This window comes from Nonomuraea sp. NPDC050663 (assembly GCF_044456985.1).
Taxonomy (GTDB): Bacteria; Actinomycetota; Actinomycetes; order Streptosporangiales; family Streptosporangiaceae; genus Nonomuraea.
Genome location: NZ_JBITGL010000018.1, coordinates 110,074 through 163,451, shown reverse-complemented (window position 1 = coordinate 163,451; position 53,378 = coordinate 110,074). Strand labels below are relative to the sequence as shown.

Here is a 53,378-nt window from a genome sequence, read left to right as displayed (position 1 = left end):
CGAATGCGAGCGACCGTGCGTGCCGACAGTCGCCGCGATGAAGGCATCCAGGGCGGCGCGGAGCGCAGCCATTACAGAGCCGACATGCAAGGTTACCATCGTGGTACACCTGGTCGCACATCGTTGTTCACGCGTCGCGTGTCAGGTCCCTCGCCCGGTCGACGTCGGCGTTGATCTGGTCGACGAGCGCCTCGATGGAGTCGAACCTCGTGTTGCCGCGCAGCCGGGCGGCGAACTCCACGGCCACGTGCGTGCCGTACAGCTCCAGGTCGTCGCGGTCGAGCGCGTAGGCCTCCACCGTGCGCGGCACGCCCTCGAAGGTCGGGTTGGTGCCCACCGAGATCGCGGCCGGCCAGCGCACGCCGTCGTAGGCGGCGGGCAGGTTGCCGACCGGGATGCAGCGCAGCCAGCCCGCGTAGACGCCGTCGGCCGGGATGGCCGTGTGCGGCGGCGACTCCACGTTGGCCGTCGGGAAGCCGAGCTGGCGCCCGCGCTGGTAGCCGCGCACGACCACGCCCTCGACCCGGTGCGGGCGGCCGAGCGCCTCGGCCGCCGCGCTGACGTCGCCATCGGCCAGCAGCTCGCGCACGCGCGTGGCCGACACCCCTGCCACCAGCGGCACCACCTCGGTGGTGAAGTCGTGCTTGTCGCCCAGCGTGCGCAGGGTCTCGACGTCGCCGGCGGCCCGGTGGCCGAACCGGAAGTTCTCCCCCGCGACGATCACCGCCGCGCGCAGGTCGTCGACGAGCACCGACTGCGCGAACTCCTCGGGCGTGGTGCGCGACAGGTCGAGGGTGAAGTCGATCACCCGCACCTCGTCGACGCCCAGCTCGCGCAGCAGCAGCGCGCGGTGCGACGGCGTGGTCAGCCGGGGCGGATGGGTGCCGGGACGGACGACCTCGCCGGGATGAGGCTCGAAGCTGATCGCGACGCACCGCAGGCCCAGCTCGCGCGCCAGCGACACCGCGCGCTCCACCACCGCCCGGTGCCCGCGGTGCACGCCGTCGAACACGCCGATCGTGACGACCGATCTTCCAGAATCCGGCACGCCGGGCCTCCTCAACCGTCTTTGCTCATTCAAAGCGTGCCATGCGCGCCGGGATTCCCCCCAATCGAGGGGGCGATAGCATCCGCTGCATGCCTCGATACGCACTGCTGATCCTGCCCGCCTTCAACCGGGTCTACGGCGAGAGCGCCGTGCGCCTGACCAGGAGCGAGCTGGCGGTCTTCGGCACGGCGACCCGGTCGCCGATCTCGGCGATCGAGGAGACCGTCATCGGCGGTGTGCCCTATGTCACCTTCGAGGCGGAGCTCGGCGAGGGCGACGTGGCGCTGCTGTCGAACCTGTCGTCGGTCTACGCCGTCTTCGGCGTCGAGGGCCCGCTGCTGCGGCCCCTGGAGATGCGCCCGCTCGACCGGCTCAGCAGCGACCTGCTGACCATCCAGAAGTACGCGGGCAAGACCAACGAGCACTTCACCAAGCTGCTGCTCAACGTCACCCTGCTCGCCTCGGGGCTGCCCTTCGACGGGCGGCTGTCGGTCTTCGACCCGATGTGCGGGCGCGGCACCACCCTCAACCAGGCGCTCATGTACGGCTACGACGCCTACGGCATGGACGTCGACGCCAAGGACTTCGAGGCCTACACGGTCTTCCTCAGGCGGTGGCTGAAGGACAAGCGGCTCAAGCACACCGCCGAGGTCGTGCCCGTGCGCCGGGAGCGGGCCCTGGTCGGCAAGCGCTTCAACGCCTCGTTCGCGCTGTCGAAGGAGGCGCAGAAGGCCGGAGACGTGCAGCACGTCGCCGTCGTGAACGCCGACACGCTGCGGGCGCGCGAGTTCTTCAAGCCGCGGACCTTCGACCTCATCGTCACCGACGCGCCGTACGGCGTGCAGCACGGCAGCAGGAGCGGTGGCGGCGGGTTGTCGCGCAGCCCGCTGGAGCTCATCGCCAGGGCCGTGCCCGGCTGGGCCGAGGTGCTCAAGCCGGGCGGGGCGCTGGGGATCTCGTGGAACACCTACGGCGGCGGGCGCGACGAGCTGGGCGAGATCCTGGTGAAGCACGGGCTGGTAGTGCGGGAGTACCCCGACTTCGAGCACCGAGTCGACCAGGCGATCGTGCGCGACATCATGGTGGCCGCCAAGCCGGCCCCGTGACCTCAGTGGCCGCCGCAGCAGGTGCCCTGGTCGGCCAGCTCGAAGGGCACCAGGCCGTGCCCGCCGCCCGTGAGCAGCCCAGGCGTCGTCGCCAGCGTGAGCGCGCCGCCCACCCTGGCGGGCCGCAGGTAGCCCAGCGTGTCCACCCTCGCCCCCGGTCCCGGGTCGGCACCGGCGAGCACGGTGACTCTCTCGATCGCCGATCGCCCGACCAGCGCCTCGACGGTCAGCACCCCCGTCAGCTCCTCGGCCCCGTCGAACAGCACCGCCCGGCCACCGCCGAGCCGGTGCGCCTCGACGGCCGCGCCGCTGGGCGAGAAGCCCCGCGGCAGCGGCACGGGACCGGCCGTCTCCAGGCTGAGGTCGACGAACCCGCCGACGAAGTGCGTGCAGGCCAGCCTGACGGCCGGGCGGCCGAGCAGCGCCACGAGTTCGTGGAGCACGTGCTCGGCCCCCGGCAGGTCACGGCGGCCCGTGGACAGGCCGATCAGGTTCATCCGACCGGTCGCACCCAGACGGGGTTGGAGTAGAACCACAGGTCGACCCAGGGGTCGGCGTCGCCCACGACGTCCATCTTGGGACCGGCCGGGTCCACCGAGGCGCCGAGCAGGCCGGCGGCCGAGTGGTTGCCGTCCGTGCCGCGCACCCGCAGGTACATCGGCCGGTCCACGGCGCCCACCGGGTGCACGAAGGTGACCTTGTTCTCGGCGTTCGCCGTCACCTCGAAGGACTTCACGACCCTGGTGGTGGGCGTGGTGAACGCGTCGCGATCGGCCGCCGGGCCGGTCACGTCGCCCTGGATGACGTCCACCCTGGCCAGCTTGGGCACGAACTGCGCCCAGTTCGGGCGGGTGGCCAGGTCGACCTCGACGACCAGCTCGACCTGGCGGCCCTTGCGGACCTCCAGCGTGCCGCCCAGGGTGACGCTCCGGCGCGAGCCCGCCTCGCGCAGCCGTACGTTGAGCCCGGCGATCAGGTGGCCGTGGTCGACCCAGACGCGGCCCGCGCGCAGCGCGTTCATGACCGCCGCGTAGGAGAAGTCCTCCGCGCCGACCGTGGTGCGGCTGTAGTAGCCGGGCCAGAAGTCGCCGGCGGTCAGCGTGGTCGGCTGGCCGTACACCGGGTCGTTGTGGAAGCCGTTGACGTCGAAGTTCGTGCCGGGTCCGCGGGTGGCGGTCTCGCCGTAGACGACGTGCGAGTCGGAGTTGGCGGAGATCGTCCAGGGCAGGCCCTCGGCCAGGAGGCTGTCCCACAGGCCGCCGACGGTGGCGGTCATCCAGTCGAAGCCGCCGAAGGTGCGGTAGCTCTCCAGCGGGTAGCCGGGGAAGGAGGCGGCGCTCGGGCTGCCGGCGTAGAAGCCGCGGCCGCTGCCGGGGCCGAGCGGCTTGGGCATACCCGCCGCCTGGTGGCCGGGCGCGCCCTCGAAGCCGATCGCCACCTTCGGGTCGGCGTCGCGCCAGGCCCTGATCTCGTGCGGCGAGTCGATGCCGCGCCTGGCCGGGTGGTTGGCCAGGAACAGCGCGTCGGGGATGCGCCGGTTGCGTACGGCCTGGCCGAGGAAGGCGATGCCCGCCACCGCCAGTGCCTCGTCCGCCGGGCCGCTGCCCGAGCCCTTGACGGAGCCGTCGTAGGAGTTCTCGAACTCCTTGAGCACCTCGACCTCGCGGCGGCCGGGGTGGACGAAGACGGTGGCGTGCTCGGCGCCCGGGATGTTCCACTCCAGGCCCTGGAAGACGAGCACGTCCCTGTGCTCGGCGCGGGCGGCGACGATGTCGGGGTTGACCTTCTCCACGCCGATCCTGGCGTGCTGCGGCCCGCCGTGGTCGGTGATCACCATCCAGTCCAGGCCGTAGGCGGCGGCGTGGCGGACGTTGTCGATCACCCGGTACATCGCGTCGCCGCTGTACTGGGTGTGGATGTGATGGTCGCCGGAAAGCCACAGGTAGCCGTTGCGCGGCTCGCGGCCGTGGTCGAAGCCGGTGGCCGCGGCGGGCCCGGTGGCGGCCACGGCCGCGCCGGCCGTGGCGGCCACGGTCGCCGCGCCGAGGAGCCCGGCCCTGCGCATCAGCGAGCGCCGGGACAGCTCTCCCGGCTCCAGCTCCTCGTCCTTCACCGACAGGTCGGCGGCGTGATCGTGAGGTAGCTCGTCGTGGTGATGGTGGTGGTGATGCCCGTGACCCATGGGGAGTCCTTCGTGCTCAGAGGGTGCCTGACCGCACCCTCCCGCAAAAGAGAGAACTCCTCATGTCTCGGCGACTACCGCCAGGCGACTAGACGAAGACCGCCAGCGGCCTGGCCATCCGGCCCTGCTCCTCCACCAGCGACAGCAGCTCGCCGTCGGGACCGAACACACCGATAGGCCCCTTGCCCAGCCCCGCCGCGGGCAGCCGGCCGCCGTGCCTGACGACCCGCGCTTCGTCCTCGGTGACGTCGCGCCTGGGGAAGGCGGCGGTCACCGCGTCGCCGATCGGCAGGATGTCGCACTGCTCGGCCAGCTGGTCGATCGTGCGGGCCAGGCCCAGCTCGTAGGGGCCGACCCTGGTACGGCGCAGCGCCGTCAGGTGACCGCCGACCCCGAGGTAGGCGCCCAGGTCTCGGGCGAGCGAACGGATGTAGGTGCCGCTGGAGCAGCGGATCGTGGCGGTGATCGACGGGCCCTCGATCGCGGTGACGTCGAAGGCGTGCACGGTGATCGGCCGGGCCTGCAGCTCGACCTCCTCGCCCGCGCGCGCCCGCTTGTAGGCCCGCTCGCCGTTGACCTTGATGGCGCTCACCTGCGGCGGCACCTGCATGATCTGGCCGGTCAGCGTCTTCACACCCGCCATGATCTGGTCGGCCGTGGCGTCGACCGGCGAGGACGACAACACCTCGCCCTCGGCGTCGTCGGTGTTGGTCGTGACACCGAGCAGGATCGTCGCCTCGTAGACCTTCTCCGTCAGCGCCAGGTGCCCCAGCAGCCGGGTGGCCTTCTCGACGCCCACCACCAGCACGCCGGTGGCCATCGGGTCGAGGGTGCCGGCATGGCCCACGCGGCGCGTGCCGGCGATGCGGCGCATCTTGCCGACCACGTCGTGGGAGGTCCAGCCGGCCGGCTTGTCGACGATGATCAAGCCGCTTGCAGTCATGTGGCCTTCCTCAAAAGGTCGCGGAAGCGTGCCATGGTCTCATCGACCGGCAGGTGCGAGGTGTATCCGGCGGCCTTGGTGTGACCGCCGCCGCCGAGCGCGGTGCAGATGGCGCCCACGTCGACCGAGTTCTTCGCGCGCGTGGAGACCTGCCAGGCGCCGTCGTCGTCCTCCTTGAGCACGACGGCCACCTCCGCCTCGTCGGCGCGGCGCACCACGTCGATGATGCCCTCCACCTCGTCGTACGGCAGGCCGTACTGCTGGCGGTCATGGCGGGTGACGTAGGTCCACACCAGGTCGCCCTCCAGCACCACCCGCTCCAGCACGGCGGCCAGCACCTTCAGGTAGCCGAACGGGGCGCGGTCCCACAACTGGCGCGCGATCTCGTCGGTGCGCAGGCCCGTCGCCACCAGCCGGGCGGCCATCTCGTGAGCGGCCGGAGTGGTGGAGGCATGACGGAAGGAACCGGTGTCGGTGACCAGGCCGACGTACAGGTTGGTGGCCATCTCGCGGTCGAGTGGCACACCCAGGCGGCGGATCAGCTCCTCGGCCAGCACCGCGGTCGCGGCCGCGGCCGGGTCGATGAGACTGAGCGTGCCGAAGCCCGGGTTCGACGGGTGATGGTCGATGACGATCAGCTCGGTGGCCCTCCTGGCGTTGGCGGACAGCAGGCCCAGCCGGTCGAGGGTCGAGGAGTCGAAGGTGATCATCACCTCGGGGCTGTCGGGATAGTCGTCGGGCCTCGAGAGCAGATCCTGGTCGGGCAGGAAGTGCAGCAGCCTGGGCACGGCGAAACGTTTGTCGCCGAAGGACGCCACGACCTTCTTGCCCGTGACGCGCAACGCGCGGGCGCAGGCCAGCATCGAGCCCAGGGCGTCGCCGTCGGGCGAGATGTGGCAGGCCAGGGCGACGACGTCGGCCTCGCCGATCAGCTCCAGGGTGCGTTCCCAGGCGTACTCGGCGATCGCCGTCCCCGGCCGCCCCAGCGACGCGGCCGACGGCATGCCGGGTGACGCGGGGTCGCCCAGCTCCGCCGTACCGGGTGACGGGACGGCGGAGCCTGCCGCGGGCGGCGGGACGGCCGTGCGGTCCTCGGGCTCACTCGCCTGCGAGGTCACGTCGTCCGGCTCTCCGCACCGTCGGAGTCGAACTCGTCCTCGTCCTCGTCGGGCTTCTTGTACGGGTCGGCCTCACCGGCGTAGGAGGCGCTCTCGGCCTGCCGCGCGACCTCCTCGTCCCTGGCCTTCGCCGCGGCGAACAGCTCGTCGAGGGCCCGGGCGTTCTCCGGGATCGGGTCGTGCTTGAAGGCCAGGGTGGGCGTGAAGCGCACCCCGGTCTGCTTGCCGACCTCGGAACGGATGATGCCCTTGGCGCTCTCGAGCGCCGCGGCGCTGTCGGCGCGCTCCGCATCGGAGCCGAACACGGTGTAGAAGACCGTGGCTTCCCGCAGGTCGGCGGTGATGCGAGTGTCGGTGATCGTGACGAACCCCAGCCGCGGGTCCTTGATCCTGCGCTCGAGCATCTCGGCGACGATCTGCTGGATGCGGTCGGCGAGCTTGCGCGCGCGTGCTGCGTCCACCATGGTCAGTCCCCCTAGGTTTTCAGTCTTCGTCGGTGAAGAGACGCTGTCTGGCGGACAGCAACTCTATGTCGGGCCTGTAGGCCACAAGGCGCTCGCACGCCTCCAGAACCTCCTTGCAGTTGCCCGCTGAGGATGAGACCACGGCTACCCCGATTTCCGCCCGTCGATGCAGGTCGAGATGACCTGTCTCGGCGACGGCGACGCCCGGATGGCGGCGCTGCAGCTCGGCGAGGATGGGACGCACCACGGAGCGTTTCTGCTTGAGCGATCTCACGTCGCCCAGCAGCAGGTCCAGGGTCAAGGCACCTACGTACATCGTTGGCAACCACCGCTTGGCTGAGGAGTGTCACGTGAGCCGCGGGCTCGCGGTGGGAGAGCCCTCTGCGGCACACTGCCGCGCCCGTCGGGCGCTAGGCAATCGTTTTTCCGGTACGGCGAGCCGTACCGGAAAACGGTAAGCACGGGTGGGACGCCCGGCGGGACGTATCCCACCGGGCGGCCTCAGCGAGCGCTAGTCGCGCGGCTTCTCCCGCATCTCGAAGGTCTCGATGACGTCGCCTTCCTTCAGGTCGCCGTAACCGATGCCGATACCGCACTCGAAGCCCTCGCGGACCTCGGTGACGTCGTCCTTCTCCCGCCGCAGCGAGGTGACGGTGAGGTTGTCGGAGATGACAACGCCGTCGCGGATGAGCCGGGCCTTGCTGTTGCGCACGATCTTGCCGGAGCGGACCATCGAACCGGCGATGTTGCCGATCTTCGGGACCTTGAAGATGGCGCGGATCTCGGCGGTGCCGAGCTGCGCCTCTTCGTACTCGGGCTTGAGCATGCCCTTGAGCGCCGCCTCGATCTCCTCGATCGCCTGGTAGATGACCGAGTAGTAGCGGATGTCGACGCCCTCGCGCTCCGCCAGGTCGCGGGCGCGCGGCTCGGGACGGACGTTGAAGCCGATGATGACGGCGTTCTCGTCGGCCATGGCCAGGTTGACGTCGTACTCGGTGATCGCACCGACGGCGCGGTGCAGGACACGGAGCCTGACCTCGTCGCCGACGTCGATCTTGAGCAGGGCGTCTTCCAGGGCCTCGACCGAACCGGACACGTCACCCTTGATGATGAGCTTGAGCTCGTCGACGCGGCCCTTCTCGAGGTCGCTGAAGAGCTCCTCGAGGGTGCGGCGGCGCGAGGACTTGGCCATGTCGGCGCTGCGCTTGCGAGCAGCACGCTGCTGGGCGATCTGGCGAGCCATGCGGTCGTCGGTCACAACGATGAAGTTGTCACCGGCGCTCGGCACGGCCGTCAGACCCATGACCAGGACCGGACGCGACGGGTCGGCCTCTTCGACGTTCTCGCCGTTGTCGTCGAGCAGCGCGCGGACGCGGCCGTAGGCCTCGCCACACACGATCGAGTCGCCGACGCGGAGCGTGCCGCGCTGGACCAGGACGGTCGCGACGGGGCCGCGGCCCTTGTCGAGGTGCGCCTCGATGGCGATGCCCTGGGCGTCCATCGACGGGTTGGCCCGCAGGTCGAGCTCGGCGTCGGCGGTCAGCAGGATCGCCTCGAGGAGGTTCTCGATGCCGATGCCCTCACGCGCGGAGATGTCGACGAACATCGTGGTGCCGCCGTACTCCTCGGCCACCAGACCGTACTCGGTGAGCTGGGCACGGACCTTGTTCGGGTCTGCGCCCTCCTTGTCGATCTTGTTGACCGCGACCACGATCGGCACGTCGGCCGCCTGGGCGTGGTTGAGAGCCTCGATCGTCTGCGGCTTCACACCGTCGTCGGCCGCGACCACCAGGACGGCGATGTCGGTCGCCTTCGCACCACGAGCACGCATGGCGGTGAACGCCTCGTGACCCGGGGTGTCGATGAAGGTGATCTTCCGGTCTTCGTCCTCGTGCACGGTCGACACCTGGTAGGCGCCGATGTGCTGGGTGATGCCGCCGGCCTCGCGCGCCACCACGTTGGTCTTGCGGATGGCGTCGAGCAGGCGGGTCTTACCGTGGTCGACGTGACCCATGACGGTCACGACCGGCGGACGCGCGGCCAGGTCGCCCTCGTCGCCCTCGTCCTCGCCGAACTCGATGTCGAAGGCCCCGAGCAGCTCGCGGTCCTCCTCCTCCGGGCTGACGACCTGGATGACGTAGTCGAGCTCGGCGCCCAGCAGCTGGAGCGTCTCCTCGTTGACCGCCTGGGTGGCCGTCACCATCTCGCCGAGGTGCAGCATGATCTGCACCAGCGAGGCGGGGTTGGCGCCGATGCGGTCGGCGAAGTCGGACAGCGAGGCGCCACGCGGCAGGCGCAGCGTCGAGCCGTTGCCACGGGGAACCTGCACGCCGCCGATCGACGGCGCCGACATGTTGTCGAACTCTTGACGCCGCTGGCGCTTGGACTTGCGGCCACGGGTCGGACGCCCACCAGGACGGCCGAACGCACCCGCGGTGCCTCCACCACGGCCGCGGCCGCCGGGACCGGGACGGCCACCGCCGCCACCGAAACCGCCGCCACCACCGGGAGCGCCACCGCCGCCGGGACGGCCACCGCCGCCACCGGGACGAGCGGCGAAGCCGCCGCCGCCACCCGGACGACCGGCGCCACCGCCGGGACCACCCGGACGGCCACCGCCGCCACCGGGACGGCCGCCGGGACCACCACCGGGACGGCCTCCGCCGCCACCGCCGGGACCGGCAGGGCGACCCTGCGGCATCATCATCGGGTTGGGACGCGGACCACCGGGACGGGGACCGCCGGGACCACCGGAGCCACCGCCGGGACGCGGGCCACCGGCACCGGGGCCGGGACGCGGACCACCCGCACCGGCCGGACCCGGACGCGGGCCGCCCTGCGGACGCGGCATGCCGCCGTCGCGCGGAGCGCCGCCCTCACGGGGGCCGCCGGGACGCGGGCCACGGTCGCCACGATCGCCGCCGGGGCGGGGACCACGGTCGTCACCGGGACGTCCGCCGGGACGCGGGCCACGGGACTGCTGACCCATGCCGCTCGCGTTCGAGGAGAACGGGTTGTTGCCAGGACGCGGGCCACGCGGACCCGGCTTGGGACCGCCAGGGCCAGGACGCGGACCGCGGTCGCCGCCAGGGCGCTGACCGGAGGGCGCGTTGCCGGACGGAGCACCCGCCGACGGACCACCGGCCGACGACTCCGGCCGCGGGCCGGGACGCGGGCCCGGCTTGGGACCGCCGGCACCGGGGCGCGGGCCGCGGTCGCCGCCGCTGGGCGCCTCGAAGCGGGTCTGCGGAGCCTCGGGACGAGGCGCCTGCGGAGCAGCGGGCGGAGCCTCGAACCGCGGCGCCTCGGGGCGCGGCGCGGCAGGCTGCGGCTGCTGCTGCTGAGGACTGGGGGCCGACGGGCGAGGCGCCGCCGGACCAGGACGCGGACCCGGCTTGGGCGCCGGCCGCGGAGTGGACGTCTCGGAGACGCCGTTGCCCGCGCGGCTTTCCGCCTGCGCGGGTGCGGACGGCCTCGGACCCGACGGCGCTGCGCCGCCGCGGCCGGAGCCACCCCTAGCTGAGCCGCCCTTCTGGACGCCCAGAGCTTCCGTGAGCCTGCGGACGACCGGCGCCTCGATGGTCGAGCTCGCCGAACGGACGAACTCCCCCATCTCCTGGAGCTTGGCCATGACGACCTTGCTCTCTACGCCGAACTCCTTAGCGAGCTCGTATACCCGGACCTTCGCCACTGCACTCCCTTACTCGGCCCGGGAGGCTGGCTGTGCCGTCCAGGCCGTCGTTACGTTGACGTCTTCATCGCCGCGTGCTCATCAGGCGCTCATAGCAATCTGACTCCGCCCCTTAATCCGGCGTCCTACATGACATTTCTGACTCCTTCTCGAGGTGTGCCCGCACCTGCGTGACATCGACCGGACCCTGCACACGGAAAGCGCGCGGGAACGCTCGGCGTCGTTCGGCGAGCTCCAGACAACTCAGGCGGGGGTGCAGCGAAGCGCCCCTGCCCGGAAGTCGTCCCCGCTGGTCGGGGATGACGTGATCCCCTACCAGCACCAGGCGAAGAAGCTCTGACTTGGCTTCGCGGACCCGACAACCCACGCACGTGCGTTGTGGACCCGCGAGTTGGCCAACATGGCCACCATATTCCAGCTTACCGTGTCGACGCATCTACGGAACCGGCGGCATCCTCTGCCTGCGCGTCAGACCTGATGTCGATCTTCCATCCGGTCAGGCGCGCGGCCAGCCGCGCGTTCTGCCCCTCCTTGCCGATGGCGAGGGACAGCTGGTAGTCGGGCACGGTCACCCTGGCCACCCGAGCAGCGGCGTCGACCACCTCGACATGGGAAACACGAGCGGGCGAGAGGGCATTCCCCACGAACTCCGCCGGGTCCTCCGACCAGTCGATGATGTCGATCTTCTCGCCGTGCAACTCCGTCATCACGTTGCGCACCCGCGAACCCATCGGCCCGATGCACGCGCCCTTGGCGTTGACGCCCTGCTTTCGTGACCGAACTGCGATCTTCGTCCGGTGGCCGGCCTCGCGCGCGATGGCGGCGATCTCGACCGTGCCGTCGAGGATCTCGGGGACCTCGAGCGCGAAAAGCTTCTTCACCAGACCGGGATGGGTGCGCGAGACCGTCACCGACGGACCCTTGTGACCCTTCTTCACCTGGATCACGAAGGCCTTGATGCGCTCGCCGTGGCCGTACTCCTCGCCGGGCACCTGCTCGTTGGCAGGCATGATCGCCTCGATGCGGCCCAGGTCGATCAGGACCACCTTCGGGTCGCGACCCTGCTGGATGACGCCCGAGACCAGCTCGCCCTCGCGGCTGGCGAACTCGCCGAAGTTGACCTCGTCCTCCGCGTCGCGCAGCTGCTGGAGGATCACCTGCTTGGCCGTCGTGGCCGCGATGCGGCTGAAGTTGTTGGGTGTGTCTTCGTACTCGCGCACGATCTCGCCGTCGTCGTCGAGCTCGGCGGCGAAGATGGTCACGTGACCGCTCTGCCGGTCGAGCTCGGCGCGCGCCTTCTGCGCCGCACCCTCGGTGCGGAAGTAGGCGATCAGCAAAGCGTCCTCGATCGCCTTCACGACCAGGTCGAAGGAGATGTCCTTCTCGCGTTCGAGGCTGCGCAGGACACTCATGTCAATGTCCACGAGGCTCCCCCTTAGCCCTCATCGTCGTCTTCGAAGTCGTCTTCGTCATCGAAACGACGGAATTCCACCTGCACCCGTCCTTGGGCCAGGTCCTGAAAGTCGATGCGGCGCTCGTCGTTCTCCAGGGAGAGGACGACGCCGGTCTCGTCGGCCGCCATGATGCGGCCCTCCACCACGCTGCCGTCGCGCAACTCCGCCTTGACCAGCCGCTTGGCCGCGCGGCGCCAGTGGCGCGGCTCGGTGAGCGGACGGTCGACGCCGGGCGAGGAGACCTCGAGAGTGTACGGCTGGCTGCCCATCCGGTCATCGTCGTCGAGCGCCGCGGAGACGGCGTTGCTGACTTCGGCCACGTCGTCGAGCGACACGCCTCCGTCGCGGTCGACGATCACCCTGAGCACTCTGCGCTTGCCCGCGCTGGTGACGCTCACGTCCTCCAGGTCGAGGCCCTCCGCCGCGACAACAGGCTCCAGCAGCTTCATCAGGTGGTCGCGGGATGCGGCACTACCCATGTCGACCTCCCCTATTTCACGGGCGGACCTCGCCCTATGTCACAACACCAGTTCACACCCTATCTGGCTCGGGGCCGTATCATCGTCAGTCGTATGAACACACTGTCCAGGCGAGCCGTGCTGACCGGTGGGGCGCTGCTGGTGTCGGGTTGCGCGGCTAGCGTGCCCGAGCCCGTGGCCTCTCCGGCGCCCGACCCTGAGACGGTGCTGCTGCAGCGTCTGGTGGCCGACAAGGAGCGCACGATCGCGCTCTACCGCGCGCACGTCGACTCCGGCGGGGAGGTGCTGCGGCCCTTTCTCGACCGCCATCTCGCGCATCTGACGCAGCTGCGCTCGCGGCTGCCGCAGACCCTGGCCACCGTGCCCGCCTCGCCCTCGCCGTCGTCCTCCGCCCCGGCGCAGAAGGTGTCGCTGACCCGGCTGCGCGACATCGAGCGCAAGGCCGCCGCCCAGCGCACGCGCGACCTGGCCGACGCCTCGGCGTCGCTGTCACAGCTGATCGCCAGCATCGGCGCCTGCGAGGCCGCCCACGCCGTCGCCCTGCCGAGGTCCCTGTGACCGGCCACACGGACAGGGGCCGCCGCACGGACAGTGCCTGCCTTACGGGCAGTGCCGGCCGTACGGCTGCGCGATTCGTGGAACGTGCCGAGCCGGTGTCCACCCGTCCCCGAGGAGCGAGCGTGAGCCAGTCGTGAACGATGTGGAGCGGCTGCGCAAGGCGCTGGCGGCCGAGCACGCGGCGGTCTACGCCTACGGCATGCTCGGCGCCCGCACCACCGGAACCCTGCGCTCCCGGGTGACGGCGGCCTTCAACGCCCACCGCGCCACGCGCGACAGGCTCCGCGTCATGATCTCCAGCCGGGGCGGCAGCCCGGTCGAGACCGAGTCGTCCTACGACGTCGGCCAGACCCCCACGAGCGCCACCCAGGTCGTCAACCTGGCGGTGCTGGTCGAGGAGGGCATCACGGCCACCTATCTGGAGCTGGCGGCCAGCGACGACGTGGCTCTTCGCCGTCACGCGGCGCTGGCGATGCAGGAGTCCGTGACCCGCTCCTACGGCTTCCGCAGGCGGATCCTGGCGCTGCCGGGCATGCCCGACTCGGTGCAGGGAACCAGCTGACCTGGTCGTTCGTTGACCTGGACATGGGCTGGCATTACAGGAAGACCATCAAGATCGGGCCGTTTCGCATCCGCCTGACCCCGCACGGTGTGGGTCACAGCGTCGGCGGGCGCAAGTTCAACGTCACCTCGACCCCTGGCGGCGGGCGTCATGTCTCGGTTCGCCTGCCCGGAGGCTTCCACCTGAGCAGGTCGATCGGACGAAAGCGGAACCGGCACTACTATTAGCCGTTTTTTTGGGCAGCTGAGATGCCCATGGGACTGAGCTATCGAAAATCATTCAAGTTAGGACCGTTCCGGATCAACCTGTCCAACAAGGGCGTGGGGCACAGCTACGGCAACAAGCTCTTCCGCGTCACCCACGGCCCTGACGGCCGCCGCACCGTGTCACTGAACCTGCCCGGCAACCTCACCTGGCGCAAGACCACACGTCGCCGGTAGGGCACATCAGTGGCGGGCGGGCCGGGTCTCCGCTGTCCGAATCCAGGGGCCCCAACCCTCAAGCGGTGACCGCGGGTCCACGCTCGCCAAGCGGCAATTCGGCGCCCCGCCGGCCTTCTCCGGCGGGGCGCCGCGCCATGTCAGGCGGCCGGTCCCGACACGAGCGCGGCGATGCGCTCCACGGCCTCGTCGATCGGGATCTCCTGCTTGTCGCCGCTGGCGCGATCGCGGAGCTCGGCGACGCCCTGCGACAGGCCGCGGCCGATGACCAGCACCGTGGGCAGGCCCAGCAGCTCGGAGTCCTTGAACTTCACGCCGGGCGAGACGCTCGGCCGGTCGTCGACCAGGACGCGCACCCCGCGGGCCTCCAGCGCGGCGGCGATCTCCAGGGCCTTGTCGACCTGGTTCTCCTTACCGGTGCCGACGATGTGCACGTCGGCGGGTGAGACCTCGCGCGGCCAGACGAGGCCGAGTTCGTCGTGCCACTGCTCGGCGATGACGGCCACGGCGCGCGAGACGCCGATGCCGTAGGAACCCATGGTGATGCGGATCGGCTTGCCGTCGGGGCCGAGCGCGTCGAGCTTGGCGGCGTCGGCGTACTTGCGGCCGAGCTGGAAGATGTGGCCGATCTCGATGCCGCGGTCGAGGGAGACCTCCGAGCCGCAGCGGGGGCACGGGTCGCCGGGGCGCACCTCGGCGGCCTCGATGGTGCCGTCGGGGGTGAAGTCGCGCCCCGCCACGACGTTGCGGGCGTGCTTGCCGGGCTCGTTGGCGCCGGTGACCCACGAGGTGCCGGAGACGACGCGGGGGTCGACGAGGTAGCGGATGCCCAGGTCCTTGAGCACCTGCGGGCCGATGTAGCCGCGCACCAGGCCGGGGTTCTTGGCGAAGTCGGCCTCCTCGAAGATGGCCGGCTCGCCGGGGGCCAGGGAGGCCTCCAGGCGCTTGAAGTCGACCTCGCGGTCGCCGGGGACGCCGATGACCAGGATCTCGGCCTTGGTGGAGCCGGGGGTGGTGACCTTGACGACGACGTTCTTCAACGTGTCGGCGCCGGTGATCGCCATGCCGTGGTCGGAGTTCATGCACGCGACGAGCGACTCGATGGTCGGGGTGTCGGGGGTGTCGAGCACCTCCAGCGCCGGGTGCTCGCCGGGGACGGCGGCGGGCGGGGTCGTGGTGTAGGCCTCGGCGTTGGCGGCGTAGCCGCAGCTGTGGCAGGCCACGAAGGTGTCTTCGCCGGTGGGGGTGGGGGCCAGGAACTCCTCCGAGGCCGAGCCGCCCATCGCGCCCGAGGTGGCGAAGCAGATCTTGTAGCGGATGCCCAGCCGGTCGAAGGTCTTGATGTAGGCCTCGCGGTGCTGCTCGTAGGAGCGCTTGAGGCCGTCGTCGTCGAGGTCGAAGGAGTAGGAGTCCTTCATCACGAACTCGCGTCCGCGCAGGATGCCGGCGCGGGGACGCGCCTCGTCGCGGTACTTGGTCTGGATCTGGTAGAGCGTGACGGGGAAGTCCTTGTAGCTGGAGTACTCCCCCTTCACCATGTCGGTGAAGAGCTCCTCGTGGGTGGGGCCGAGGAGGTAGTCGCCGCCCTTGCGGTCCTTGAGCCGGAAGAGCGTGTCGCCGTATTCGGTCCAGCGGCCGGTGGCCTCGTAGTATTCGCGGGGCAGCAGCGCCGGGAAGAGCACCTCCTGGGCGCCCATCCTGTTCATCTCGTCGCGCACGACGGCGGCGACGTTCTCCATGACGATCTTGCCCAGGGGCAGCCAGGAGTAGATGCCGGGAGCGACGCGGCGGACGTAGCCGGCGCGGACCAGGAGCTTGTGGCTCGGGACTTCCGCGTCTGCCGGGTCGTCCCGCAGGGTGCGAAGAAACAACGACGACATGCGCAGCAGCACGAGAACTCCTCGGTCGGGCCTGAAGGTGTGAAGCTACAGGCTATCGAGTCCCGGGCATCAAAGGAGTGCCAAGACCGCCACGAAGCCGCCGGTGATGATCGCGGCGACCGCAAGGGCGCGCAGGGCGGCGGGCAGGCTCTTGCGGGTGAGGAAGACGGAGCCGACGGCCAGCAGGGCCAGTAGCACGCCGGGCCAGGGCCAGAAGCCGGGCTCGAAGTCGACGAAGCCCGCGGTGCTGCGGTCGATGACGTCGGTGAGGACGAGGGCGCTGATGCCTCCCGCCGCCAGGTCGCCCCAGCGGTCGTTCCTGCGGGTCACCCAGGCCAGCAGCCCGACCGCGACGAGGAGCACGAGGAGCACGTTGAGGCCGATCGCGCCGCCCGCGGTGGTGTTGAAGTCGGCGGTCCCGAGCAGGGTGCCGAGTCCCATGGTGGACACCACGCCGGCGGCGGCGGTCAGGAAGGAGGTGAGCAGCGCCCAGCCGAACCCGCTCGCGGTCATCCCCACCGCCACGGCGAGCGCGATGGCGGCGTACGGGTCGTAGGCGTCGGTGAGTGACGCCGGCAGGACCATGCCGACGAGGCCGAGCACCACTCCCCCGAGGAAGGTGATCAGCAGGTGCCGCTCGATGCCTCTTTGCCGTCTGTCGTACTCGGCATAGTCGGCGTAATCGACCTGTGTGTCATCCATGGTTCTGTCCGGCCTCTTCGTCCCCCTGACAAAAGTGGCCATACGTCACGATATGCGGCATTACACGGGAAGTAAAACTCCGTCAAGAGGAGGTCAGTTGAGCAAACGCTTGGTTAAGATGGGCGGGTGCGCGACATCGTCCGATCCTTCCTCGCGACCGGCCCGACGTGGCCGGCCTTCGCCGGCGAGCTCGGCGCCGCCGGCCTGACCGTCCCCGAGCAGTACGGCGGAGCGGGCTGCGGCATGGAGGAGCTCGCCGTCGTCGCGGCCGAGCTCGGCCGGGCCCTGTCCCCCCTGCCGTTCCTGCAGACCTTCCTGGCGGTCGAGGCCGTCAAGCAGGCGGGCGACGCGGAGACGCTCACGAGTCTGGCCACCGGCACGTCGAGCGCCACCGTGCTCTTCGACGGGGGCGACCACGCGCTCGACGGGGAGCGGGTCTTCGCCTACCGGGGAGATCGGCTGGTGGAGGCGACGGCCTTCCGGCGCGTGCCGTACGACACCATGGACCTCAGCCGCCCGCTGGCCCGGTTCGACATCGACGAGGCCAGGCCGGTGGGGCCGGCGGGAGACCCGGAGCGGGTGCGCGACCTGGGCGTGATCGCGCTGGCCGCCGAGCAGGCGGGCGGGGCGCGGCGGTGCCTGGAGAGCGCCGTGGCCTACGCGAAGACCCGCGAGCAGTTCGGCCGGCCGATCGGCTCCTTCCAGGCGATCAAGCACAAGCTGGCCGACCTGCTGATGCTCGTGGAGTCGACGGAGGCGGCCGTGGCCGCGGCGGTGGCGGGCGCCGTGCCGGCGGCCGTGGCGGGCTCCTACTGCGGCGAGGCCTACCTGTCGGCGGCGGGCGAGAACATCCAGATCCACGGCGGCATCGGCATCACCTGGGAGCACGACGCGCACCGCTTCCTCAAGCGGGCCACCTCCGACGCCCAGCTGTTCGGGCCGCCGCAGGCGCACCGCGCCCGCCTTCACAGGCTCGTGACGTCGAGCTCCCCTCCGGCGTACTGAGCGCGGATCAGCTTCTTGTCGAACTTGCCGACCGACGTCTTGGGCACCGACTCCACCACCGTCCAGCGTTCGGGCAGCTGCCAGCGGGCCACCCGCTCGCCGAGGAAGTCGCGCAGCGCGTGGAAGTCGGCCTCACCTTCCGGCACGACGACGGCCAGCGGGCGCTCGCCCCACTTGTCGTCGGGCACCGCCACGACCGCGGCCTCCAGGATGCCCGGGTGCGCCATGAGGTGGTTCTCCAGCTCCACCGAGGAGATCCACTCGCCGCCCGACTTGATGACGTCCTTCACCCGGTCGGTCAGGGTGAGGTAGCCGTCGGGCGTGATCGTGCCGACGTCGCCGGTGCGCAGCCAGCCGTCGGGGCTGAACTTGTCGGGGGCGTCGGCGGCGTAGTAGGAGGCGGTGACGCACGGCCCGCGCACCTCCAGCTCGCCCACGGCGGCCCCGTCCCAGGGCAGCACCGTGCCGTCGGGCCCGCACAGGCGCGCCTCCACGCCCGGCTGGAATCGTCCCTGGGTGACGCGGTAGGACCATTCGTCCTCGGCGGCGGGCGGGGCGACGGCCACCGAGCCGAGGGGCGACATCTCCGTCATGCCCCACGCGTGGACGATCCTGACGCCCAGCTCCTCGTCGTAGGAGCGCATCAGGGCGGGCGGGCAGGCCGAGCCGCCGACGACGACCGCCTGGAGGCTGGAGACGTCGCGCGGCCTGGAGCGCAGCTCCTGCAGTAATCCCTGCCAGACCGTCGGCACCCCGGCCGCGTGCGTGGGCCGTACGGTCTCGATCATCTCGGCCAGCGCGGGGGGCTGGACGTGCGGGCCCGGCATCAGCAGGTTGACCCCGCCCATGAACGCCGCGTGCGGGATGCCCCAGGCGTTGACGTGGAACATGGGCACGACCGGCAGCGTGGTGTCGGCGGGCGTGGAGCCCAGCACGTCGATCATGTTGACCTGCATGGAGTGCAGGTAGATCGAGCGGTGGCTGTAAGCGACGCCCTTGGGGTCGCCGGTGGTGCCGGAGGTGTAGCACATCGCCGCGGCCTCGCGCTCGTCGAGCTCGGGCCACGGGAAGTCGGGGTCGCGCCCGGCGATCAGCTCCTCGTAGTCGTCGGGGACCACGATCAGGCGCTTGACCTCGGGCAGCAGCGGCACGAGCGAGGCGTCGGCGATCACGACGCTGTCGTCGGCGTGCCGGATGATGTAGGCCAGCTGCCGCTGGGGCAGGCGCAGGTTGAGCGTGTGCAGCACCGCTCCCATGGAGGGCACCGCCAGGTAGGCCTCGAGGTGCTCGGCGGTGTTCCACATGAGCGTGGCCACCCGCTGGTCGCCGTCGACGCCCAGCTCGTCGCGCAGGGCGGTGGCCAGTTGCCCGGCCCGCGCGGCGATCTCGGCGAAGCTGCGTTCGCGCGGGCCGTCGCCGGTCCAGGAGACGACCCTGGAGCCGCCGTGGGCGGCGGCTCCGTGGCGCAGGATGCGGGAAACGGTGAGGGGGACATCCTGCATGGTGCTGCGCATGATCAACCTCCGAGAAGTTCCTCCCATGGACGGCGGGCGTTGGTGGGCCGGGAGGTGTCGAGCGCCTCGGTGAGGCGCCAGAAGGCGCCGCGTGCCTGCATGCGCTCGCGGCCGAGCGGATCGACGGCGCGCAGCTCCAGGCGCACTCCCATGATGTCGAGCACGGCGGTCGCCTGGTTGCCGGGACCCGCCGGGGCGACCAGGCTCCCGTTCGCGTCGCACACCTGCTCGGCCAGGAGCTCGGCCACCTCGGCGGCGTAGGGACCGTCGCGCCACTCCAGGTGCCAGCTGTGGTCGGAGCCCCGCCACCAGGTCAGATCGCGGCAGGACTCGATGAACTCCGCCTCCGTCGCCAACGCGGCCATCACCCGGCCGAAAGCCTCATACCTACGCGCACTCGCCAAGGCCTGCTCATCCACGGCAGGCCGCTCGCGGCGGAATCCCCTCATGGAAGGGAGGGTCCCATCTTTCTGCCGTCTCAGCGCGTGCTTTCGCTTCACGATCATTCACTCTGGTCTCCCGTTTACTTCCCCGCAAGGGCAGGGGCTGATACGCTTCCCAAGCGAGCGCTTGGTTAACTGTTCTTGGAGGGCGAATGCGGATCAGCCTGGGCTACGAGCTGGAGGTGCGGGGGCGCACTCGCGAGGTCGAACAGCAGGCTTTCCGGAACGTGATGGACCAGGTCGTCCTGGGCGACCGGCTGGGCTACGACACCGCGTGGTTCGTCGAGCACCACTTCACCCGGGGCTTCTCTCACTCGTCGGCGCCCGACCTGGTGCTCGCCGCGATCTCCCAGCGCACCGAGCGCATCCACCTGGGCCTCGGCGTCGTCCTGCTCCCCTTTCAGTCGCCCATCCGCTCGGCCGAGCGCATAGCCACCCTCGACGTGCTCAGCGGCGGCCGGGTGGAGTTCGGCACCGGACGGGGCGCCTCGCCCCTGGAGTACCAGGCCTTCCAGCGGCCCTTCGAGAAGTCGCGCCAGATCTGGGAGGACTCCCTGGAGGCCGTGCTGGCCATCTGGGAGGCCGACGGCGAGCCGATCTCCCGCTCCAACGAGTTCTTCGAGATCCCCGACGTGGCCGTCTACCCGCGTCCCGCCCAGCGGCCGCACCCCCCGGTCTGGGTGGCCTCCACCTCCCTGGAGGGCTACCTGGCCGCCGCCAAGCACGGCTACCACCTGCTCGGCATGACCATGCTCAAGGGCATCGACGACGTGGCGGAGGACATCGCCAAGTACCGCGCGGAGCTGGCGCGCAACGGCTTCGACCCCGACAGCCGGCGCGTCGCGCTGATGATCCCCTGGTTCGTGGGCGCCACCCGCGACGAGGCCGCCGAGATCGCCGCCGACCCGGTGCTGTGGTACATCCGCCGCCAGGTCAACCTCGTCACCCCGCCCGACTACTACGACGCCAGGCACGCCACCCACCGGGTGCTGGGCCAGCTCGCCGCGGGCATGCCGCCGGGCGAGGCCATGGCCACGCTGCGCGAGCACCTGATGGTCGTGGTCGACGACGCCGAGGGCTCGCGCAAGGCCGTCGCCCGCATCGCCGAGGCGGGCGCCACCGACCTCATCCTCCAGGCCCAGGTGGGCGGGCTCGCGCACGAGCGCGTGTGCGAGTCCATGACCCGCTTCATGACCGAGGTGATGCAGTGAACCACCCCGCCCGCTGGCTCACCCGCGACGACCTGGCCTCGGCCGCCGCCACCGCCACCGGCCTGCTGCAGCTGTCGCCCGACGCCTCCAGCGCCGTGCCGCTCACCCCGCACGACGTCGCGACCACCGCCGACGCCCTGCGCGCCGCCGGGGTCGGCGAGCGCGACCGCGTGGTCGTCGCCCTGGCCGAACCGGCCGGCTCGTTGTGGGCCTCGGCCGCCGCCGAGGTCGCCGGGGCCGCCGCCGCCACGGGACCGCGCGGCCGGATGCGCCTGCACCACGTGCTGTCCTCGGTACGCGCCACGACGCTCGTGGCCACCCCGACCGGGGCGATGGACTTCCTGGCCAGGCTCCACCTGGAGTTCCTCCTCGACCCGCTCGACCTGGGCCTGCGCCAGGTGATCGTGACAGGCGAGATCGCCTCCCCCCACACGCTGACCCACCTGGCCGGCGAGTTCGACGCGACCGTGACCGAGGTGCTGGCCAACCCCTTCACCGGCGCGGCCATGGCGTGGCGCTCCTCCCAGGACTCCGACTTCGCCCCGGCGCTCCGCAAGGCCCGCCTGGGCAAGGACGAGTTCGCCGACAGCGGCGAGATCGTGGTGGCCGACGACGACACGGTCCTGCGCACCGGCTACGTCATGCGCGGCTCCCTGCACACGGTCGGCGATCACCTGCTGATCAGGGGTGTGTGGGTCTCGCTGGCGCGCCTCGACAAGGCCATGTCGAAGATCGACGGCGTGGCCGGCTGGGAGCTGACCGTCAGCCGCCAGGGCACCCTCGACGCCGCCGCGTTGACGATCCGCTTCACCCGGCAGAGCCTGGTGGGCAATCCCATGTGGAAGTCGCGCATCGAGCAGGCGCTCCAGGGACTCACCCCGGTCAAGATCGCCGTCGAGATCTCCCCGGAGGTGGGCGAGAGCCGTACCCCCGGGATCGTCACCGACCTGCGCGGCCAGCACCTGGGCCGCGACCGCGCGTTGCTGACCTGAAGGCTCCCACGGGAGGCGCGATGGAACCCTTACCCGACTGGGGGACCATCCCCCGCATGCTGCACCACCAGGCCGGCCACCACCCGGACGTGCCCGTCCTCGGCACGACCACCGTGCGCGAACTCGCCGACCGGGCCACCCGGGTGGCCCGCGGGCTGATGTCCCTGGGCGTACGGCACGGCGACCGCGTCGCCGTGTGGGGGGTCAACGACGCCACCTGGGTGGAGTACGCGTTCGGCGTCTGGTGCGCGGGCGCCGTGATCGTCCCCCTGTCCGCCCGCTACAAGGGGATCGAGGCCGAGGCGCTGCTCGCCAAGACGGGGACCGAGGTGGTGCTCGTCGGCTCCGAGGGACTGGCCGGGCTGCTGCCTCCCATGAGCGGCCTGCGCCACACGATCGGTCCTGGCGGCACGCTCGCCCGTGACGAGCTGCTGGCCGCCGCCCATGACACGCCGCTCCACGACGCCCTCGCCCGCGCGCTGGCCGTACAGCCCCACGACCTGTGCGAGATCATGTCCACGTCGGGCACCACGGGAGTGCCGAAGGGCGTGATGCTCGACCACGCGCAGGTGCTGCGCGGGTACTGGGACTGGGCGGAGATCGTCACCCTGCGCCGGGGCGACCGCTATCCGGTGATCGCGCCGTTCGCCCACGGGTTCGGGCTCAACGCCGGGCTGCTCGCCTGCGTGCTGCGGCTGGCGACGATGATCCCGGTGCCGGTGTTCACGCCGGAGACGGTGATCGACCTCATCGAGTCGGGCAAGGTCACCGTCCTGGCGGGTGCGCCGGCCTTCTTCTCCCGGCTCCTGACCGAGCTCGAACGGGCTCCGCGCGACCTCTCCTCCCTGCGCGTGGCCATCTGCGGCGCCGCCGCCGTGCCGCCCGCGCTGGTGCGGCGTGTGCTGGACGAGATCGGCGTCGAGCGCATGATCAACGCCTACGGCCTGATGGAGGGCACCGTCGTCTCCATGACCAGGGCCGGGGATCCCGTCGAGGTCATCGCCGCCACCACCGGCAGGCCGGTGCCGGGGATCGAGGTCATGATCGTCGACGACGACGGCAAGCAGGTCACCGACGGCGAGCGCGGCGAGATCCTCCAGCGCGGCTACGGCGTCATGCGCGGCTACTGGGACGACCCCGCGCGCACGGCCGAGGCGATCGACGGCGACGGGTGGCTGCACACCGGCGACGTCGGCTACCTGGACGCGGCGGGCAACGTCGCCATCGTCGACCGCAAGAAGGAGCTGTTCATCGTCAACGGCTTCAACGTCTCCCCCGCCGAGGTGGAGTCGCTGCTGCTGCGCGAGGGCTCGCTGGCCCAGGCGGCCGTGGTCGGCATGCCCGACGAGCGCGCCGGGGAGTGCGGGTGGGCGTTCGTGGTGCCGAGGCCGGGCGTCGAGGTCGAGGCGGACGCGCTCGTGGCGTGGGCCAGGGAGAACATGTCGTCGTACAAGGTGCCCAGGCGGGTCTTCGTGGTGGAGTCGCTGCCCGTCAACGCCAACGGGAAGATCGACAAGCTCGCCCTGCGCGCGTCGTCAGCCGGCGAACGCGGGTAGCTCGACGTGGACGGCGGTCCCGCCGCCCGTGGTGATCCAGCACCGGCCGCCGTGGGCCTCGGTGATCGCCTTGACGATGGCCAGGCCCAGGCCGGTGCCGTCGGGCGAGCCCTTGTGGAAGCGGTCGAAGGCCCGGTCCGGGTCCTTGACGCCGGGTCCCGTGTCCTCGACCACGAGCAGCACGCCGCCGTGCTCGGGACGCGACAGCCGTACGACGGCCGAGGTCCCGGCAGGCGTGTGCGCGCGGACGTTGGCCAGCAGGTTGACCACGACCTGGCGGAAACGCGGCTCGTCGACCACGGCGGGCAGGCTGTCGGGGACGTCGGCGATGATCGGGAAGGCGGGCGCGACGGCGGCGCAGTCGGCGGCGATCTCGCGCACGACGGCGGCCAGGTCGGTCTCGTCGAGCTGCAGCTCCGCCCCTCGGTCCAGGCGGGCCAGCTCCAGCAGCTGGCCGACCAGGTCGCCCATCCTGGTGGCCTCGTCCTCGATCCTGCCCATGATCTTGGGCAGCTCGGCGGGAGGGATCGCCCCCGTCCGGTACAGCTCGGCGTAGCCGCGGATGGTCGACAGCGGCGTGCGCAGCTCGTGCGAGGCGTCTGCGGCGAAGCGGCGCACCCGGTCCTCCGAGGCCCAGCGGTCGCGGAACATCTCCGCGATGCGGTCGAGCAGCACGTTGACCGCCCCGGCCAGCCGGCCCACCTCCGAGTGCCCGGCCTGCATGCGCAGCGACAGGTCACCGCCCGCGGCCATGTGATGCGCGGTGGCCGCCATGCGTGACAACGGCGCGAGCCCGCTGACGATGAGCCGCCGCCCCACGGCGAGCAGCAGCAGGATCAGGCCGACCCCGGTGAGCAGCTCGGCCAGGATCAGCCGGCGCACCGGCGCCTCGACGGCGTCCATCGGCACGGCGAGCACGATCACCCGGTTGGGCTGGCGGTTCTGGGCGACCGCCCTGGCCCGCATGCCGTTGTCGAGGGTGAAGATCCGCCCCGCCTCCGCGTGCTGGCGCACGAGGTTGCGGCCGAGCCGTTCGACGAGGCCGGGCACGCTCGCGCTGGCAGGGGCGTCACCATTGATGAGCCTGGCCTTGCCGGTGCCGGCGTTGAAGCTCACCGCGGCGTACGTGGAGCCGGTCAGCATGCGGTCGAGCTGCCCGCCGGGAGCGGCGAAGACGCGCACGGCGGTGGTCCGCGCCGCCGTGTCGAGCTGGCTCTCCAGCCGCTGGACGAGATGGTCGCGCAGCACCACCACGCTGACCGTGCCGAGGGTGAGCAGCAGGATCGTGCTGACCGCGAGCAGGCCGGCGAGCAGGCGGGCGCGCAGCGACATCACGGATGCCTGATGGCGTAACCCACCCCGCGCTGGGTGTGGATCAGCGGTTCGCCGAGCGGGTCGAGCTTGCGGCGCAGGTAGGAGATGTAGGTCTCGACCACCTGCGACTGCCCGCCGTACCCCCACACGTGCTCCAGCAGCTGGCGCTTGGTGAGCACGCGGTCGGGGTGGGCCATGAGGAAGGCCAGCAGCCGGAACTCGGTGGGCGACAGCTCCACCGGCTTGCCGCCCCGCCGTACCTCCCAGCGGGACTCGTCGAGCTCCAGGTCGGCCACGCGCAGCACCCCGCCGCCCGAGGCCCGCTCGGTCCGGCGCAGCACCGCCCTGACCCGGGCCACCAGCGCCTCCACGGAGAAGGGTTTGGTCACGTAGTCGTCGCCGCCGAGCGTCAGCCCGTGCACGGTGTCCGCGGTGGTGTCGCGCGCGGTCAGGAAGATGACGGGGATGTGGCGGTCGGCCAGGCGGCGGCAGACCTCGAAGCCGTCGATGCCCGGCAGCATGACGTCGAGCACGATCAGGTCGGGCTGCGAGCGCTCCACCTCCGCCAGGGCCTGCTCGCCCGTGGCGACGCCGCTCACGCGGAAACCGTGGAAGCGCAGCGCGAGCTCGACGATGTCGCGCAGGTGCGGCTCGTCCTCGACGACCAGAATGGCCTTTTCCGTCATAGCGCCCCATTCTGGGGTAAAAGTGCCCGTGGCGGAGACCGGAGCCTCCGCCACGGGCCGCTGTCAGCTTCCAGGAACCGCCGGAGCCTCCAGCACGGCGCGGTTCTTCGGCACGAACACGGCCGCGGCCGTCGGCCCGGCGGCCCCGGGCACGCCGATCGCGAAGACACCGTCGCCGACGACCAGCTTGGTCAGATCAGCGGGCTTGGCCGCCCGCCGGAAGCGGGTCGAGGTGTGCAGCGCCCAGGTCTGGACGTAGCCGTCCTTGCTGGTGACCGTCACCGTGGTGGCGGTCTTGGCGGTCAGGGTGCCGCGCTGCCAGGTGTAGTTGATGAACTTCGAGTCCTTGTCGCGCACCGTGGCCGTGCCGTGGATGCCGACGACCCACAGGTTGTAGCGGCTGCGCAGGCCGGGGCCGCGCAGGGTGCGGTCGGCGTCCAGGATCTGGTCGGTGATCGTGGTGACGCCCTCGGGAAGGGGCGCCGGGTCGAGCCGCACGGCGGCAGCCGGCGAGACGGTGGCGGCGCTCGACGAGGTGGCCAGGCCCGTCGTGACCAACGCGGCGGCCACCAGGCCGAGAGTGAGGGTCTTCTTCATGGCGATCAGCCAAGCGGCCGGGGTTGGGATCGGCCGAGGAGAAGCCTGAGAAATCGCTGAGAACGGTTATTGCTGTTCAGGGCGGGTATAGGTAAAGCGCCCCCGACCTCCCGGAGCGCACATGCTGCGTCTGCTGGCCGGGGAGGCCGCACGCCGGTTCGGGGCGCGCGCGGCGGTCGTCTCCGGTTCCTCGTGTCTCTCGTTCGCCGATCTCGACACGCTGTCCGACCGGCTCGCCGCGGGCCTGGCGCACCGCGGGGTGCGCATCGGCGACGTGGTCGCCCTGGCGCTGCCTGAAGGGCCCGAGTGGGTGCTGGCCTACGTGGCCGCCGCCAAGATCGGCGCCGTCACGGCGGGCGCCGGGCATCCCGATCCCGCCATCGTGCTGCCGACGCTGGAGCGGCTGGGCCGTCCCGAGGCGCCGCCCCCGCCCTTCCCGCCCGGCCCCGAGCGGCCGGTCGTGGTCGTCTACACCGCGCGGCATCGACGTGGTGTCGTCTTCGGCGACAAGCAGCTGGAGGCGATCAGGACGCACGGGGCCGGCACCCGCTGGGGCACCGGCGACGCCCGCCTGGTCTCCACCCGCCTCGACCATCTGGCCTTCGCCACCCGGCTGCCGGTGTTCCTGCAGACCGGGCGCACCAGCCACCTGCTGCCGCGCTGGGACCCCGACGCGGCGGCCAGGCTGGTGCGCGACCACCGCCTGCCCGTGCTGCAGGGCAGCCCGCGACAGCTCGCCCAGGTCATGGAGACCGGCGCCCGGCTGCCCGAGGTGCGGCTGGTGTTGTCGAGCGGGGCGCCGGCCGCGCCCGGCCTGATCAGGAAGCTGCGCGAGTGGTACGGCGTGCCGGTGTGCAACCGCTACCTGTGCACGGAGGCGGGCCTCGGCCTGGGCACCCGGCCCGACGACCCGCCCGACGACGCCGAGCGCACCGTGGGGCGGCCGCGCGCGGGGGTGGACGTCTCGATCCGGGATCCGAACGGCCGAATCCTGGCCCGGGGAGAGGTGGGGGAGGTACTTTTGCGATCACGAGCCGTCATGAGCGGATATGTGGAGACCGCCCGGAATGTAAGGGTCTTCGCCCGTGACGGGTTCGTGCGCACCGGAGACCGGGGATATATCGACGGCACTGGCCGGTTGACCCTGGCAGACCCCCATGTCGGAGCGTAAGGAGGCCGCAGGTGGCGCTGACCGTCGCAGTCGTCGGATCGGGACCTGCCGGGATCTACACCGCCGAAGCCCTCGTCAAGCTGGCTCCCCCCGATGTCCAGGTCGACGTCCTGGAACGCCTGCCCACGCCGTACGGGCTGGTCAGGTACGGCGTCGCCCCCGACCACACCTCGATCAAGTCCATCGCCAACTACCTGCGCAATGTGCTCGAACTGCCCCAGGTGCGCTTCGTCGGCGGCGTCACGCTCGGCGTCGACGTCTCCGTCGAGGAGCTGCTCACCTGCTACGACGCGGTCGTCTACTGCACCGGGGCGATGGTCGACCGGCGCATGGGCATCCCCGGCGAGGACCTGCCGGGCAGCGTGGCCGCCACCGACTTCGTCAACTGGTACTGCGGCCACCCCGACGTCTCCCCCGACCGCTTCACCCTCGACAGCCCGGAAGTGGCCGTGATCGGCGTGGGCAACGTCGCGGTCGACGTGGTCCGCATCCTGGCCAAGACCCACGACGACCTGCGCGGCACCGACATCCCGCACGACGTGCTGGAGCGCCTGGAATCCTCGCAGGTCAAGGCGATCCACATGATCGGCCGCCGCGGGCCCGAGCACGCCAAGTTCACCCTCAAGGAGCTGCGCGAGCTGGGCGAGGTGGCCAACGCCGACGTGTGCGTGCGGCCCGAGGAGGCCGTGGTGCTCGGCGGCGACTTCCCCCGCCAGGTGCGCGGCAACATCGACGTGCTGCAGTCGTGGGCGGCCCGCGCCCCCGTGGGCCGGCCCCGCCGCCTCGACGTGCGCTTCTGGCTGCGGCCCGTCGAGATCCTCGGCACCGACCGCGTCGAGGCGCTCCGGCTGGAGCGCACGCACCTGGTCGACGGGCGTGTGGTCGGCACCGGCGAGTACGAAACGCTTCCCGTCGGCATGGTGCTGCGCTCGGTCGGCTACCAGAGCGTGCCTCTGCCCGGCGTGCCGTTCTCCACCGAGACGATGACCGTGCCCCACGTCGCCGGGCGGGTGCGCGAGCGCGAATACGTCGCCGGATGGCTCAAGCGCGGGCCGACCGGCGTGATCGGCACCAACAAGTCCGACGCCGCCGAGACCGTGCGCACCCTGCTGGCCGACGCCCCGTCGGGGCGCTCGACCGACCTCGACACGCTGCTGGCGTCCAAGGGCGTCCGGCCCGTCGTCTACGACGACTGGCTCGACATCGAGGCCGCCGAGGCCGAACTCGCCAGGTCGCTGGAGCGGGGCGAGCGCGTCAAGCTGGTCGGCCTCGACGCCATGAACGCGGCGATCAGAAACCGATAGCCTCGCGCACCAGCACCACCGTCACCCGCTCCGGGTCGTGCTCCCGCTCCACGATGAGCAGCTTGGCGATGAACGACGGCTGGCCGTACAACCGCTCGATGCGCTCCGACTCCAGCTTCAGCGTGTGCTCCCAGGTGCGCCTGAGCCCGGTGTCGAGGTCCTTCACGATCTTCTGGGAGCCGACCACCCAGATGACCCTGCCCGCCCCCGCGGCGTACGGCCCGAGCTGGCTGCCGCTGGCCGAGGCGACCACCACCTGGCCCGCCTCGGTCACGGCGTGCACGCTGCCCACGATGTAGTCGGGCGTGGCGGAGGCCGCCTTCTCACCCTGATCGGCGCGGATGGACCGGTAGTCGCCCGACTCGTCGAGGTCGGCGTTGATGCCCGCCAGCCTGAGCGTCTCGCTCACCGCGGTGAACACGCTCCTGTCCCTCGGCACCAGGTCGGCGACCAGCTTCCTGGCCTCCTCCGCGGTGTCCACGACCTGTACGGCGAAGCCACGGTCGGTCAGTCCCTGTGTCGCCCGCTGAAGCTGCTCAGCGCCTGCGGGCTCTGCGAAAGTCGTCATGCCCTAGATTGTGAGTAGGTTTACCCTGGAGTGGCAGACGGCACTTTTTTCTGCCCCGGTCACACGGAGGGAACCAGCTCATGTGCATCGCCAAGGAGACGCTCGACCGGCTGGGCGACAAGTGGAGCGTGGCCGTCATGCACGAGCTGTCGTCGGGCACCCGCCGTTTCATGGAGCTGCGGCGCGCGCTGCCCGCGATCAGCAAGCGCATGCTCACCGCCACCCTGCGCGCCCTGGAGGAGGACGGCCTGCTGGAGCGGACCGTCCACCCGACCGTCCCGCCCCGCGTCGACTACGAGCTGACGCGACTGGGCCACTCGCTGCTCGAATCCGCATGGACGGTGATGAACTGGGGCGAGTCCCATACCTCGGAGATCGAGCTGGCCAGGCAGCGTTTCGCCGAACGAGCACAGCACGCCGTGTGAGACACTCAGCCAGATTCGGGGACGTTTCTGGAGGAATCTCATGTCAGGGTGGCAGCCCATCCACACGGTCTACGTTCCGGCCGACCGCTTCACCGCCGCGACCGTGACCACCTGGGGCCAGGAGGCCCTGGACCTGCTGCACAAGCACCTGCCCTCCCCCGACGAGCTCGCCTCCGTCTTCGACGTCCCGCTCGACCTGGCGCGCGCCGTCCACCCCAGGGTCGTCGCCAAGCTCACCGACGAGCCCATCGAGGACGTGCGCATCGACTTCGAGGACGGCTACGGCAACCGCCCCGACCAGGAGGACGACCACGTCGCCGCCGCCGTGACCGCCGTCCAGGCGCTGCACGACGCCGGAGCGCTCCCGCGGCGCTGGGGCCTGCGCGTCAAGTCCTACGCCGACGACGAGGACCGCTCCGAGCGCACGCTGCGGCTGTTCCTGGAGTCCTTCGAGTCCCTTCCGCCCGGATTCACGGTGACCTTCCCGAAGGTCCTCGAAGAGTCGTACGTCCCGCGTTTCTCGTCGCTGCTGGGCTCCCTGGGCTCGGAGCTGACCTTCGAACTCCAGGTGGAGGACCCCCGCACCCTGCCCTTCCTCCGCCCCGGCCTCGACCCGCGCCTGGCCGCCGCGCACTTCGGCGTGTTCGACTACACCGCCTCGCTCGGCCTGCCACCGCACGAGCAACGCCTCGACCACCCCGCCTGCGACCACGCGCGCAACCTCATGCAGACCGCCTTCTCCACCACCGCCGTGGAACTGTCGGACGGCTCCCTGGCGGCCTCCCCGGCCTCCGACGCCTCCGACGACGTGCACGCCCTGTGGGTACGGCACGCGGCGCTTGTGCGGCACTCGCTCTCGAACGGGTTCTACCAGGGCTGGGACATGCACCCCTCACATCTGGTCAGCCGTTTCGCCACCGTGTACGCGTTCCACCTGGCGACCTACCCCTCCTACCGGGAGCGGGTCGACGCCTGGGAGGCGCAGAGCCAGGTGGCGGGCATCATGGACGAGCCGGCGACCGTCAAGACCCTGGCCGCGGCCCTTCGCCGGGCGGACGGCGCGCTCGGGTCCCGGTAGCCCAGGGGGCTATGGTGAGATCTTGTGCATTCGCTCACGCCGCAAGATTTACGTCAGATCGGGCCCTACCGGGTGACCTCGGTCCTGGGGCGGGGCGGCCAGGGGACGGTCTACCTGGGCCAGGGATCCACCCCTGAGCAGGTCGCGATCAAGGTTCTCCACGCGGGAGCCGCGGCGGACGAGAACGCGCGCCGGCGCTTCCTGCGCGAGGCCGAGGCGGCGCGCCAGGTCGCCGCGTTCTGCACCGCGCGTGTCCTGGACACGGGCCTGGTGGACGGCCGGCCGTACATCGTCAGCGAGCACATCCCGGGACCATCGCTCGACCTGCTGGTGAGGACCGAGGGGCCGCGCTCGGGCAGCGGGCTGGAGCGGCTCGCGGTGGCCACGCTCACCGCGCTCGCGGCCATCCACCGGGCCGGGATCATCCACCGCGACTTCAAGCCGCACAACGTGATCATGGGGCCGGAAGGGCCCGTGGTGATCGACTTCGGGATCGCCAGGGTGACCGACCAGACGGCCACGCACAGCGTGATGGGCACCCCCGTCTACATGGCGCCCGAGCAGTTCGGCGGAGCGCCGATCACCCCGGCGGCCGACCTGTTCAGCTGGGCGTCCTCCATGATCTACGCGGCAACCGGGCAGCCTGCCTTCCGGGGCGACACCTTTCCGGTGATCATGCACGCCATCCTCACCCGCGAACCCGACCTGTCGTCCGTGCCGCAGGAACTGCGCCCGGCGCTGGCGGCCTGCCTGGCCAAGGACCCCGCGGCCCGGCCGAGCGCCGCGACCCTGCTGCGCCGCCTGACCGGCGACGAGCCGCCCCCCTCGCACCCGACGACGAGCATGCCGGACTCCGAGCGGCTCACCGTCCGGCCTTACCCGCCGACCCTGGTGGACCCGCCTCCGGGGTGGAGTGCCTCTCCCCCTCCCCCACCGCCGCCCGGCGGTGCGGGCCGGACGAAGAAGATCGGCCTGGCCGTCGGCGCCGGGGCGGTGGCGCTGGTCCTGGTCGTCGTGGGCGTCCGGGCCGTGATCAAGAACGCGGTCCGGGGAGCGCTGTCGAGCGACCCGGCCGCCACCTCCCAGTCCTCCTCCGCCGCTACCTCCGCGGCGACCTCCTCCGCTTCCTCCTCCGCGCCGACGCCGAGCGCTTCGGAGGAGCCGACCGAGGAGCCGACGGAAGAACCGGCCGAGGACCCCTTCAACCCCGCCGACCTCGACAAGCAGAGCACCGATCCGACCCCGCTCACCGCCGACGCCCTGCTCCCGGTGTCATTCGAGAGCCCTCAGGGAGTGCGCTTCAGCCGCGAAGCGGCCGGAGTCGAGGGCTGCCCGAGCCCGTGGCCCGACGAACGGGTCAAATCCGCGCTGCGCAAGGCACGCTGCGGCGACATGGCCGTGGGCGCCTACATCGGCTCGGGTGCCCCGAAGGGCCGCATCATGGTGACCGTCTGGGTCGTCCCGCTGAAGGACGCGGCCAGGGCCCGCACCGCGTACTCCCGGCTCAAGAACGTCTACGTGCAGGACTGGGGCATCCGGTGCCCACAGGAGGGTCCCGGGTCGTCGGGCATCTGCTACACGTCGGACTGGTGGGACGTCCAGCTGTACTCGTGGACGGGACAGCGCGGCCGGTACGTGATCCGTACCCTGGCCGTCTACACGAACCTCACCCGGGCCTCCAGCGCGGCCAAGTGGCTCAAGGACGCCTCCCGCGCCGCGTTCATGGAGTCGGGTCCCATGGTCTACCAGGACGGGCAGTGATCCCTGGCGATGATGCCGCTGACCGAGATCCACGCCATGAGCACGACCGTCGACGGCGACGGGTCCAGCCCCGTCGCCGACACCCTCGCCGCACCCTGGCAGGTCGCGCCGCGCCGGGCCCTCTTCCGCCGATCGAGCGCCACCCACGTCTTCGCCGTCAGGGACCCGGCCTTCCCGTACGGCGCGCGCTACCTGCGAGCCGTCCCCGCCGCCCACCGCGACCCGGCGCGGGTGGCCGGCTCGGCCCGGCTCGTCGCCGATCTCGCCCGCCTCGGAGCGGGCGTCGCCGCAGCCGTGCCGTCCGCGCATGGACGGCTCGTGGAGACGGTGAGCACCGAGCTCGGCGACTACCACGTGATGCTCGTCGAGGGCGCCGCCGGAAGCCCCATCCGGATCGCCGACCTCACCCCCGCCCGGGCCCGCCGCTGGGGCGCCGCCCTGGCGGGCCTGCACGGGCTCAAGGTCGAGCCTCTGCCCCCGGCGACGATCGACCTGCGCCGAGCCGAGTCCGCCTTCCCCGACGATCCGCCCCTGGTGGCGGCCATCCTGTCCCTGGCCGACCGGGTGGACGCCCTGCCCCGGGACGACGCGGTGTTCGGCCTGACGCACAACGACTTCGAGCTGGACAACCTGGCCTGGGACGGCGACACGGTCACCGCGTTCGACTTCGACGACGCCGGCGCATCGTGGTTCGCCGCCGACATCTCCAAGGCGGTCGACGAGCTGCCGGGGCGGGAAGGGTCACCGCTGTTCGACGCCTTCGTCAGCGGCTACCGGTCGGTGCGGGGTCTGGACGACGACGGGCTGGCCTGGGTGCCGCTCTTCGACCTGGCCCGCGCCGCGGACACGGTCATCGTGCTGAGGCACGTCCTCGACGTGGTGCCGGGCAGCGGGCACCCGCAGTGGCTGCACGGGCTCCACGGTGCGCTGCAACGGCTTATGGCCCAGGAGCGCGATCGGCTTCTGGGCCTCGCCTGACGCCGCGGGTCAGTCGCGGTCCACCAGTTGACGCCACTTGCCCACCAGCGCCGGGTCGACCGCCTCGCGCCAGGAGCCGCGCACAGCGCTGCCCACGTGGAACGCGCGCACGCCGTACGACAGCAGTTCCGGGACGTGCTCGGGCTTCAGGCCGCCTCCGGCGAGGATCAGCGAGGCGTCCCCCGCCTCGGCGCGGGCCTTGAGGACCGGCAGGCCGTCGGTGACCCCCGAGGGGGCTCCCGAGGTGAGGACGGTGGCCAGGTTGGGGAGGAGGCGGACGGCACGCCAGGCGGCGTGCATGTCGGCCGCGTGGTCGACGGCGCGGTGGAAGGTCCACGGCAGCGGCGACGCCGCGTGGATCATCGCCTCCGTGGCGGCCAGGTCGACCATGCCGTCGGCGTCGTGGAAGCCGAAGACGAATCCAGCGGCCCCCGCGGACGACAGTTCCTTGATCGACCGGCGCAGGCCGTCGAGGGTCTCGGCGTCGGCGGTGAAGCCTGCCGTGGCGCGGATCATGACCATTTGCGGCAGCGCGCACTCGCCGGCGATGGTCGCGACGGTCTCCGGGGCGGGGGTGAGCCCGTCGGCGGACATGTCGGCGACGACCTCCAGGCGGTCGGCACCGCCGCGCTCGGCGGCCACGGCGTCGCGCACGTCGAGCGCGATCACTTCAAGCAGTGAACCAGTCATCGGGCAAAGGCTATCGCCTGATCTGCCCCCTTCCGGGCGGGAAGGGGGCATTTTCTGGAGCCTCAGGCGCTGACCAGCTCCGACGTGGTCAGATCCCTGAAGAGCTCGTGGTGGTCGGCGCGGGCGGCGGCACGCTGGAAGAGCGCCCCCGAGGCCCGGTGGGGGAGATCCACCGTGCGCAGGTGAGTGAACCCGCGTCGCCGATAGTAGTCCTGCAGCCGCGCGTTGTCCTTGGCACAGTCAAGCCGCAGCCAGCGCAGCCCGGCGTCCCCCACGCAACCGCCGGCCCAGTCCAGCAGGGCGTCGCCCAGGCCGCTTCCCGACCAGCCGCGGGAGACGGCCAGCTTGTGCACGTAGAGCGCGTCGGCCGGGCGGTCGGCCGTGGTCCAGAACTCGCGGTCGGCGTGGGTGTCGAGCGCGATGCTGGCCACGGGGTCGAACAGCCCGGACTCCAGCACGTAGAGCGTGCCCTCGGCGATCAGCGGCTCGATGCGCTCCGGGCCGAACCCGCCGCGCGGCCATTGCCGTACTCCTTGGGAATGCAGCCATTCGGAGGTGTCTGCGAGGAGGGTGAGGACGCCTGAGAGGTCGCCGGGCTCCGCTCGCCGGAGGGTCAGTGGAGCAAGGAGGGTCTTCGAGTGCATCGGACATCCCTTCGTTGCGGTGGGTGTGCGCGTGAACACGGACTGTGTTCGAGTGATGGCGCGCTGCACATATCCGGATATTTCTGGATAAATCGAATTTTCGGGAGTATGCACTACTCCCAACACCGGCGCGGCAAGTCCGAAAAGGCCCGCGGGGCGCCGATCGGCGAGATCACCCCCAAGCGAGCTCGCTCAGTCGAGATCGAGCTCGTATCTGATCAAGTGCTTGTCGGCGGGAAACACCGACACCGCGACACGGACCGGCGTGTCGCTCGCGTCGTACCCGACGCGGACGAACACCAGCACGCACGTGCCGGCGTCCAGTTGGAGGAGCTCTGCCTCCCGCTGCGTGGGCATCCTGCCCATGATGTCGTCCACGACGCGTACCTGCCTGTGGCCGAGCTCCTGCAGGACCCGGTTGGCGCCTCTCCTGATGTCGCCAGGCTCCGCGATCTCGGAGAGCTGGACGATCTTGCGCGGATAGTAGGAGTCGTTGATGTTGTACGGCTGGCCGTCCACGTAACGCAGGCGCCGCCGTACGATCGCGAACTCTCCGTCGCCGAGCTCCAGCCGGCCGGCTATCTCGTCGTCCGCGCCGACGGTCTCGATCATGATGTCCTGGCTGAACTCGCGCCCCTCGGTCCGCACCGCCGTGGCGAACGCCTCCCTGATCTCTCCCTCCGGCTGGGGCTCGAGCTCGCGCTGCGGGTGGATGAGCAGCGCGCGGCGCTCACGGACGACGGAACCGATGCGCGGGGTCCGGGTGATGAGACCCTCGTTCAGCAACATGATCAAGGCGTTTCGAGCGGTGTTCCGGCTGATGCCGTACTTGTCCTGAAGCTCCGCCTCTGTGGGCAAAACGTCACCGGGCTTGTAGACGCCTGAGTAGATGGCCTGCCGCAAGATCGAGGCCACCTGGCGGTAAAGCGGGGACGCTGCCACTTTCACCCCTTTTGTTCCAACAATTTAGACGATCTGGTTCTAGCAGGCCAGAACCCCTTGACCGGACGCCCTTGACAGCCGCATCATCCATTCGTTGGTACAAATCCATCAAAGGCGGAGTCCTTCGAGGGGGTGAGCCCGGTGCTCTCGGCCACGTCGTATCTGCCCTGGCATGACCCCCGCGAGGCAACACGTTTACTGCGTTACGCGTTGCATCGCCAGGGGTTCACCCACACCTACCAGAGCAACGCCAACGGCATGTCCGTGTTGTCGGTGCTCACCGAGTTGACCGTGTGGTGCAAGGACGGGTCGTTCGTGTGGACCGAGGAGGGCGCGACGATCACGCATCCCATCGACGATCCGGTCGGCGCGGCGCAACGCATCGCCGAGCGCTACCGGCACGGCCAGCACCTCGAGGAGGAACACTCCCCCACCGGCTCCGTGCGTGAGCACTCGGGCTAGGACTCCAACCCTCGCCGGAGTCCTGGTCACGATCACGTCCGGGGAAGGAGGCGCGTCCTGGCGGGTCCCCCACGCCCGCCAGGACGCGTTTTCCGTCCCGCGAGCCGTCAGGGTCGAGTGAGCGGCGCCCAGTTGACCTTGGGACCCTCGTCGAAGACCGCCCCGACCCGCTCCCCCGGCGCCGGCTCCCGCTCAGCCCGCCAGTTGCCGTACATGACGACGTGCGGGGCGTCGGCCAGCCGCACCCGGACGATCGTGGTCGGCGGCGTCGTGCGCCGCTCCACGATCCAGCTGTCCACCTCGGCCACCGGCTCGACCGCGTGCCACCGCCACTCCTCCGTACGGCACCGCGGGCAGAAGGCCCGTGCGGGGAAGCGCAGCGTGCCGCAGTGCGAGCACTCCTGCACCTCCAGCCGCCCCTGCGCCACCAGCTCCCACCACGCCGCGGAGTCCCGGTCGGTCACGAGTCCCTCCGCAGGATGAGCGCCGAGGTGGCGGGCAGGACGTAGCCCGGCTGTGAGGTCGACAGCGCGGCCGCCGCCCCGGGCACCTGCCGGTCACCCGCCTCCCACCGCAGCTGGGAGACGGCCTCGGCGACGTGGTTGAGCCCGTGCACGTACCCCTCGGACAGGAATCCGCCGTGGGTGTTGAACGGCAGCGACTCCTCCAGGTAGTCGCCGCCCTCGCCCTTGGCGCAGAAGCCGTAGTCCTCCAGCTGCACGAGCACCGAGTAGGTGAAGCAGTCGTACAACATCGCGACCGAGATGTCCGGCGGTCCGAGCCCTGCCTGGCCGTACAGGCGGGGGGCGAGCGCGGCGGCGGCGGTGACGGTCGGGTCGGCGGGTGAGGCGCCGGACAGGAACGAGTCGCCGCCGCCCCAGGCCGCCGCCGAGATCAGGACCGGCGTACGGCGGAGCGAACGGGCCCGCTCGGCCGAGGTGACGACCACGGCACAGGCGCCGTCGGTCTCCAGGCAGCAGTCGAGCAGCCGGAACGGCTCGGCGATCCACCGGCTGGCCAGGTAGTCGTCGAGGGTGATCGGCACCCGCATGAGCGCCCGCGGATTCTTGACCGCGTGGGCCCGCTGGCGCACCGCGATCCGGCCCAGCTGCTCGGCCGTGGTGCCGTAGCGGATCATGTGCATCCTGGCGGCCATGGCGAAGTGCTGCAGCGGCTGGGCCAGCCCGTAGGGCACCTGGTATTGCGCCTCCATACCGGGCGAGGAGGCGGTGCCCATGCGGAACTCGGAGCGGGCGTTGATGGCCCGGTAGCAGACGACGGTCTCGGCCAGTCCTGCGGCGACGGCCAGGGCGGCCTGCCCAACGACCGAGTGCGAGACGCTCCCGCCGCCGAACTGGTCCAGATACCAGGTGGGGGCGTTCATGCCGAGCGCGGGGCCGACGGTGGAGGGCGGCACGGAGTCGCCGACCCGGTGGGTGGCGATCCCGTCGACGTCGTCCACGCCGAGCCCGGCGTCGTCGAGGGCGGCGAGGATGGCGCGGCAGGCCAGGGTCAGGGTGCTGACGCCGGAGTTCTTGGAGAAGTCCGTGTATCCGACGCCCGCGACAGCCGTACGATCAGAGAAAGCAAGCAAGCGCTTGGCCACACCCTCAACCTAAGCGCTTGACACTTTCCGAGCAAGCCACCTACCGTCCAAGCAAGCGCTTGGTATGATACGGCTGAAGGAGGCGACCATGAGCACTCACGCGGCACGGCTGCTCGCGCCCGAGGAGTGCAACGGTCACCCACGCAACGGAGCCGCCATGCACCCCCATAACGGGAACCAGCTCGACGGTCAGCGTTTCCGCACGGTGCTGGGCAGGTTCGCCACCGGTGTGGTCGCGATCACGGCCCTGGACCCCACCTCAGGCGACCCCTGCGGCCTGGCCGCCAATTCCTTCACGTCGGTCTCCCTGGATCCGCCGCTGGTCGCCTTCTGCGTCGCGCACACCAGCACCAGCTGGCCGCGCCTGCGCAGCGCCAAGACCCTGACGGTCAACGTCCTGGCCGAGGACCAGCAGCGCATCTGCCTGCAACTGGCCTCCAGGGGCGGTGACAAGTTCGCCGGCCTGGGCTGGAGCGACTCCCCAGGCGGCAGCCCGGTGCTCGACGGCGCGCTGGCCTGGATCGACTGCTCGATCGAGGCCGAGCACCCGGCGGGCGACCACGTCATCGTCGTGGCCCGCGTCCTGCAACTCGACACGCACGCCGAGGGCGGACCGCTGGTGTTCTTCCGCGGGGGCTACGGGGCCTTCCGTGACGCTCCGTGAGCAGGCCCGCGCCTGGCTCGACGAGGCGCTGACCGGCCCGTTCGCGCACGCGCGCGGCCTGGGCGGCCCAGGACGCGAGCACGAGGGCTTCGAGGTACGGCAGGCGTGGGAACGCCACCTCGGCCGGGCCGGCTGGACCTGCCTCGGCTGGCCGGAGGAGCACGGCGGGCGCGCGGCCACCGTCGAGGAGCAGATCGCCTTCCACGAGGAGTACGCCAAGGCCGACGCCCCCGCCAGGGTCGGCCACATCGGCGAGAACCTGATCGGCCCGACGATCCTCGACTTCGGCACCGAGGAGCACAAGCGCAGGTTCCTGCCGCCGATCCAGCGCGGCGAGGAGCTGTGGTGCCAGGGCTACTCCGAGCCCAACGCCGGCTCCGACCTGGCCAACGTGCAGACCAGGGCGGTGCTACGGGGCGACGAGTGGGTGCTCACCGGGCAGAAGGTGTGGACCTCCCTCGCCCACGTCGCCGACTGGATCTTCGTGCTGTGCCGTACCGAACCCGGCTCGACCCGGCACCGCGGCCTGTCGTACCTGCTCGTCCCGATGGACCAGCCGGGCGTCGAGGTGCGCCCGATCGTCCAGCTGACCGGAACCAGCGAGTTCAACGAGGTCTTCTTCGACGGCGCCCGGGCGGCCGCGGGCGACATCCTGGGCGAGCCCGGCGAGGGCTGGAAGGTGGCGATGGCGACGCTCGGCTACGAGCGCGGCGTCTCGACGCTCGCCCAGCAGATCGGCTTCCAGCGCGAGTTCGCCAAGGTGGTCGAGGCCGCCGGGGAGCTGCGCGACCCGGTCCTGCTCGACCGCCTCACCCAGTCGTGGATCGAGCTGCAGATCATGCGCCACCGCGACCCGAACCTGGCCACGGCCAAGCTGTACTGGTCGGAGTGGCACAGGAGGCTCGGCGAGCTGGCCCAGGCCGTCCAGGGACTCGGCGGGCTGGTCGCGCCGGGCGGCGAGCTGACCGAGCTGCAGCGGCTGTACCTGTTCAGCCGCGCCGACACCATCTACGCCGGATCGAGCGAGATCCAGCGCAACCTCATCGCCGAACGAGTCCTGGGGCTGCCGAAGTGACCAATGGGAAAGCTGCGAAACGGGCTGACGCTGGGGCGTTCACCATCACCGAGAGAGGGGCGGCCGGCTGATGGGCAGCTTTCCTGTTGGCAAGAGTCATGGCCTGCTGAACGGCAAGACCGTCCTGGTCACGGCGGCCGCCGGAGCGGGGATCGGGTTCGCGACCGCGCGGCGCTGCGCCGAGGAGGGCGCGCGGGTGATCGTCTCCGACCGTCACGAGCGGCGGCTGAAGGAGGCCGCCGCCGAGCTGGGCGCGCGGGCGATCCCCTGCGACGTGACCGACGAGGAGCAGGTCCAGGCCATGTTCGAGGCCTGCGGCCCGCTCGACGTGCTGGTCAACAACGCGGGACTCGGCGGTACGGCGGAGCTGGCCGAGATGACCGACCGCGAGTGGGACACCGTGCTCGACGTGACGCTCACCGGCACGATGCGCTGCACCCGGGCCGCCCTGCGCCGCATGATCCCCCGCGGGCAGGGCGTGATCGTCAACAACGCCTCGGTGATCGGCTGGCGGGCGCAGCGCGGGCAGTCGCACTACGCCGCGGCCAAGGCCGGGGTGATGGCGCTGACCAGGTGCGTGGCGCTGGAGGCCGCGCCGCACGGCATCCGTGTCAACGCCGTGGCCCCCTCGCTGGCCATGCACGCCTTCCTGGAGAAGGTCACCTCGCCGGAGCTGCTCCAGCAGCTGGCCGCGCAGGAGGCCTTCGGCCGGGCCGCCGAACCGTGGGAGGTGGCCAACGTGATCGTCTTCCTGGCGAGTGACTACTCGGGCTACATGACCGGCGAGGTGGTCTCGGTGTCGAGCCAGCACCCCTAGGCGCGGCCGGCGATCTCCTCCAGGCGTTCGCGGTGGGCGGCCTGCCACCCGGGGCCGTGGGCGCCCAGGTTGTCGTTGCCCTCGCGCAGCCCGGCCGCGCCGTCGATGGTCTCGCGCAGGATGTCGGCATGCCCGGCGTGCCGGTTCGTCTCGGCGATCATGTGGACCAGGATCCGGTGGAGCGTCACCTTCCTGCGCTCGGCGGGCCACCACGGCACCTCGCCGGTCGAGTCGAGCTCAAGCGCCTCGAAGGTGGCGGCGGCCTTCTCCCAGGCGGTGCGATACAGGGCCACGATCTCCTCACGCGACTCCTCTGCCGTGGCCCACATGTCGGCGTCGGGCTCGGCGTCGTCGGAGAACCACGGCAGCTCGACTCCTGACGGGCGGCCGAAGACGAGGCCGAAATACTCCAGCTCGACGCTGGCCAGATGCTTGATCAGGCCCAGCAGGTTCGTGCCCGTGGGGGTCATGGGGCGGCGCGCGTCGTACTCCGACAGGCCTTCGAGCTTCCAGACCATCGCCTCGCGGGCGCTCTGGAGGTAGGTGACAAGTTCTTTCTTCATGGCCGCATCATATCGTGACTCTCAGGATATGATGATGGGGTGAATATGACGGAGCCCATGTTCTTGACGCTCACCGCCCTCGTGGGAGAGCCCAGGCACGGCTACGGCATCGTCCAGGAGGTCGAGCGGCTGTCCGGGGGACGGATGCAGCTGAAGATCGGGACGTTGTACGGGGTGCTCGACCGGCTGGCCACCGAGGGCCTGGTCGTGCTCGACCGGGAGGAGGCCGAGAAGGGGCGCCTGCGCCGCTACTACCGCCTCACCGACGACGGGGCCGCGGCCCTGGAACACGAAGCGGCCCGGCTGGCCGAGAACGTCAGGACCGCCACCGAGCGGCTGCGCACCAGGACGGTGACCGCATGACCCTGCTGGAGCAGCGCTACCGCAGCGTTCTGAGGCTGCTTCCCGCCCCCTACCGGGCCGAGCGCGAGGAGGAGATGGTCGCCGCCTTCCTGGAGGCCTACGACTCCCCCGACGAGACGGGACCTCGGCCCCCGTGGGACGAGATCTTCAGCGTCGCAGCCCTCGCGGTCAGGGTGCGGCTCAGCTGGAGCCCCAGAGGGGTGGCCTGGGGCCGGACCCTGCGCCTCACCGCCCTGTTCGGCATCGGCCTGCAGGCCCTGCTGGCGTCGGTGACCCTGATGTCGGCCATCGTCAGCCCGATCGACGACCGGCTCGCCGAGGCGGCCAACATCGGGCTGTCGATCTCCTGGCTGCTGGCCTTCGCCGCCCTGGCCCGTGGCGCGGTGCGCCCCGCCAGGAGCTTGGCGCTGGCCGGCCTGGCGTTCACCGTGTTCATGCAGGTCATCATCGTGATCATGGTCGGCGTCTTCCCGGTCGAGTTGTGGCTCGGCACCACGGCCATGGCCGTGCTCGCCACGCTCGCGCTGCTCCTGGGTCACCACCGCGACTCGACCGCTCCGGTGGTGTCCTGGTTCGCCATCGTGCCGGTCATGGCCGTGGGCCTCGTGTACTTCCTGATCGCCTCCTCGCTGACCTCCGGCCTGGACGAGAGCTGGATGTGGATCTGGCCGTGGGCCTCCGGCGAGGGCGTGGCGTCACTGCTGCTCGTCGTCGCGTCGGTCCTGGTGTTCACCCGGCGTCCCTTCCCCGCCCCCGCGGCGCTGGCGCTGGGCGTGCTGGGCCTGCCCCTGCTGGCCAGCCGGCTGCCCCTCCTGCTCGACCCCCAGTTCAACCAGGGGGCCGTCATCTCCGGCGCGGTCCAGCTGGCGATGCTGGGCGTCCTGGTCCCCGCGCTCTGGGTGAGCGGGCTGCGCGCCATGCCGAGCCCTGGTCGCGTGGATCCGCGCGCCGTACTGTGAATCATGAGCTCTGAGGTTCGCGAGTCCCACGTCCTCGGCGTCCTCATGACGGAGTTCGGGGACTCCATCAAGCAGGACCCTGTCGCCTTCTCCCGTAAGTTCCGGAAGATGGCGGCCTCGCCCTTCGCCTTCTACCGAGGCAGCGCCTGCCTGTTCTACGCCGACATGGCCGGGCCGTTCGCCGACGACTCCTACCTCGACGACCAGACCAGGCGCGTGTGGATCCACGGCGACCTGCACGCCGAGAACTTCGGCACCTACATGAACGCCTCCGGCGTGCTCGTCTTCAACGTCAACGACTTCGACGAGGCTTACGTCGGCCCCTACACCTGGGACCTCAAGCGCTTCGCGGCCAGCGTGGCGCTGCTCGGATACGCCAAGGCGCTCTCGGACGACGCGATCTCGGAGCTCGTGAGCGAGTTCGGCCAGGCCTACCTGGTCGAGCTCACCGGCATCGCGCACGGCGGCGACGACGCGATCGGCTCACTCACCCTCGACACCACCAGCGGGGTGCTGCACCGGGTGCTGCAGACCGCCCGGCTGTCGACCAGGGTCGCGATGCTCGACCACGAGACGGTGGTCGACACCTACGACCGGCGCTTCGCGATCACCGAGACCCGCACGGAGGTCGACGAGGACACCAGGCGCAAGGTCTGCGCGGCCTTCGACGACTACCTGGGCACCCTGCCGGTGCCCTCCAGCCCCGTCGAGCACCACATCAAGGACGTGGCGCTGCGCAAGGGCGTCGGGATCGGCTCGGCCGGGCTGCCCTCCTACAACCTCCTGCTGGAGGGACGCTCGCAGGCGCTGGAGAACGACGTGATCCTCTACATGAAGCAGGCCCAGGTGCCCGCGGTCGCCCGGCACATCGCCGACGAACGGGTGTCGGGGTACTTCCTGCACCAGGGGCACCGCACCGCCGAGTCGCAGCGCGCACTGCAGGCCTACGCCGATCCGTGGCTCGGCTACACCACCCTCGACGGGATCGGGCAGCTGGTCGCGGAGGTCTCGCCCTACTCCGCCGACCTCGACTGGGACGACGTCAACGAGCCGGAGGAGCTGCGCTCGATCATGAGCGACCTCGGTCGGGCGGTCGCGCGCATGCACGCGGTGGCCGACGACGAGTCGTCGCACGACCTGGTCGACTTCTCGACGGAGGAGGCGATCGTGGAGCGCATAGGTTCCGATACTTCCGGATTTATATCGATGTTGGTGGATTTCTCCCACGCGTATGGGGCACAGGCCCGTCAGGACCATCAGGTCTTCGTGGACCTGTTCAGAAACGGGCGCATGCCGGGGCTTTGATGCTGACCTTCTTCCTTCCGGATCAGGGAAGGTTGTCCGCTGTCCACCTCTACCAGGAGGTCGGGCTCGACACGGTGGAACTCTCCCCCGCCCAGGGCGGATGGCGGCTGGAGGTCCCCCGGCCGCGGGTCGACCGGATGGAGTACCTCTTCGAGGTCACCCATCGTGACGGCCGCCGGGAGACGATCCTCGATCCCGGCAACCCGCTGCGGGTGGCCGGGGTCTTCGGCGACAAGAGCGTGCTGGAGTTCCCCGAGTACCGCACGCCGTCGTGGGTGCGCGACCCCGCGCTGCCGTACGAGTGGTCGCGCGAGACCATCGTGTCCGCACCCGGGCTCGACATCTCCTGGTACGGCCCGGCGGAACCGCCCCCGTTCCCCTCGTTGCTGGTCGTCCATGACGGCCCCGAGTACGCGCGGCTGGCGATGTTGCTGCGCTACCTGGAGCTGGGCATCCGGCATACCTGGTTCAGGCCGATGTGGGTGGCCCTGCTGCAGCCGCACGACCGCAACCGCACCTACGCGGCCGACGACGACTACGCGGACGCGCTGAGCGTCCTGGGGCGCATACCTGCCAGACGCCGGATCGGGATGGGGACGAGCCTGGGCGCCCTGGCCATGCTGCACGCCCACCGGCGCCACCCGGACCTGTTCGACGCGCTGTTCCTGCAGTCGGGCAGCTTCTTCACGCGCGAGCACGACCCGCAGGAGCGGCGTTTCCCCCGCTTCGAGCAGATCACCGACTTCGTCGAGAGCGCCAAGCGCGGCAAGGGACGCCCCGTGCCCGTCGTGATGACGTGCGGTCTCGCCGAGGAGAACCTTTTCAACAACCGCCTTTTGGCGGAAGCTCTGGACTTACAGGGATACGACGTGACATTTCGGGAAGTGGCGGATGTGCACAACTACACGGCCTGGCGAGACGCCTTCCACCCCCACCTGAGCCGGTTACTCCAGGACATGACCTGATGAGACGCGAACTGAGCGACGGCGTCCTCGCCTACGGCCACTGGGGACGCCCGATGCTGGCCTTCCCCAGCGAGCAGGGCCAGGCCGCCGACTTCGAGAACAACGGCATGCTCGGCGCCGTCGGCCACCTGGTCGAGGCGGGCCGGGTGAAGATCTACTGCGTCCCGAGCAACGACGCCCAGAGCTGGTCGAACCGGCACCTGCCCATGGAGGCCAGGGCCAAGAGCCACGAGGACTACGAGCGCTGGATCCTCGACCGCGTCGTCCCCGTCATCCACGGCGACTGCGCCGGACCGGCGGAGATCATGCTGTTCGGCTGCAGCCTGGGCGCCTTCCACGCCGCCAACCTCGCGCTGCGGCGCGCCGACCTGTTCCCGCTGGCGCTGTGCCTGTCGGGCACCTACGACCCGTCGCACTGGCACGGCTGGGGCGAGCGCGGCGAGTCCGCCTACTTCAACAACCCGCTGGACTACGTGCCGCACCTGCACGGCGATCACCTGGACTGGCTGCGCGGCCGGGTGAGCCTGCTGCTGGTCTGTGGACAGGGCCGGTGGGAGGACACCACCGGCGCGCTGGAGAGCACCAGGCGCCTGGCGGCCGTGCTGGCCGCCAAGGGCATCAAGCACGAGCTCGACCTGTGGGGCCACGACGTACCGCACGACTGGCCCTCCTGGCGCGCCCAGCTCGCACACCACCTGGGGAGGTTCGTATGAGACATCTGATCGGGCTGCTGCTGGGCACCGAGGAGGACTGGCCGACGGCCTTCGAGGCCATCATGCGCGAGGCCACCGACGGCTTCGACGTCGAGCGGGTCACCATCGAGCCGTTCAACCTGCGCGACAAACCGCGTCACGACGTCGTGATCGACCGGCTGGCCTACTGGTACTACCACCCGCGCGAGTGGCTCAAGAAGATCGCCATGATGGACGACGTGTACGTGCTCAACAGCCCGTTCACCTTCCAGGCGATGGAGAAGCACACGGCCTACTGCGCGTTGATGCGCATGGGCATCAAGGTGCCCGACACCGTGCTGGTGCCGTACAAGAACCCGCTGGACAACGCGCGGTACGCCTACACCTCGGCCCGCTACAACCGGTCCTTCGACCTCGACGAGATCGCCGAGTCGCTGGGCTACCCCCTGGTCATGAAGCCCTACGACGGCGGCGCCTGGCGGGGGGTGTCGATCGTGCGCTCGCCCGCCGAGCTGCACGCCGCCTACGACGCCAGCGGCGAGATGCTCATGCACCTGCAGAAGGCGATCGACGGCTACGACGCCTTCGCCCGGTCCCTGTCGATCGGCGCGGAGACCATGGTCATGAAGTTCCAGCCCGAGCTGCCCATGCACTCGCGCTACGCGGTCGATCACAACTTCCTGTCGCCGGAGGTGGGCGAGGAGGTGGTGACGATCTCGCGGCTGGTCAACGCCTTCTTCCGCTGGGAGTTCAACTCCTGCGAGGTGCTGGTCAAGGGCAGCGACGTGCACCCGATCGACTACGCCAACGCCTGCCCCGACGTGGCGCTGACGAGCCTGCACTACTACTTCCCCTGGGCGATGAAGACGCTGGTCAAGTGGACTATCTTCTGCGCGGAGACGGGCCGCCGCCCGCGCATCGACCTCGACACCCGCGAGTACTTCGCGGTCGAGGGCGACTACGCCGACCGGCTGGCCGCCTACCGCAAGCTGGCCGACGACTACTTCGAGACCGAGCGATACCACGAGTTCTGCGCGAGGCGGCTGCCCCATCTCGACCAGGTGGTGCGCGACTGGGTGGCCGGTCCCGGCTTCGACGACCTGCTGGTCGACACCGTGCGTCACACCTATCCACCGGCCGAGCACGAGCGCTTCGTCGAGCACTTCCGCGGCCTGATGACGTTGTGGCTCAAAGAGAACTAAGCTCTAGAACATGACTCTGTTCAACGTATCGGGCAAGACCGTCGTCGTGACCGGCGGCTCGCGTGGCATCGGCCGGATGGTCGCCCAGGGCTTCGCGGACGCGGGCGCCGCGGTGTTCATCTCCGCGCGCAAGAGCGCCGAGGTCACCGCCGCCGCCGAGGAGATCGGCTGCACCGGCGTCGTCGCCGACCTGTCGACCCCCGAGGGCATCGCGACCCTGGTGGAGGCCCTGCCGGAACGGGTGGACGTGCTGGTCAACAACGCGGGCGCGACCTGGGGGGCTCCGCTGGAGGAGTTCCCCGAGTCGGCCTTCGACAAGCTCTGGAACATCAACGTCAAGGGCGTGTTCTTCCTCACCCAGCAGTTGCTGCCGAACCTGCGCAAGGCCGCCTCCGCCGAGGACCCGGCGCGGGTGATCAACGTCGGCTCCGTCGACGGCATCAGGGTCCCGGCCCTGGAGAGCTACCCCTACTCCGCCACCAAGGCGGGTGTGCACATGCTCACCCGCCACCTGGCCCGCCAACTGGCGAGCGAGCACATCACGGTGAACGCCATCGCGCCCGGCCCGTTCGAGTCGAAGATGATGGCCTTCGCCCTCGACGACCCGGGCACGCGCCGCGCGATCGCCGGCTCCGTGCCGCTGGGCAGGATCGGCTCGCCTGAGGACATGGCGGGCACCGCCATCTTCCTCGCCTCGCGGGCCGGGGCCTACCTGACGGGCACGGTCATCCCGGTCGACGGCGGCATCTCCTGCTAGACCAGCTCGCGCAGCGCGGCCGCGAAGTTCTTGGCGGCGTTGTCGTAGCGCAGGTAGAGGTAGGGCTCGGTGAGTTCTAGCTCGATCACGGCCGGGCTGCCGTCGGGCAGCCGGACCAGGTCGACGCGGGCGTAGAGGAGGGCTTGGGGGATGGCGGCAAGCACCTTCTCGGCCAGGTCGACCTGGTCCGGGGCTGGTTCGCGCAGCTCGGCCCGCGCGTTGTCCTCCGAGGTCATGCCCGCCTTGAGCATCGGCGTTCGCCGGACCGCGTGGCTCAGGCGGCGGTTGAAGTAGAGCAGGGAGGTCTCACCCTCCGCCTCCACCATGTCGAGATAGGGCTGCACCATGGCGGTACGGCCGGCGGCCTCCAGACGCGCGGCGTGGGCGACCGCGACGGCGCGGTCGCCGGTGCGGATGGTGTCCCTGGCGCCCGCCGAGATGGCGGGCTTGACGACGTATTCGGGCCAGTCGGGGAAGTCGTGCGACGACCAGTGGGTGGGCACGGTGGCGACGCCCAGGTCGCGCAGGTAGGTCTTGTCGGTGTTGCGCTCGATCACCTCGGCGGGGTTGAGCAGCCGCGACACCTCGGACACCCTGCGCGTCCAGGCCAGGAACTCCGCGCGACGGTCCACGTAGTCCCAGGTCGAGCGGACCACGACGGCGTCGAAGACCGACCAGTCGGCCCCGGGGTCGTCCCAGCGCACGGCGCGGCCGTCGATGCCTGCCTCGCGCCAGGCTTCGAGCGCGGGCTCCCGATCATCATCAGGGCCGTCATATGTCGCATAAGCACAGATAGTCACCCAAGTGATGATATTGGAGGCATTTAGTGGCAGTACGAGGGGCGGCGAGCCGGGCCGCGCGCTGACCCGGCTCGCGCCGCGCGTCATTAGTCGACGAAGACGCGCACGCCCACCCAGCTGCCGTTGGTGCCGGTCACGGCGTTGCCGTTGATGTTGTTGACGTTGGTCGCGCGACCGCCGCCCACGTTGCCGGCGAACACGTTGCCGAAGTTGTTGCCGGACTGCGACGACTCGTTGTTCCAGCTGGAGTTGTGCGTGTCGGTGTCAGCCGAGGCCGGAGCGGCCATCAGGGAGACGCCGGCGGCGGCCACGACGATACCGGTGACGCAGATCTTCTTGAGCATGGGGAAGTTCCTTCCGAGGGAGGTGCTGGGTGAGGACTGGGGCGAAGGCACGTGCTACCTGAAGATGTAGGTCACCGAGATGCTGCTGTCAGAAGCAGTCGTCGCGATCCCGTTGATGTTGTTGACGTTGGTGGAGCCGCCGCCGCCCACGTTCGAGGCCGCGACGTTTCCGAAGTTGTTGCCGGACTGCGCGGAGTCGCTGTTGCTGCTCCAGTTGCTGGTCCAGCTGTCTGCGTGTGCTGGGGCGGCCAGTAGGGTGACGCCCGTCGCCGCTGCCAGGACGGCACCGGTCGCGCACAGCTTCTTGATCACTTCTGCTCCTGTTCACCGATGGCCGGCAGTCTCGTGCCCGGGCCCTGAAGGCACACGACTAGCCCTTTGACTCGACTTGACCCTGGGGGTCAAAGCCAAAGCGATCATATAACTGAAGGTCATCGTTTGGTAGCGCAGAGTAATTAGAAGATTCTTCCGCGTGTCGAATCACTGACGCGGGCTGACAGTGACTGCCCCTTACGGTGCACCCATGATTTACGAGTGGCGGCGGTACACGCTGCGTCCTGGGCTGCGCGGCAGCTTCGTCTCCCTGTTCGAGCGGCACTTCGTCGAGTCGCAGGAGGAGGCGGGGATCGGGCTGGTGGCGATGTTCGAGGACGTCGACCGGCTCGACGTCATCCACTGGATCAGGAAATTTCGGGACATGGAGGGGCGGCGGCGCGCCCTCGAAGCCTTCTACCTGCACAGCCCCGCCTGGAAGGAACACCGCGACGCCGCCAACGCCACGATGATCGACTCCGACGACGTGCTCCTGCTCCGCCCCTCCGCGCCCGTGCCCGTGCCCGCCACGGGCCCGCTCTACGAGGCAACGATCTGTCACCTCACGCCCGACGCCCCGCCGGAGGTGCTCCAGGAGTTCACCTGGCGCACCGAGCACGCCGAGAACACCTTCCCCGCCCTCCCGGTCCGTTTGGACGTCAACGTGGCGGTCCGCCTGACCGGCTCCCCCGCCCTCGCCCTCCCCGACCTTTCACCATGGCTCACCGCACCGGTCGAACACCTGCGCCTGGCGCCCACCCCGCGCTCGGGGATGCGCTGAAAACGGCGTGCGCGGGCGGGCCGCGGCCTCCTAGCCTGCGTGACATGCTCCTGAACGTCGTCGACGTCGAGGCCACGTGCTGGGACGGGCCCAACCCCGCCGGCATGCCCAACGAGATCATCGAGATCGGCCTGACCGTGGTCGACACCGCCGCCCGCGAGCGCGTCGGCCGCCACGGCATCCTGGTGCGCCCCGAACGTTCCACGGTGAGCACGTTCTGCACCGAGCTGACCGGGCTCACCCAGGGCGAGGTCGACGGCGGGGTGACGCTCGCCGAGGCGTGCCGGATCCTGGCCCGCGACCACGACGCGGGCCGGCGACCGTGGGCGAGCTGGGGCGACTACGACCGCCTGCAGTTCACCCGGCAGTGCCGGGCCGGGCAGGCGGAGTATCCCTTCAACCAGGTGCACGTCAACGCCAAGGCCCGCTTCACCGAGGCCCTCGGCCTGCCCAGGCGGCCCGGCATGGCCCAGGCGCTGCAGGTCGCCGGGCTGCCGCTGGAGGGGCGCCACCATCGGGGCGAGGACGACGCGTGGAACATCGCCGCCCTGGTGGTCCACCTGCTGGAGCGCGGCCTCTGGTGATCAGTTCGCGCCGTACACCGGCTCGGGATCCGGCGCCTGCCGTACGAGCTCGTCGACCGCGGCGCCCACGTCGGCGGGCTCCCATCGCGCGTCGCGCTCGGCCCTGGGGCCGTGGCGCCAGCCGTCGGCCAGCGACAGCACCCCGCCCTCGACCTCGAACACCCGCCCGGTCACGTGCCCCGAGGCCACCGAGCCGAGCCACACCACCAGGGGCGCCACGTTGGCCGGGTCCATCGGGTCGAAGCCGGACTCGGGGGCGGCCATGGTGGAGGCGAAGACCTCCTCGGTCATCCTGGTGCGCGCGGCGGGCGCGATGGCGTTGACCGTGACGCCGTAACGTCCCAGCTCGGCGGCGGCGACCTGGGTAAGCGCCGCGATGCCGGCCTTGGCCGCCGCGTAGTTGCCCTGACCGACGCTGCCCAGCAGCCCGGCACCCGACGAGGTGTTGATCACCCTGCCCTGCGGGGGGACGCCGGACTTGGCCCGCTCGCGCCAGTAGCCCGCCGCATGCCGCAACGGCAGGAAGTGGCCCTTGAGGTGCACCCTGATCACATCGTCCCACTCCTGCTCGGTCATCGAGACGAGCATGCGGTCGCGCAGGAAGCCGGCATTGTTGACCAGCACGTCGAGGCCGCCGAACGCCGCCACCGCCGACTTGATCAGCCGGGCGGCGCCGTCCCAGGTGGCCACGTCGTCGCAGTTGGCGATGGCCTGGCCGCCGAGCTGCCTGATCTCCTCTGCCACGAGCTGGGCGGGCTCGCCCGAGCGGCCGTCGCCCGACCGTCCGGTGCCCAGGTCGTTGACCACGACGCGGGCGCCCTGCCTGGCGAACTCCAGGGCGTGCTGCCTGCCGATGCCGCGGCCTGCCCCGGTGATGATGACGACGCGCCCGTCACAGATAAGCACGCGCTGATCATGCCCCACGGTCATCGTCTCCGCCAGAGGTGTCCCGCACCTCGGTCGCCCGCCAGGCCGGGGTCTCGCCGCCGCCGTGGAGCAGGATCTCGGCGCCGGTCACGTAGCCGGGCGCGGCCAGCCACAGGCAGGCGCCCGCGACGTCCTCGGGGCGGGCCAGCCGGCCCGCGGGGATGGCGTCGGTGACGCCGGGCGGGTAGTGCTCGGCCGCGCCCTCGGTCTGGGCGAGCCCGACGACGACCGTGTTGACCCGCACGGCGGGCGCCCACTCGGCGGCCAGGCAGGCGGCCAGGTGGTGGAGCCCGGCCTTGGCGGCTCCATAGGCGGCGGTGCCGGGCGAGGGGCGCGAGCCGCTGATGGAGCCGATCATGACGATCGAGCCGCGCGAGGCGGCCAGCAGCGGGTAGGCGGCCTGGGAGACCAGCAGCGGGGCCACGAGGTTGAGTTCGATGACGCGGGCGTGCAGCCGTGGCGAGGTGCCGTGGACGGGGGCCGGAGGCGAGCCGCCCGCGTTGTTGACCAGCACGTCGAGCCTGGTCAGGCCGGCCATCAGCCTCGTCACGTCGGACGGGTCGCGGACGTCGGCCTGCACGAACTGCGCCGTGCGCCAGGGGTGCTCGGTGCCGGACAGCCAGGTCCTGATGGGAACGGCGGGTTCCTTGCGCGCGCAGACGATCACGGTGGCGCCCGCCTCCAGGAAGGCGCGCGCGATGCCCGCGCCGATCCCCTTGGTGCCGCCGGTGATCAGCACGACCTTGCCGGTGAAGTCGTGGCTCACAGGTGCTACCGTACCAAGCAAGCGTTAGGTGGAGGAATGGTGGGCATCGAGGCAATTCCCGGAGAGATCACCGAGATAGTCGTGGACGTTCCGCCGGTCAACGCCCTGACCGCCCGCGGCTGGAACGACCTGGCCCGTGCCGTACGGCAGGCCGGACAGGACCCCGCGACCAGGGTCGTCGTCCTGCGGGCGGAGGGCAGGGGCTTCAACGCGGGCGTGGACGTCAAGGAGCTCGAACGTGACCCTGGCCAGATGGTCGCCGTCAACAGGGGGTGCTACGAGGCCTTCGCGGCGGTCTACGAGTGCGAGGTCCCGGTGATCGCCGCCGTGCACGGCTACTGCCTGGGAGGCGGCGTCGGCCTGGCCGGCAACGCCGACATCGTGGTCGCCGCCGAGGACGCCTACTTCGCGCTGCCCGAGGTGGACCGCGGGGCGCTCGGCGCGGCCACGCACCTGGCCCGGCTGGTGCCGCAACACCTGATGCGCGCCATGGTCTACACCTGCCGCCCCGTCACCGCGCAGGAACTGCACGCCCACGGCTCCGTGCTCCACGTCACCGGCAAGCTGCGCGAGACGGCCATGGAGGTCGCCGCCCAGATCGCCGCCAAGGACCCCTACGTGATCCGGCGCGCCAAGGAGTCGCTCAACGGCATCGACCCGGTCGACCCCAAGGGCAGCTACCGCTTCGAGCAGGGCTTCACCTTCGAACTGAACCTGATGGGCAAGCGCAGGGGGCTCGGATGAAGGTCATGACGGTCGGCGACGTCGTCGCCCGGCTGGAGAGCGGGATGACGATCGGCGTGGGCGGCTGGGGCTCGCGCCGCAAGCCCATGGCGCTGATCGAGGGCATCCTGCGCTCCGGCCTCAGCGACCTGACGATCGTCTCGTACGGCGGGGCCGACGTCGGCCTGCTGTGCGCGGCCGGCAAGGTGCGCCGCGTCGTCGCCCCCTTCGTCACGCTCGACTCCATCCCCCTGGAACCGCACTTCAGGAAGGCCAGGCAGGAGGGCTCGATCGCCTTCACCGAGTACGACGAGGGCATGTTCATGTTCGGGCTGCTGGCGGCGGCGCACCGGCTGCCGTTCCTGCCGACCAGGGCCGGGCTCGGCTCCGACGTGATGCGGGTCAACCCGGAGCTGCGCACGGTGAGATCGCCGTACTCCGACGAGGAACTCGTCGCCGTGCCCGCGCTGCCCATGGACGCGGCGCTGATCCACCTCAACCGGGCCGACGCCCGCGGCAACGGGCAGTACCTCGGCCCCGACCCCTACTTCGACGACCTCTACGCCAAGGCCGCCAGGCAGACCTTCGTCTCCTGCGAGCGCGTCGTCGACGACCTGCTCAAGGAGGGCCCGCTGCAGTCGCTGCTGGTCAGCCGTTCCATGGTGACCGGCGTCGTGGAGGCGCCGGGCGGCGCGTGGTTCACCAGCTGCGAGCCCGACTACCCGCGCGACGACGACTGGCAGAAGCGCTACACCACGACCCCCTGGCAGGAGTTCATCGATGAGCCGCGCTGACGTCTGCGTGATCGCCTGCGCCGAGGCCTTCCGCGGCGACGGGGAGGTGCTGGCCGCGGGGATCGGCGGCGCCATCACCGTGCTGGCCGCCCGCCTGGCCCGCCTCACCTTCGAGCCCGACCTGCTCACCTCCGACGGCACCTGCCTGCTGACCGGCGACGTGCCGGAACTCGGGGCCGCGCCGCGCACCGTCGAAGGCTGGCTGCCCTTCCGCGACCACCTGTGGCTGGTGCTGCACGGCAGGCGGCACGTCATGCTCAGCGCCTCGCAGATCGACAGGCACGGCAACACCAACATCTCCTGCATCGGCGACTGGTCCAAGCCCAAGGCGCAGCTCCTGGGCGTGCGCGGCGCGCCCGGCAACACGCTGTGCAACCCCACCAGCTACTGGATCCCCCGCCACTCCCCCCG

Annotated in this window: 61 protein-coding genes (1 of these 61 running past the window's edge); 31 read left to right on the top strand and 30 right to left on the bottom strand. The window is 70.8% G+C overall.

Annotated elements, in window-relative coordinates; all coding sequences use genetic code 11:
- Positions 1 to 127: 127 nt before the first annotated feature.
- The gene (locus tag ACIBH1_RS39705) at positions 128 to 1,048 is read right to left on the bottom strand and encodes a bifunctional riboflavin kinase/FAD synthetase (protein ID WP_397319223.1); all 921 of its coding nucleotides are present in this window, start codon (positions 1,046 to 1,048) and stop codon (positions 128 to 130) included.
- Between the two features lie 89 nt (positions 1,049 to 1,137).
- Between ACIBH1_RS39705 and ACIBH1_RS39700 the strand changes: the two genes are divergently transcribed.
- A complete protein-coding gene (locus ACIBH1_RS39700) occupies positions 1,138 to 2,154 on the top strand; it encodes a TRM11 family SAM-dependent methyltransferase (protein ID WP_397319222.1) in 1,017 nt (338 codons plus the stop codon).
- Between the two features lie 2 nt (positions 2,155 to 2,156).
- Here ACIBH1_RS39700 and ACIBH1_RS39695 read toward each other — a convergent pair whose 3' ends face one another.
- The 10 genes from ACIBH1_RS39695 to rimP form a co-directional block, all read right to left on the bottom strand.
- Positions 2,157 to 2,651, bottom strand: a complete 495-nt coding sequence (locus ACIBH1_RS39695; RefSeq protein ID WP_397319221.1) for a hypothetical protein — start codon at positions 2,649 to 2,651, stop codon at positions 2,157 to 2,159.
- On the bottom strand, positions 2,648 to 4,336 hold the full coding sequence (locus ACIBH1_RS39690) for a PHP domain-containing protein (protein ID WP_397319220.1): 1,689 nt from the start codon (positions 4,334 to 4,336) through the stop codon (positions 2,648 to 2,650). The genes ACIBH1_RS39695 and ACIBH1_RS39690 overlap by 4 nt, the downstream gene beginning before the upstream one ends.
- 88 nt (positions 4,337 to 4,424) lie before the next feature.
- Complete coding sequence (gene truB / locus ACIBH1_RS39685; protein ID WP_397319219.1) at positions 4,425 to 5,279, bottom strand: tRNA pseudouridine(55) synthase TruB; 855 nt, start codon at positions 5,277 to 5,279, stop codon at positions 4,425 to 4,427.
- Entirely contained in the window at positions 5,276 to 6,397 is a 1,122-nt protein-coding gene (locus tag ACIBH1_RS39680) for a bifunctional oligoribonuclease/PAP phosphatase NrnA (protein WP_397319218.1), read from the bottom strand. Before ACIBH1_RS39680 ends, truB begins: the two co-directional genes overlap by 4 nt.
- A complete protein-coding gene (rbfA, locus tag ACIBH1_RS39675; RefSeq protein WP_397319217.1) occupies positions 6,394 to 6,861 on the bottom strand; it encodes a 30S ribosome-binding factor RbfA in 468 nt (155 codons plus the stop codon). The genes ACIBH1_RS39680 and rbfA overlap by 4 nt, the downstream gene beginning before the upstream one ends.
- 19 nt (positions 6,862 to 6,880) lie before the next feature.
- Positions 6,881 to 7,177, bottom strand: a complete 297-nt coding sequence (locus ACIBH1_RS39670; protein ID WP_397319216.1) for a DUF503 domain-containing protein — start codon at positions 7,175 to 7,177, stop codon at positions 6,881 to 6,883.
- A gap of 195 nt (positions 7,178 to 7,372) precedes the next feature.
- Complete coding sequence (gene infB / locus ACIBH1_RS39665) at positions 7,373 to 10,552, bottom strand: translation initiation factor IF-2 (RefSeq protein WP_397319215.1); 3,180 nt, start codon at positions 10,550 to 10,552, stop codon at positions 7,373 to 7,375.
- A gap of 112 nt (positions 10,553 to 10,664) precedes the next feature.
- On the bottom strand, positions 10,665 to 10,988 hold the full coding sequence (locus ACIBH1_RS39660) for a YlxR family protein (RefSeq protein WP_397319214.1): 324 nt from the start codon (positions 10,986 to 10,988) through the stop codon (positions 10,665 to 10,667).
- Positions 10,972 to 11,964: a transcription termination factor NusA gene (nusA, locus tag ACIBH1_RS39655; protein WP_181607276.1), complete on the bottom strand. Its 993-nt coding sequence runs from the start codon at positions 11,962 to 11,964 to the stop codon at positions 10,972 to 10,974. The genes ACIBH1_RS39660 and nusA overlap by 17 nt, the downstream gene beginning before the upstream one ends.
- Before the next feature lie 23 nt (positions 11,965 to 11,987).
- Positions 11,988 to 12,485, bottom strand: a complete 498-nt coding sequence (gene rimP / locus ACIBH1_RS39650) for a ribosome maturation factor RimP (protein ID WP_397319213.1) — start codon at positions 12,483 to 12,485, stop codon at positions 11,988 to 11,990.
- Between the two features lie 93 nt (positions 12,486 to 12,578).
- Between rimP and ACIBH1_RS39645 the strand changes: the two genes are divergently transcribed.
- The 4 genes from ACIBH1_RS39645 (at position 12,579) to ACIBH1_RS39630 (ending at position 14,045) form a co-directional block, all read left to right on the top strand.
- On the top strand, positions 12,579 to 13,043 hold the full coding sequence (locus ACIBH1_RS39645) for a hypothetical protein (protein WP_397319212.1): 465 nt from the start codon (positions 12,579 to 12,581) through the stop codon (positions 13,041 to 13,043).
- 133 nt (positions 13,044 to 13,176) lie between these two features.
- Positions 13,177 to 13,605, top strand: coding sequence for a ferritin-like domain-containing protein (locus ACIBH1_RS39640; RefSeq protein ID WP_397319211.1), 429 nt, complete (start codon positions 13,177 to 13,179; stop codon positions 13,603 to 13,605).
- Positions 13,606 to 13,628: 23 nt separating this feature from the next.
- Positions 13,629 to 13,832 (top strand): DUF4236 domain-containing protein, encoded by a 204-nt coding sequence (locus tag ACIBH1_RS39635; protein WP_397319210.1) that lies wholly within the window; start codon positions 13,629 to 13,631, stop codon positions 13,830 to 13,832.
- Positions 13,833 to 13,853: 21 nt separating this feature from the next.
- A complete protein-coding gene (locus tag ACIBH1_RS39630; RefSeq protein ID WP_246377061.1) occupies positions 13,854 to 14,045 on the top strand; it encodes a DUF4236 domain-containing protein in 192 nt (63 codons plus the stop codon).
- 140 nt (positions 14,046 to 14,185) lie between these two features.
- On the opposite strand, the gene ACIBH1_RS39625 is transcribed toward ACIBH1_RS39630, so the two are convergent.
- Positions 14,186 to 15,937 carry a proline--tRNA ligase gene (locus tag ACIBH1_RS39625; protein ID WP_397319209.1) on the bottom strand — a complete coding sequence of 584 codons (1,752 nt, stop codon included), beginning with the start codon at positions 15,935 to 15,937 and terminating at the stop codon, positions 14,186 to 14,188.
- Between the two features lie 57 nt (positions 15,938 to 15,994).
- Positions 15,995 to 16,627: a hypothetical protein gene (locus ACIBH1_RS39620; RefSeq protein WP_397319208.1), complete on the bottom strand. Its 633-nt coding sequence runs from the start codon at positions 16,625 to 16,627 to the stop codon at positions 15,995 to 15,997.
- A gap of 126 nt (positions 16,628 to 16,753) precedes the next feature.
- On the opposite strand from ACIBH1_RS39620, the gene ACIBH1_RS39615 reads away from it, so the two are divergent.
- Positions 16,754 to 17,632: an acyl-CoA dehydrogenase family protein gene (locus ACIBH1_RS39615; protein WP_397319207.1), complete on the top strand. Its 879-nt coding sequence runs from the start codon at positions 16,754 to 16,756 to the stop codon at positions 17,630 to 17,632.
- Here the strand turns inward: ACIBH1_RS39615 and ACIBH1_RS39610 are convergent.
- Positions 17,593 to 19,146 carry a long-chain fatty acid--CoA ligase gene (locus tag ACIBH1_RS39610; protein WP_397319206.1) on the bottom strand — a complete coding sequence of 518 codons (1,554 nt, stop codon included), beginning with the start codon at positions 19,144 to 19,146 and terminating at the stop codon, positions 17,593 to 17,595. The two genes, ACIBH1_RS39615 and ACIBH1_RS39610, sit on opposite strands and share 40 nt — an antisense overlap.
- Before the next feature lie 2 nt (positions 19,147 to 19,148).
- On the bottom strand, positions 19,149 to 19,595 hold the full coding sequence (locus ACIBH1_RS39605; RefSeq protein WP_397319205.1) for a hypothetical protein: 447 nt from the start codon (positions 19,593 to 19,595) through the stop codon (positions 19,149 to 19,151).
- Between the two features lie 146 nt (positions 19,596 to 19,741).
- Between ACIBH1_RS39605 and ACIBH1_RS39600 the strand changes: the two genes are divergently transcribed.
- The 3 genes from ACIBH1_RS39600 to ACIBH1_RS39590 are packed head-to-tail and all read left to right on the top strand — an operon-like array spanning position 19,742 to position 23,348.
- Positions 19,742 to 20,800 carry an LLM class flavin-dependent oxidoreductase gene (locus tag ACIBH1_RS39600; protein WP_397319204.1) on the top strand — a complete coding sequence of 353 codons (1,059 nt, stop codon included), beginning with the start codon at positions 19,742 to 19,744 and terminating at the stop codon, positions 20,798 to 20,800.
- Positions 20,797 to 21,792, top strand: a complete 996-nt coding sequence (locus tag ACIBH1_RS39595) for a hypothetical protein (protein WP_397319203.1) — start codon at positions 20,797 to 20,799, stop codon at positions 21,790 to 21,792. Before ACIBH1_RS39600 ends, ACIBH1_RS39595 begins: the two co-directional genes overlap by 4 nt.
- A 20-nt stretch (positions 21,793 to 21,812) precedes the next feature.
- Complete coding sequence (locus tag ACIBH1_RS39590) at positions 21,813 to 23,348, top strand: AMP-binding protein (RefSeq protein ID WP_397319202.1); 1,536 nt, start codon at positions 21,813 to 21,815, stop codon at positions 23,346 to 23,348.
- Here ACIBH1_RS39590 and ACIBH1_RS39585 read toward each other — a convergent pair.
- The 3 genes from ACIBH1_RS39585 to ACIBH1_RS39575 all read right to left on the bottom strand — a co-directional run bounded on the left by ACIBH1_RS39585 (position 23,328) and on the right by ACIBH1_RS39575 (position 25,945).
- Positions 23,328 to 24,680: a sensor histidine kinase gene (locus ACIBH1_RS39585; protein WP_397319201.1), complete on the bottom strand. Its 1,353-nt coding sequence runs from the start codon at positions 24,678 to 24,680 to the stop codon at positions 23,328 to 23,330. The two genes, ACIBH1_RS39590 and ACIBH1_RS39585, sit on opposite strands and share 21 nt — an antisense overlap.
- Positions 24,680 to 25,348 carry a response regulator transcription factor gene (locus ACIBH1_RS39580; protein WP_397319200.1) on the bottom strand — a complete coding sequence of 223 codons (669 nt, stop codon included), beginning with the start codon at positions 25,346 to 25,348 and terminating at the stop codon, positions 24,680 to 24,682. Before ACIBH1_RS39580 ends, ACIBH1_RS39585 begins: the two co-directional genes overlap by 1 nt.
- 63 nt (positions 25,349 to 25,411) lie before the next feature.
- Entirely contained in the window at positions 25,412 to 25,945 is a 534-nt protein-coding gene (locus ACIBH1_RS39575) for a hypothetical protein (protein WP_397319199.1), read from the bottom strand.
- Between the two features lie 121 nt (positions 25,946 to 26,066).
- On the opposite strand from ACIBH1_RS39575, the gene ACIBH1_RS39570 reads away from it, so the two are divergent.
- Entirely contained in the window at positions 26,067 to 27,116 is a 1,050-nt protein-coding gene (locus tag ACIBH1_RS39570; protein WP_397319198.1) for a class I adenylate-forming enzyme family protein, read from the top strand.
- A gap of 11 nt (positions 27,117 to 27,127) precedes the next feature.
- Positions 27,128 to 28,420 (top strand): FAD-dependent oxidoreductase, encoded by a 1,293-nt coding sequence (locus ACIBH1_RS39565; RefSeq protein ID WP_397319197.1) that lies wholly within the window; start codon positions 27,128 to 27,130, stop codon positions 28,418 to 28,420.
- Here ACIBH1_RS39565 and ACIBH1_RS39560 read toward each other — a convergent pair.
- A complete protein-coding gene (locus ACIBH1_RS39560) occupies positions 28,407 to 28,988 on the bottom strand; it encodes an LUD domain-containing protein (RefSeq protein WP_397319196.1) in 582 nt (193 codons plus the stop codon). The genes ACIBH1_RS39565 and ACIBH1_RS39560 overlap by 14 nt on opposite strands.
- 80 nt (positions 28,989 to 29,068) lie before the next feature.
- On the opposite strand from ACIBH1_RS39560, the gene ACIBH1_RS39555 reads away from it, so the two are divergent.
- From ACIBH1_RS39555 to ACIBH1_RS39540, 4 genes are read left to right on the top strand one after another with little or no spacing between them, the layout of a single operon-like run.
- A complete protein-coding gene (locus tag ACIBH1_RS39555; protein WP_397319195.1) occupies positions 29,069 to 29,413 on the top strand; it encodes a winged helix-turn-helix transcriptional regulator in 345 nt (114 codons plus the stop codon).
- Between the two features lie 40 nt (positions 29,414 to 29,453).
- Positions 29,454 to 30,491: a DUF6986 family protein gene (locus ACIBH1_RS39550; RefSeq protein ID WP_397319194.1), complete on the top strand. Its 1,038-nt coding sequence runs from the start codon at positions 29,454 to 29,456 to the stop codon at positions 30,489 to 30,491.
- A gap of 24 nt (positions 30,492 to 30,515) precedes the next feature.
- Entirely contained in the window at positions 30,516 to 32,252 is a 1,737-nt protein-coding gene (locus ACIBH1_RS39545) for a serine/threonine-protein kinase (protein ID WP_397319193.1), read from the top strand.
- A 9-nt stretch (positions 32,253 to 32,261) separates the two neighbouring features.
- Entirely contained in the window at positions 32,262 to 33,230 is a 969-nt protein-coding gene (locus ACIBH1_RS39540) for a phosphotransferase enzyme family protein (protein WP_397319192.1), read from the top strand.
- A gap of 9 nt (positions 33,231 to 33,239) precedes the next feature.
- Here the strand turns inward: ACIBH1_RS39540 and ACIBH1_RS39535 are convergent, their stop codons facing one another.
- The 3 genes from ACIBH1_RS39535 to ACIBH1_RS39525 form a co-directional block, all read right to left on the bottom strand.
- A complete protein-coding gene (locus ACIBH1_RS39535) occupies positions 33,240 to 33,920 on the bottom strand; it encodes a copper homeostasis protein CutC (protein ID WP_397319191.1) in 681 nt (226 codons plus the stop codon).
- 62 nt (positions 33,921 to 33,982) lie between these two features.
- A complete protein-coding gene (locus ACIBH1_RS39530) occupies positions 33,983 to 34,564 on the bottom strand; it encodes a GNAT family N-acetyltransferase (RefSeq protein ID WP_397319190.1) in 582 nt (193 codons plus the stop codon).
- Positions 34,565 to 34,756: 192 nt separating this feature from the next.
- A complete protein-coding gene (locus ACIBH1_RS39525; RefSeq protein ID WP_181607214.1) occupies positions 34,757 to 35,506 on the bottom strand; it encodes a GntR family transcriptional regulator in 750 nt (249 codons plus the stop codon).
- 210 nt (positions 35,507 to 35,716) lie between these two features.
- Between ACIBH1_RS39525 and ACIBH1_RS39520 the strand changes: the two genes are divergently transcribed.
- Complete coding sequence (locus tag ACIBH1_RS39520; protein WP_397319189.1) at positions 35,717 to 35,968, top strand: hypothetical protein; 252 nt, start codon at positions 35,717 to 35,719, stop codon at positions 35,966 to 35,968.
- A gap of 107 nt (positions 35,969 to 36,075) precedes the next feature.
- Here ACIBH1_RS39520 and ACIBH1_RS39515 read toward each other — a convergent pair whose 3' ends face one another.
- Together ACIBH1_RS39515 and ACIBH1_RS39510 are read right to left on the bottom strand one after the other, a co-directional pair.
- Positions 36,076 to 36,432 (bottom strand): Zn-ribbon domain-containing OB-fold protein, encoded by a 357-nt coding sequence (locus ACIBH1_RS39515; RefSeq protein WP_397319188.1) that lies wholly within the window; start codon positions 36,430 to 36,432, stop codon positions 36,076 to 36,078.
- On the bottom strand, positions 36,429 to 37,574 hold the full coding sequence (locus ACIBH1_RS39510; protein ID WP_397319187.1) for a thiolase C-terminal domain-containing protein: 1,146 nt from the start codon (positions 37,572 to 37,574) through the stop codon (positions 36,429 to 36,431). The genes ACIBH1_RS39515 and ACIBH1_RS39510 overlap by 4 nt, the downstream gene beginning before the upstream one ends.
- Before the next feature lie 88 nt (positions 37,575 to 37,662).
- On the opposite strand from ACIBH1_RS39510, the gene ACIBH1_RS39505 reads away from it, so the two are divergent.
- From ACIBH1_RS39505 to ACIBH1_RS39495, 3 genes are all read left to right on the top strand, one after another.
- Positions 37,663 to 38,238 carry a flavin reductase family protein gene (locus ACIBH1_RS39505; RefSeq protein ID WP_181607206.1) on the top strand — a complete coding sequence of 192 codons (576 nt, stop codon included), beginning with the start codon at positions 37,663 to 37,665 and terminating at the stop codon, positions 38,236 to 38,238.
- The gene (locus ACIBH1_RS39500; RefSeq protein ID WP_397319186.1) at positions 38,225 to 39,313 is read left to right on the top strand and encodes an acyl-CoA dehydrogenase family protein; all 1,089 of its coding nucleotides are present in this window, start codon (positions 38,225 to 38,227) and stop codon (positions 39,311 to 39,313) included. Before ACIBH1_RS39505 ends, ACIBH1_RS39500 begins: the two co-directional genes overlap by 14 nt.
- A 70-nt stretch (positions 39,314 to 39,383) precedes the next feature.
- Positions 39,384 to 40,130, top strand: coding sequence for an SDR family oxidoreductase (locus ACIBH1_RS39495; RefSeq protein WP_397319185.1), 747 nt, complete (start codon positions 39,384 to 39,386; stop codon positions 40,128 to 40,130).
- On the opposite strand, the gene ACIBH1_RS39490 is transcribed toward ACIBH1_RS39495, so the two are convergent.
- Entirely contained in the window at positions 40,127 to 40,693 is a 567-nt protein-coding gene (locus ACIBH1_RS39490; RefSeq protein WP_397319184.1) for a DinB family protein, read from the bottom strand. The genes ACIBH1_RS39495 and ACIBH1_RS39490 overlap by 4 nt on opposite strands.
- A 57-nt stretch (positions 40,694 to 40,750) precedes the next feature.
- Here ACIBH1_RS39490 and ACIBH1_RS39485 point away from each other — a divergent pair, with 57 nt between their 5' ends.
- The 7 genes from ACIBH1_RS39485 to ACIBH1_RS39455 are packed head-to-tail and all read left to right on the top strand — an operon-like array spanning position 40,751 to position 46,936.
- The gene (locus tag ACIBH1_RS39485) at positions 40,751 to 41,056 is read left to right on the top strand and encodes a PadR family transcriptional regulator (RefSeq protein ID WP_397319183.1); all 306 of its coding nucleotides are present in this window, start codon (positions 40,751 to 40,753) and stop codon (positions 41,054 to 41,056) included.
- On the top strand, positions 41,053 to 42,015 hold the full coding sequence (locus ACIBH1_RS39480; RefSeq protein ID WP_397319182.1) for a hypothetical protein: 963 nt from the start codon (positions 41,053 to 41,055) through the stop codon (positions 42,013 to 42,015). Before ACIBH1_RS39485 ends, ACIBH1_RS39480 begins: the two co-directional genes overlap by 4 nt.
- Before the next feature lie 3 nt (positions 42,016 to 42,018).
- Positions 42,019 to 43,320, top strand: a complete 1,302-nt coding sequence (locus ACIBH1_RS39475) for a DUF2252 domain-containing protein (protein WP_397319181.1) — start codon at positions 42,019 to 42,021, stop codon at positions 43,318 to 43,320.
- Between the two features lie 32 nt (positions 43,321 to 43,352).
- Positions 43,353 to 44,285: an alpha/beta hydrolase gene (locus ACIBH1_RS39470; RefSeq protein WP_397319180.1), complete on the top strand. Its 933-nt coding sequence runs from the start codon at positions 43,353 to 43,355 to the stop codon at positions 44,283 to 44,285.
- Positions 44,285 to 44,998 (top strand): esterase family protein, encoded by a 714-nt coding sequence (locus tag ACIBH1_RS39465; protein ID WP_397319179.1) that lies wholly within the window; start codon positions 44,285 to 44,287, stop codon positions 44,996 to 44,998. The genes ACIBH1_RS39470 and ACIBH1_RS39465 overlap by 1 nt, the downstream gene beginning before the upstream one ends.
- On the top strand, positions 44,995 to 46,179 hold the full coding sequence (locus ACIBH1_RS39460) for a RimK family alpha-L-glutamate ligase (protein ID WP_397319178.1): 1,185 nt from the start codon (positions 44,995 to 44,997) through the stop codon (positions 46,177 to 46,179). Before ACIBH1_RS39465 ends, ACIBH1_RS39460 begins: the two co-directional genes overlap by 4 nt.
- 10 nt (positions 46,180 to 46,189) lie before the next feature.
- The gene (locus ACIBH1_RS39455) at positions 46,190 to 46,936 is read left to right on the top strand and encodes an SDR family oxidoreductase (protein ID WP_397319177.1); all 747 of its coding nucleotides are present in this window, start codon (positions 46,190 to 46,192) and stop codon (positions 46,934 to 46,936) included.
- Here ACIBH1_RS39455 and ACIBH1_RS39450 read toward each other — a convergent pair.
- The 3 genes from ACIBH1_RS39450 to ACIBH1_RS39440 form a co-directional block, all read right to left on the bottom strand.
- Positions 46,933 to 47,736 carry a RimK family alpha-L-glutamate ligase gene (locus ACIBH1_RS39450; RefSeq protein ID WP_397319176.1) on the bottom strand — a complete coding sequence of 268 codons (804 nt, stop codon included), beginning with the start codon at positions 47,734 to 47,736 and terminating at the stop codon, positions 46,933 to 46,935. The two genes, ACIBH1_RS39455 and ACIBH1_RS39450, sit on opposite strands and share 4 nt — an antisense overlap.
- A gap of 86 nt (positions 47,737 to 47,822) precedes the next feature.
- Positions 47,823 to 48,080 (bottom strand): hypothetical protein, encoded by a 258-nt coding sequence (locus ACIBH1_RS39445; protein ID WP_397319175.1) that lies wholly within the window; start codon positions 48,078 to 48,080, stop codon positions 47,823 to 47,825.
- 54 nt (positions 48,081 to 48,134) lie between these two features.
- Positions 48,135 to 48,392, bottom strand: coding sequence for a hypothetical protein (locus ACIBH1_RS39440; RefSeq protein ID WP_397319174.1), 258 nt, complete (start codon positions 48,390 to 48,392; stop codon positions 48,135 to 48,137).
- A gap of 211 nt (positions 48,393 to 48,603) precedes the next feature.
- Here ACIBH1_RS39440 and ACIBH1_RS39435 point away from each other — a divergent pair, with 211 nt between their 5' ends.
- Both ACIBH1_RS39435 and ACIBH1_RS39430 read left to right on the top strand, forming a co-directional pair.
- Positions 48,604 to 49,173 (top strand): NIPSNAP family protein, encoded by a 570-nt coding sequence (locus ACIBH1_RS39435; RefSeq protein WP_397319173.1) that lies wholly within the window; start codon positions 48,604 to 48,606, stop codon positions 49,171 to 49,173.
- Between the two features lie 44 nt (positions 49,174 to 49,217).
- The gene (locus ACIBH1_RS39430) at positions 49,218 to 49,757 is read left to right on the top strand and encodes an exonuclease domain-containing protein (RefSeq protein ID WP_397319172.1); all 540 of its coding nucleotides are present in this window, start codon (positions 49,218 to 49,220) and stop codon (positions 49,755 to 49,757) included.
- On the opposite strand, the gene ACIBH1_RS39425 is transcribed toward ACIBH1_RS39430, so the two are convergent.
- Both ACIBH1_RS39425 and ACIBH1_RS39420 read right to left on the bottom strand, forming a co-directional pair.
- Positions 49,758 to 50,687, bottom strand: coding sequence for an SDR family oxidoreductase (locus ACIBH1_RS39425; protein WP_397319171.1), 930 nt, complete (start codon positions 50,685 to 50,687; stop codon positions 49,758 to 49,760).
- Positions 50,671 to 51,450, bottom strand: coding sequence for an SDR family oxidoreductase (locus tag ACIBH1_RS39420; protein ID WP_397319170.1), 780 nt, complete (start codon positions 51,448 to 51,450; stop codon positions 50,671 to 50,673). Before ACIBH1_RS39420 ends, ACIBH1_RS39425 begins: the two co-directional genes overlap by 17 nt.
- Positions 51,451 to 51,489: 39 nt before the next feature.
- On the opposite strand from ACIBH1_RS39420, the gene ACIBH1_RS39415 reads away from it, so the two are divergent.
- The 3 genes in view from ACIBH1_RS39415 to ACIBH1_RS39405 are tightly spaced (at most 5 nt apart) and all read left to right on the top strand, a layout consistent with a single transcriptional unit that may run on beyond the window.
- The gene (locus ACIBH1_RS39415; protein ID WP_397319169.1) at positions 51,490 to 52,194 is read left to right on the top strand and encodes an enoyl-CoA hydratase family protein; all 705 of its coding nucleotides are present in this window, start codon (positions 51,490 to 51,492) and stop codon (positions 52,192 to 52,194) included.
- A 5-nt stretch (positions 52,195 to 52,199) separates the two neighbouring features.
- Complete coding sequence (locus ACIBH1_RS39410) at positions 52,200 to 52,967, top strand: CoA transferase subunit A (RefSeq protein WP_397319258.1); 768 nt, start codon at positions 52,200 to 52,202, stop codon at positions 52,965 to 52,967.
- A protein-coding gene (locus tag ACIBH1_RS39405; RefSeq protein WP_397319168.1) for a CoA-transferase subunit beta crosses the window boundary here: on the top strand, positions 52,954 to 53,378 show its 5' portion. It continues 295 nt past the right edge of the window; 425 of the gene's 720 nt are visible here — the first part of the coding sequence; the start codon lies at positions 52,954 to 52,956; the stop codon falls past the right edge of the window. Before ACIBH1_RS39410 ends, ACIBH1_RS39405 begins: the two co-directional genes overlap by 14 nt.

Bases quoted from the DNA above. Each gene is read 5' to 3' on its own strand.
- ACIBH1_RS39610 (WP_397319206.1), bottom strand. From the start codon at position 19,146: ATGCGCAGCACCATGCAGGATGTCCCCCTCACCGTTTCCCGCATCCTG.
- ACIBH1_RS39560 (WP_397319196.1), bottom strand. From the start codon at position 28,988: ATGACGACTTTCGCAGAGCCCGCAGGCGCTGAGCAGCTTCAGCGGGCG.
- ACIBH1_RS39540 (WP_397319192.1), top strand. From the start codon at position 32,262: ATGATGCCGCTGACCGAGATCCACGCCATGAGCACGACCGTCGACGGC.
- ACIBH1_RS39575 (WP_397319199.1), bottom strand. From the start codon at position 25,945: ATGAAGAAGACCCTCACTCTCGGCCTGGTGGCCGCCGCGTTGGTCACG.
- ACIBH1_RS39690 (WP_397319220.1), bottom strand. From the start codon at position 4,336: ATGGGTCACGGGCATCACCACCACCATCACCACGACGAGCTACCTCAC.
- ACIBH1_RS39600 (WP_397319204.1), top strand. From the start codon at position 19,742: ATGCGGATCAGCCTGGGCTACGAGCTGGAGGTGCGGGGGCGCACTCGC.
- ACIBH1_RS39410 (WP_397319258.1), top strand. From the start codon at position 52,200: ATGACGGTCGGCGACGTCGTCGCCCGGCTGGAGAGCGGGATGACGATC.
- ACIBH1_RS39505 (WP_181607206.1), top strand. From the start codon at position 37,663: ATGAGCACTCACGCGGCACGGCTGCTCGCGCCCGAGGAGTGCAACGGT.
- ACIBH1_RS39425 (WP_397319171.1), bottom strand. From the start codon at position 50,687: ATGACCGTGGGGCATGATCAGCGCGTGCTTATCTGTGACGGGCGCGTC.
- nusA (WP_181607276.1), bottom strand. From the start codon at position 11,964: ATGAGTGTCCTGCGCAGCCTCGAACGCGAGAAGGACATCTCCTTCGAC.
- ACIBH1_RS39645 (WP_397319212.1), top strand. From the start codon at position 12,579: ATGAACACACTGTCCAGGCGAGCCGTGCTGACCGGTGGGGCGCTGCTG.
- ACIBH1_RS39605 (WP_397319205.1), bottom strand. From the start codon at position 19,595: ATGAGGGGATTCCGCCGCGAGCGGCCTGCCGTGGATGAGCAGGCCTTG.
- ACIBH1_RS39530 (WP_397319190.1), bottom strand. From the start codon at position 34,564: ATGCACTCGAAGACCCTCCTTGCTCCACTGACCCTCCGGCGAGCGGAG.
- ACIBH1_RS39445 (WP_397319175.1), bottom strand. From the start codon at position 48,080: ATGCTCAAGAAGATCTGCGTCACCGGTATCGTCGTGGCCGCCGCCGGC.
- ACIBH1_RS39630 (WP_246377061.1), top strand. From the start codon at position 13,854: ATGCCCATGGGACTGAGCTATCGAAAATCATTCAAGTTAGGACCGTTC.
- ACIBH1_RS39495 (WP_397319185.1), top strand. From the start codon at position 39,384: ATGGGCAGCTTTCCTGTTGGCAAGAGTCATGGCCTGCTGAACGGCAAG.
- ACIBH1_RS39455 (WP_397319177.1), top strand. From the start codon at position 46,190: ATGACTCTGTTCAACGTATCGGGCAAGACCGTCGTCGTGACCGGCGGC.
- ACIBH1_RS39670 (WP_397319216.1), bottom strand. From the start codon at position 7,177: ATGTACGTAGGTGCCTTGACCCTGGACCTGCTGCTGGGCGACGTGAGA.
- ACIBH1_RS39435 (WP_397319173.1), top strand. From the start codon at position 48,604: ATGATTTACGAGTGGCGGCGGTACACGCTGCGTCCTGGGCTGCGCGGC.
- ACIBH1_RS39535 (WP_397319191.1), bottom strand. From the start codon at position 33,920: ATGACTGGTTCACTGCTTGAAGTGATCGCGCTCGACGTGCGCGACGCC.
- ACIBH1_RS39460 (WP_397319178.1), top strand. From the start codon at position 44,995: ATGAGACATCTGATCGGGCTGCTGCTGGGCACCGAGGAGGACTGGCCG.
- ACIBH1_RS39480 (WP_397319182.1), top strand. From the start codon at position 41,053: ATGACCCTGCTGGAGCAGCGCTACCGCAGCGTTCTGAGGCTGCTTCCC.
- ACIBH1_RS39550 (WP_397319194.1), top strand. From the start codon at position 29,454: ATGTCAGGGTGGCAGCCCATCCACACGGTCTACGTTCCGGCCGACCGC.
- ACIBH1_RS39700 (WP_397319222.1), top strand. From the start codon at position 1,138: ATGCCTCGATACGCACTGCTGATCCTGCCCGCCTTCAACCGGGTCTAC.
- ACIBH1_RS39620 (WP_397319208.1), bottom strand. From the start codon at position 16,627: ATGGATGACACACAGGTCGATTACGCCGACTATGCCGAGTACGACAGA.
- rbfA (WP_397319217.1), bottom strand. From the start codon at position 6,861: ATGGTGGACGCAGCACGCGCGCGCAAGCTCGCCGACCGCATCCAGCAG.
- ACIBH1_RS39465 (WP_397319179.1), top strand. From the start codon at position 44,285: ATGAGACGCGAACTGAGCGACGGCGTCCTCGCCTACGGCCACTGGGGA.
- ACIBH1_RS39580 (WP_397319200.1), bottom strand. From the start codon at position 25,348: ATGACGGAAAAGGCCATTCTGGTCGTCGAGGACGAGCCGCACCTGCGC.
- ACIBH1_RS39490 (WP_397319184.1), bottom strand. From the start codon at position 40,693: ATGAAGAAAGAACTTGTCACCTACCTCCAGAGCGCCCGCGAGGCGATG.
- ACIBH1_RS39660 (WP_397319214.1), bottom strand. From the start codon at position 10,988: ATGCGTCGACACGGTAAGCTGGAATATGGTGGCCATGTTGGCCAACTC.
- truB (WP_397319219.1), bottom strand. From the start codon at position 5,279: ATGACTGCAAGCGGCTTGATCATCGTCGACAAGCCGGCCGGCTGGACC.
- ACIBH1_RS39570 (WP_397319198.1), top strand. From the start codon at position 26,067: ATGCTGCGTCTGCTGGCCGGGGAGGCCGCACGCCGGTTCGGGGCGCGC.
- ACIBH1_RS39475 (WP_397319181.1), top strand. From the start codon at position 42,019: ATGAGCTCTGAGGTTCGCGAGTCCCACGTCCTCGGCGTCCTCATGACG.
- ACIBH1_RS39695 (WP_397319221.1), bottom strand. From the start codon at position 2,651: ATGAACCTGATCGGCCTGTCCACGGGCCGCCGTGACCTGCCGGGGGCC.
- ACIBH1_RS39555 (WP_397319195.1), top strand. From the start codon at position 29,069: ATGTGCATCGCCAAGGAGACGCTCGACCGGCTGGGCGACAAGTGGAGC.
- ACIBH1_RS39635 (WP_397319210.1), top strand. From the start codon at position 13,629: ATGGGCTGGCATTACAGGAAGACCATCAAGATCGGGCCGTTTCGCATC.
- ACIBH1_RS39585 (WP_397319201.1), bottom strand. From the start codon at position 24,680: ATGTCGCTGCGCGCCCGCCTGCTCGCCGGCCTGCTCGCGGTCAGCACG.
- ACIBH1_RS39485 (WP_397319183.1), top strand. From the start codon at position 40,751: ATGTTCTTGACGCTCACCGCCCTCGTGGGAGAGCCCAGGCACGGCTAC.
- rimP (WP_397319213.1), bottom strand. From the start codon at position 12,485: ATGGGTAGTGCCGCATCCCGCGACCACCTGATGAAGCTGCTGGAGCCT.
- ACIBH1_RS39430 (WP_397319172.1), top strand. From the start codon at position 49,218: ATGCTCCTGAACGTCGTCGACGTCGAGGCCACGTGCTGGGACGGGCCC.
- ACIBH1_RS39590 (WP_397319202.1), top strand. From the start codon at position 21,813: ATGGAACCCTTACCCGACTGGGGGACCATCCCCCGCATGCTGCACCAC.